This window comes from Bacillus sp. ISL-77, from assembly GCF_018613105.1.
Genome location: NZ_JAGGQY010000017.1, coordinates 1 through 57671 on the forward strand (window position 1 = coordinate 1; position 57671 = coordinate 57671).

Consider the following 57671-nt stretch of genomic DNA (forward strand, 5'->3'; position numbering starts at 1 on the left):
CACTTTTTGCAACTTATTCATCTCGCTTATTGAATTAAAGGGTGCTTTAGTTTAACAAAGAGTCGTAGCTGCGGCTCTTTTTCTTGTTCCACTAACGAAGCAGGTTACTTGAAGAAGGAATTTGAATAGGTGTGGTGAATCATCATAAGGAATGGAGAATAGAGGGGGGAACCGTTTGAAGAAAATAATTTTGGCTTTATTGTTGGGTTTATTACTAATCGGCTGCTCAAATACCAAACAAACAGTAAAAGAAACGAAAGAAGTGAAATGGGAAGAAAGTGCGACATTGGTTCAGGAAATAGAAACCAAACAAGGAACAAAAATAGAAAATGTCTTTCGTATCGGTGATAATGGGAAACTTGGCTTTGGAGAATATGGACCTTTTATTGCAGGTCAACCACAGAAATATATGTGGCACTTTTGGGGAGATAAAGAAACACTGACAAAGCCATTTAAGGTAATCGGAGTCAGTAAAGAAACGGGCAAAGAAATAACGGTATTTCAAGTACAAGGACAAAACCTAGCTCCTAATAATGGGGCAGACCATCACTTACCTTCATCAATGATGTTGCCGAGTGGAGGTTTATGGCGATTAGAAGCTTATTTTGGAGACAAATTGTTTGGAAATATAGTTGTAAATGTAAAAGAATAAGTAAAGAATCTTGTTCAACTAACGGGTAGCGTTAGCTCAAGAACGATTTTGCTGCTTCGGCAGCCTTTTTTCGTTGTTCCACTAACGGGGCAGGTTAGTTGAATAATAGGACGCATTTGAACTATATTATGACATAAAAAATCCCCTCAAGTTTTTCTTGAAAGGAATCACGTTTGTTTTGCGTTTTCAAGTTTTGATTTAATTTGGTTATTTTGAGATATTATGACACTGCTAAAAATTATTGTTGCTACAAAGCCTAAAAGTGAAAAAAAGACAAAAACAGCCAAATTGGTATTATCACGCATAACAGAACCTCCCTTTAGTAATAAGTATAGTTTGTATAAAAAAACCATTTATTATTCGTAATGCATACTTCGAATAAAATGTGCAATAGAACAAAAGGTGCTTGTTCAACTAACCGGTAGCTTTACTTGAATAGCGGTAATGCCTTTTTCTTCTTCAAGTAAAGGGGCAGTTTAGTGGAAGAATGATTTTTTTTAAAATTAAAATACCCGACCGATTGGGAAGGGCATTTAATTTATTTTTCTTTTGCAATTTCTGTTCTATTAGGTGCAAGTGGAGGTTGTTCTAACCATTTATTTTGCACCATAATATTAAACCACTTTTTAGTAAGCATAAGATTTTGTAGAATGGTGCTTTCGTAAGTAGATACAAGGTCTGTTCGCATTGCAGACGCTAAACCTACCCCGTGATACGCTTGTGCAGCTTGGAATAAGAAACCAGTATGATACAACATTAACTTATCGGAAAAAGGAGAGTCTGTTGAAATTGTAACTTCAGTCTCCCACGACTTAGGAACTGGTAATTATCCGTTTGCATAATTTTTGAAAAATCTTTTATTTGTTGATTAGCTATTTTTTCAGCATACTCGAAAAATTTTCTTACTACTTTTGTTTGTGTGACTTGACTAAATGCAATTGCAAGAGTTTTTGCCATAATACTTTTCTTTAGGTTGAAAGAAATACTTATGATTTCTGTCGCTGCTAACGTTCTACCCTTTCCGAAAAATCCATCTGTGAAATCTTGGCTGGAAACATATTCAGGGTTTTCAGCAGGATAAAATAAAGGGTCTCTCTGAAAACTTCCTTTTTCAAGCAATAAATCAATTGTTTGATGATACATCCTTTTCCCATCGTTATCGCACGAGTCGTAAAAAAACCTTAAGTCCTCTCTGACAGAAACAGCCAATGAAGTGGAGTGTCCTAGCAAACCGTGTAAAGTCATAATGTGTAAATAATTTAAGCAAAAAATATCAGTGAACAATCTCGGTTTACCTTTAAAAAGGTAGGATTCCGTAAATCCAATGGGAATAGGAAATTTCTCGTTCTCCAAAAAAGCAACCATTTGTTGCTTTTGCTTTTCGAAAGTCTTGATAGCATCCTTAAAAATTGCTTTTATTGACTCGTCCTCAATAATAGAAATCATATATCTATTTACAATATCAACAGCTGTTCCATTTACATACTCTCCCCACAAAGTTCCTATTTCGGAAGAAGTGAGTTTTAATTTATCCTTTTCCATTCTGTCACCTCTTGGATATTATTTACCAATTCACCAAGAGATATGAATTTCTGATTTATAAAAAGATGACCAGTTTTAAGATTAGATGTAAAGTTTAATTTAGAATAATTAGCCGATTTTTCACTTGCGATTTATCCAAGAATAATTTTACTTTACTTAAAATTAATTTAAAGATTGTGAAGAATTACACTTAAACTAACGGGTGCGTTAGTTTAAGTACAACTCAAAAAAGGGCTCATTACAGTCTTTTTCGCCTAACCACCCCTTAAATTGAATTAATTGTCCATCCCACACGTACGATTAGGCTATTTTAGACGAGAGTAAATATCACTTGGGGCTGAAATGACAGGATTGCAGTTTTAACATTGCGGAGACTTTACAACGATGAAACGAAGAAAGCGACCAATAAGGTCGCTTTTTAATTTATTACGATATTTTATCTTCTTTTAAACTCAATTCAGTGAAATGAACAAGTTTAACTTGACCATTTCGGGCCCCATCCTCTACTATTTCACAGTATCCAGAAGCATATTGATATAACATAATATAATCCTTACCTTCAAAAATAACTTGTATTTTTCCCACCACACTCACATCCTATGACCTTTTAACTATGTTAACCTTAAATGAAGTCTTTGTCTGTGGATAGTTTGCGACATTTTGAAACTTATCGGAATAGAGTAAAGCGACTCCGAGTAGGAGCCGCTCTTTATTAAATTTTATATATTATTAAAGCATTATAGTAGCCGGAATCTAACTCAGAATGAGAATTATATTTAATATCCAAAATTTCTGCCTCACTATTTTCTTCACACCAAGTGTTTATCATGAGGTCCAAGCTTCGAACACTTGCAATAAATTTAGACTCAAAGAAAACAGTCCTAATTTGTCCAGCTTTACCTAACATTCTTCATCCCCCTTTGTTATTATTTTAAATAATATTCATGTTGCACTTATTATTAGTACTACTTATTAACAATTAACTTTACACCTACCGATTGAATTTGTTGTGAATCTTGAATCTCCTGCTTCAATGATTCCGCATGGAATACCTTAAACCCATACTCACCGTCTATTGCATAACGCTGATCGGATAATATTAGAACGTGTGGGAACGGCTTTGACATAATCCAGTGTTGAATAGATCAACATACCGCCCCATTTTCTCCGCCATTTGTTTTTCGGAATAGACTGTTTTTTGCACCTCGATAAAAAATGGCGTATTGCGATACATAGCAAAGATGTCTGGCTCAGCGTTGCCTTTACTGCCGTATTTCGGCTCAACTAAAAACGTTTCCAGCCGTCCAAGCTTCCGCATTTCCTTATAGACGTTCAATATTGCTAGCCAGTGGCCAATTTTAGCGCTATTCTTTTTTATCTGCGTTTCCGCTCCGAAATAGACAAACGGTTGAAAATTACTTGACCGCTCAATTTGACCGTCGCGAAGTAGTCTAAGCAAGACGGAATTCGCAGCGGTTATCGGATTCTTTAAGCCTCCGAAATGTAATTCGGCAATAGAGTCTCGATCCATCACACGGAATTTATTTAAATTGCGAATAATCGCTTTGTCGCGCTAAGTCAACATCGAGAAACACATCCTTCTCGGTTAATTCACTTTCCATTTTTTGAGACGTCGCAACATTTGACTTCGCAACGCCATTCCTACCGCCAGTAGCTTACGTATTTCCCACGATATATGTATAATGAATAGCCGTTCAGTTTGCGGATAGCTGCGCAATATACTGCCGATCAGTCCGCTATTCGACACCCCCTCGGTTTCGGAAGCCGTCCGTCCGGCAGGCGCTTCGTGTTAGTGATATCGCGAATATGTAATCTTTTGTACTGCCGGATGCCCTTGCGATATGCCACCGTATCCCTACCGTATTACTTTACATTACCTGCCATATTGCGAGATGATTATTCTGATTGTAAGATATGGACATTTCGGACACTTTAAAATTAGGAGGTGCTACCATGTCTTCGTGGATATACTCTCATTTTATAAACACGTTTTGGTTTGTATTCATTTTGATCTCGATACCTGCGTTTTTTTAATTTATTTAGCTTACTCAAATAAAAAACAAAAAATGCAGGATAATGACGATAGTTAAAATCAATAGCACCTACCGTTATTATCTTCCACATTACGTCACTTTACGTTGTAAATCGGAATCATACCGTGTTCCTTCTATTATATATCCGAGTATTCCACTAGGTAATATCGGACTATTCTTCGACAACTACCCCCGCTAATTTATTTATAACTAGTCCGCGGTTGTCCATTACTTTTTAGGACAACCCTTCATAACATAAAGTAACCTCAACGAAAGTTAAGTAAGCATTTACAAGGCGTCTAAATGGCGCTTTTTTTTCAGCCTAATCTACGACAGTCACCCTGGTAACATTCTCGAATGCCATCCGCTCGAATTCGCCAGGCTTTACCTCAATGCGGAGCTGATGCGTAATCGGATCAGCGTGGTGTATGCGGCCATCCATCTCCGTAGTAAAGCCGTCATCCCACACGGAGAGCTTTACCGCTAGATTATATTCCATCGCGTAGGCAATCCGCTGGTCAAACTCCTCCGTATCGAATTCGCTGAGTAACGGCCGTGGCTGGCGCTCTTGATCCTTAAACATTTTGCGCTGCTCTTCGAAGACTTGCGGCATAAAGGACGCTGCATTCCATTTAATTAAACCGCGATCTTTTATCGTCATTACGGTCAACTCCTTCGTTCTTAGTACACACGAACAAATGTTCCATATGGAATAAAAATAAAAACGCCACCGCGAAGGTGACGCTTTACATATCCGTATATAACGGTATAATGATTTTTGCGAGTATTTATCGGAACGGCAACGAAAAATTTATCGGAACGGTGACGCTTAATTCACCGCAATCTCACCGTAAATTCAACGGGTAAAACTGCGTCATACCAACGATCAAGATGCCTTGTGTTCAAGCCTCAATTTATCCGCAACCATGGCAATAAATTCAGAATTGGTCGGTTTTGCCTTAGACATGCTGACTGTGTATCCAAATAGCGAGGAAATGGAATCAATGTTTCCACGACTCCAAGCCACTTCAATCGCATGACGGATTGCTCGTTCCACACGGCTTGCTGTTGTGTTATATTTTTTGGCGATATCTGGATACAACACTTTCGTAATTGACCCTAAAAGTTCGATATCGTTATATACCATTGAAATGGCCTCACGTAAGTACAGATATCCTTTAATATGTGCTGGGACACCTATTTCATGAATGATGCTTGTAATACTAGCATCCAAATTTTTAGGTTTTTGCTCAGTTTGAGAACGATAAGTTGTTGATGTTGATTTTCGTGTAAATGAATTGTTATTTCCGCTAACTTGTCGAATATGGCTTCCTAAATTCTCCATATCAAATGGTTTCAAAATAAAGTAGGAAGCACCAAGTTCAACTGCTTTTTTTGTCACATCTTCCTGACCAAAGGCAGTGAGCATAATGACATTGGGAAGGACTCCCTTTTTAAGATCACGGAGGCGCTCAAGTACAGCCAAACCATCAAGATGCGGCATAATAATATCCAAAACTAGAACGTCAGGATCGGTTGTCGATAACATTTCTAGACACTCTTGTCCATTATGAGCAATTCCTACAACTTCCATATCATCTTGGGACGAAATAAAGTCCTCTAATAATCCAACTAGCTCCCTATTGTCATCAACGACACAAACTTTAATTTTCTTCACTTCTAGTTCCTCCTCGGGTTTAAATCATAAGATCTATTTCATCTAACATTTCTAATCAGTTGTATTCTCCTAATTCTATTCTAAATTAGAAATTCGACAATGCAACAAAAATTCCTCTCATTTTTTTAATATTTCTTAAAATAGTGATAAAATCTTATCTTTTCTTTGTTTTTCTCACCTTTTCGACGTAAACTGCGTTATTTCTAAAATATGGATGTTTTTTGTCGAAAAATGTTTATGTAAAAAGCAAAATAGGGGGATTTTCCTATTTTGCTCCAATGTCCTAACTCGCTTTATTTTTTGGCAATTCATATATGTTAATTCCAGCTTCATTTAACATCCATTCAATGTGTACCCCATAACCTGAGGTTGGATCATTAACAAAAACATGTGTAACTGCTCCAATTAGTTTTCCATCTTGAATAATTGGGCTGCCGCTCATCCCTTGAACAATACCTCCTGTTTTTTTAAGGAGCTTAGGGTCGGTTACTTTTATTACCATGCCTTTGGTTGCTGGAAACTTTTGCGGGATTGTGCTGACAATTTCGATATCAAATTCTTCTACTTGGTCATCATTAACGACCGTTAATATCTTTGCAGGTCCTTCTTTTACTTGATGTGATAATGCGATAGGAAGTGGTTTATCCATAACACCATTTTTTAATTCTTTTACCATTTCACCAAAAATACCAAATGGGCTGTTCTTTTGGATATTACCAACGATTTCTCGGTCCGAAGAAAAGCGGGCAAGTTTTTCACCAGGGTCTCCGTTACTTCCTTTTTCAATAGAAGTTACGGTAGACCGGACAATTTGTCCATCTTCAACAACAATTGGCTGTTTTGTATCCATGTCTGATATTACATGCCCAAGGGCACCATATTTCTTAGATTGTGGATGAACAAAGGTCATTGTTCCAATTCCTGCAGCGGAATCTCTAATATATAAACCAAGCTTATAAATATTTTCCCCTTTGTCTTTTAATGGGGTTAATTGTGTAGTAAATTTTCCACTTTCCCGACTAATAACCAAATCGAGAGGTTTTCCTTCTTGTCCTGCGGTTTGTACAAATGGTGCTACATCTGACATTTTTTCAATTTTATTACCGTTAATTTCAGTAATGATATCCCCAATTTTTATACCAGCAATTTCACCTGGAGACTTTTTTCCAGAAATAGTATTGATTAAATGGTGGCCCACAACCAAAACGCCGACTGTGTTTAATTTTACGCCGATTGACTGCCCGCCTGGAATGACTCTAAAATCCTTTAAGACGCGTACGTCAACCTTTTTTATAGGAATCCCTGCAAACTCTAACAGCATTTCATTTTTTCCATTTTCAGTTGCCTTCATTGAAACCGTATGTTTTCCTTGATCAAGTGTAATATTCGAATTGTGAGAAACCAAAGCGGCTGATACCGGGGCAGCCTTTTGAAAATTATAGTCTTGTCCTTCAAAAACTGTAATTGTTTTAGGTATCGCAAGGTATTGCTGTATAGGCTGAAAAAAAATAAGGCTAATTAATGAAACAAGGAGAATTCCACCAATAATCTTTCTAATTATTTCTAACTTCAAATTCTTCACTCTCCTCGCTTCTTTTCATTACATTGAAATGGCTACATCTTTAATTTTGCCTCCTTGACAATCATTTATAACTTGGTTCTACATAAAAAAGCTACCCGAAATGGATAGCATTACAATTTTTATTAAAAATATAGAAATTTTAGCCTTTTTAAGGCAAATGTTTCAGTTTAGTGACTTGTCAAAGCACTACCACTTTTTTTGTTTTCTGCAGCTAAATATAATAATTCTTCTGCATGTTTTTTAGTGAGGTCAGTTATTTCTGTTCCAGATATCATCCGGCCAATTTCATTAATTTTTTCATTAATCTCTAACGGGGTCACAGAAGTTTTCGTTCTACCCCCTTTTATGATCTTTGAAATGAACAAGTGAGTATCAGCCATGGCTGCTACCTGAGGCAGATGCGAAATACACAAAACCTGTGATTCGGCAGCCACCTTATAGATTTTCTCCGCAATCGATTGGGCAACCCTGCCGCTCACACCAGTATCTACCTCATCGAAAATAATGGATGTTACCCCTTGATGCTTGGAAAAAATACTTTTTAATGCCAACATAATTCTTGATAATTCCCCTCCAGAAGCAACCTTTGATAAGGGCTTCAATGGTTCTCCAGGGTTAGTTGAGATAAAAAATTCTATATGATCCACACCGTTTTTTGTAAATTGAATGGTATTTGTTTCAAAACGAATTTCAAAAACAGTTTTCGCCATATACAATTCTTTTAATTCTTTATGTATTAACCTTGTCAGTTTATCAGCCCATTTAAGACGAATTTCAGTTAACTGCTTCGCTTCAAGGATTAAGTCTTTTTTTACAGAAGTTAATTCTTTTTCTAATTCGCTTATATGTGTTTCTTTATTTTGCAATGTTTCAATTTCTTCTTCAATATTTGCAGCATACTCTAATATTTCATGAATTGTTTTTCCGTATTTTCGTTTTAGCTGATTAATTTCATTCAACCGGTCTTCAATTTCATGTAACCGTTGCGGGTCGAACTCTAATATATCTAATTCATTTCTTAATGCACGCGCCGCATCTTCTAATTGGTAGTAGCTATTCGAGACAGATTCATAGATGTCTTTATACGCCGTATCAAGTGCCGCAGCGTCTTCTAGGTGCCCCATAACCATACTAATCCAATCCAGCCCTTTTTGTTCTCCCTGCAAGGCTGTATGGCTGGACTGGATGGCTCCAAATACTCTTTCGAAATTAGTTAGTTTTCTTTTTTCCTCAAAAAGATCTTCATCTTCATTGAGCTTTAAATTTGCCTTTTGAATTTCATCCAATTGAAACTGTATTAAATCTAGCCGATGGGCAGTTTGTTGATCATTTTCACTTAATGCTTTTAACTTTTGGAAGGTTTGCTCATAACGACGAAATACTTGCTGGTATTCACCTTGCGAAGGTACTATATCATCTGCTCCAAATTGATCTAGCAGTGTTAGGTGTCTTGAGTCATCCATTAACTCTTGATGCTCATGCTGACCATGGATATCAACGAGTGTTCCTCCGATTTCCCTGAGAATGGAGATTGTCACAAGCTTTCCATTCACACGGCAAACACTTTTACCGGTTTGGGCAATGTCTCGTCGTAAGATTACCGTTCCTTCGTCAATATCAATCCCGAATTCTAAAGCTTTAGCAATTACCGGATGTTTGTTATCATCAATCTGAAAAAGCCCTTCGATTTCCGCCTTTTCCTCTCCATGACGAACAAATTCTGCAGACCCTCTGCCACCAACTAATAAATGAATAGCATCAATGATGATTGATTTACCTGCACCCGTTTCACCCGTTAAAACCGTTAATCCCTTTGTAAAGGTTACAGATAAGGCTTCGATAATAGCGAAATTTTTAATGGATAATTCTGCTAACAAGGATCATTCCCCCAATTAAAGCATATCTAGGAACCGGTTTGTGATAACTTCAGTATCTTCCGGAGTTCGACAAATGATTAACATTGTGTCATCCCCACAGATGGTCCCTAATATTTCATCCCAATCGAGATTATCGATTAGTGCGCCAATTGCCATTGCATTACCTGGCAGGCACTTCATGACTAGCAAATGACCTGCCGCATCAATCCGTACAAACGCATCGATTAATGATCTTTTCAGCTTTTGTAATGGATTAAATCTTTGGTCAGCAGGTAAGCTGTACTTATATCGTCCATCGCTTAATGGAACCTTAACAAGATGTAATTCTTTAATATCCCTAGAAACGGTTGCTTGTGTTACATTATAGCCAGCACTTTTTAGTTCATCCACTAACTCGTCCTGTGTTTCGATATCATTAGTAGCAATGATTTCTCTTATTTTTATATGGCGTTGGCCTTTGTTCATTGTTTCACCCCATAATAGTTAAAACATCTAAGTAATATGTACTAACACGCTCTTATACACATGTTAGCCGATTTTTACAAGCTTGTACATTTTTTCTTGTGTAAAAGGGGGGAATTTTCATTCCATAAGAAGAAAAGGATAAGCATCAGCCTACCCTTCTGAATTTTGTTTTGTTTTAAATTCCACGTGTGATTCCTTTACAATTTCAATGGGGGTGACAAGTAATTGATTAACTCCAATTTCCCGTTCCCCTTCCCATTTTAGATGGAGCAGGTACTCAATGTTCCCATCCCCGCCAGTGATTGGTGAAAAGGATAAGTTTTTTATTGTGTATCCTTGCTGAAAGGCAAAATTAATGATTTTATCAATTACTTGTAAATGTACTTTTTCATCACGAACGATCCCCTTTTTACCAACCTGTTCACGTCCAGCCTCAAATTGCGGTTTTACTAGTGCTATGACGTCACTTCCAGGGACTAAGAGTGTTTTTAAGACAGGTAATATCAACGTTAAGGAGATAAACGATACATCGATTGTGGCGAAATTTGGCATCTCTCCAATTAAATCGGCAGGTGTTACATAGCGGAAATTTGTCCTCTCCATTACTACGACACGTTCATCCTGTCTAAGTTTCCAAGCAAGCTGATTATAGCCTACATCCAAAGCATAGGACATTTTTGCACCGTTCTGTAATGCACAATCGGTAAAGCCGCCAGTTGAAGATCCAATGTCGAGCAATACTTTGTTCGTAACACTCACATCAAATACCTTCAAAGCCTTTTCAAGCTTTAATCCACCACGGCTTACATACGGAAGGATCTTCCCTTTGATACTAAGTGGAATATCCGTTTTCACCTTTTCTCCTGGTTTATCCAACCGCTCTTCGTTTGAATAAACTAGCCCTGCCATAATCGTTCGTTTTGCCTTTTCTCTGGTTTCAATTAAACCTCTTTCTACAAGTAAAACGTCTAACCGTTCTTTATTTTTCATATTTTAAGCCCTTTGTTGTTTTTTTCTAGCTAGTATAGAAACCCGTTTGATTACCTCTTCCGTCGTTAAACCAATTTCTTTAAGAAGTGAGTCAACATCTCCATGTTCAATAAATTGGTCCGGGATTCCGATTCTGTCGATGTGCGCGTGATAAAATCCTTGGGTTTGTGCGTACTCCAGAACTGCACTCCCAAACCCCCCTTGTAAAACTGCTTCCTCAATGGTAAGAATCGGCATATTTTTCACAAGTAGATGAGTCAGCATTTTTCCATCCAAAGGCTTGATAAACCGGGCATTGACAACTTTGACGGAGATCCCCTTCTTTTCAAGCACCTCAGCTGCTTCTAAGGCCATTGGAATGGTGGTTCCAAAGGTTAGGATAGCCGCATCATCGCCCTCTTTTAGAACCTCCCACGTCCCAATTGGAATGGCTTGAAAATCCTTATCCAATGGGACACCAAGTCCATTCCCACGCGGGAATCTCATGGCAATAGGACCGTCATCATAATTCAGTGCGGTGTAAACCATATGCTGACCTTCATTTTCATCCTTTGGCATCATTAACACCATATTAGGGACATGCCTTAAAAAAGCAATATCAAAAACTCCTTGATGGGTTTCACCATCGGCACCCACCAATCCAGCACGGTCGATTCCCATAAAGACATTTAAGTTTTGTCGGCAAATATCATGAACCACCTGATCATAAGCCCGCTGTAAAAAGGTTGAGTAGATCGCCAGAAAAGGCTTCATATTTTGTGTAGCTAATCCCGCAGCGACTGTCGCTGCATGCTGCTCTGCAATCCCTACATCATACATTCGCTCAGGGAACTCACCTGCAAAGCCTTCGAGTTTAGAACCAACAGGCATAGCTGGTGTAATCGCAACAATCCTTTCATCCGTCCTGGCAAGCTTTCGAACCGTTTCACTGACAAGGCTGCTCCATGCAGGGGGCGGTGTTTTTACCGGCTTTACGAATGCACCTGTGTCCATTTTATATGGTCCAGTTCCATGCCATGTACCTGTTTTATCACTTTCTGCCGGCTGATAGCCTTTTCCCTTTTTAGTGATGACATGAAGAAGAATCGGACCTTCTGTCTTTTTAGCATAGCTGAAGTTCTCAAATAATGCTTCAAAATTATGACCATCAATTGGGCCGAGATAAGTAAATCCTAGTTCTTCAAAAAACATACCGGAAACAAATAAATATTTAAGGCTGTCTTTCACTCTTTCAGCGGTTGCAGCTAATTTCCCGCCCACTGCAGGTACTTTTTTCAACAGTACTTCAAGCTCATCTTTCACCCATTGATATTTTCCAGCCGTCCGCAATTGACCAAGAATATTATGAAGTGCACCAACATTAGGAGCGATTGACATTTCATTGTCATTTAAAATGACAATCATATCTTTTTTCTCATGACCAATATGATTTAAGGCTTCTAACGCCATTCCACCTGTTAAAGCCCCGTCGCCTATAACTGGAATAACAAATGATTTTTCCTTTTTTAAATCTCTAGCAATTGCCATTCCCATAGCAGCAGAAAGAGATGTAGAACTGTGACCTGTTTCCCAAACATCATGCTCGCTTTCAATCCGTTTAGGGAAGCCGCATAATCCTTTATATTGCCGTAATGTATCAAACTCACTTGCTCTGCCCGTTAAAATTTTATGAACATAAGATTGATGTCCCACATCCCAGATAATCTTATCTGTGGGACTGTTAAAACATTTATGTAAGGCTATGGTTAATTCGACTACACCTAAATTCGGTCCAATATGGCCTCCAGTTACAGACAGCTTTTCAATCAAAAATGTGCGAATTTCTTGACTTAAAGCCTCTAATTCGATATTCGACATGCCTTTTAAAAAGGCTGGGTCTTTTATTGATAACAGATCCATGTTTGGATCACTCACTTTCATACTTTTATGCATTCTTCTTTTTGTCATTGTGTTATATTACACATTTAAATAATTAAGTTTTGATTAAAAAATAGCCGCTAACACGAGAGTGATAACGGCATTGACAACGTTTTCTACAATGAAAACAATTATAACACACTTATTTCAATGCCTCAAATACCGTTTTCTAATGGTCTCTTGAAGCAACTAATTCCGTTATTTCCATCAGAAGGGTCGTATTCAAGCCTGTCATACCCAGATATTGCTTTGATAGATTTATTTGTTGATTCAAGGCTGCAATTGCCCCTTCTAACGATAACAACTGCGGATACGTACTTTTATGATTGGAGGTATCACTACCAACAGGTTTCCCAATCAATTGCTGATTGCCCACCAAATCAAGAATATCATCTTGGATTTGAAAAGCGAGTCCTAGATGATGGGCGAAGGAGGAAAGATTTTTTAATTGTTCCTGATTTGCACCCGCCATTATTGCTCCTGCCAGTACGCTAAATCCAAGCAGCTTACCCGTTTTATGGATGTGTATATACTCAAGTTCTTCGAGAGTTAAGGATTTCCCTTCTCCTTCCATATCTGCAACTTGACCACCAACCATTCCTTCCGTTCCAGATGCCTTTGCCAACTCAATCACTAATTTTAGTTTTGTATCTGCTGAAGCGAATTCAGTTGGAATATTCCCGATTACCTCAAAGCTATATGTTAATAAAGCATCTCCTGCTAAAATCGCAATAGCATCACCAAAAACTTTATGATTTGTGGGTTTTCCTCTTCTAAGGTCATCATTATCCATGCTTGGCAAATCGTCGTGGATTAGGGAATATGTATGAACCATCTCAATGGCCGAAGCAGCAAGAAGCCCATTTTTGGGGTCTACCCCAAATGCTTCTAGAGTAGCGAATAATAAAAGGGGGCGAATTCGTTTACCTCCTGCTTCAAGTGAATAGATCATTGATTCCTTAATAATAGGAGGGGCGTCAAGCTTATTAACCAGAGTCCGAAGCTCCGAATCAAGCTGAAGTTTATATTCTCGTGCAAATACATCTAGTAACCCGGTTCCCAAGTCTTATTCCTCCTCATCAATCGTAAAACTATCCGTCCTACCGTCCTCCGTAATAATTTGTGTTAATTGTTCTTCGACACTTTTTAATTTATCATGGCAAAGTTTGGACAGCTCCATACCTTCTTTATAGAAGATGATCGCTTCTTCTAACGGTACATCTCCTTCTTCAAGCTTATCCACAATTCGTTCCAATTTAGTCATTGCCTCTTCAAAGGAAATTTTCTTTTCATTCGTCACGTTTTTCGCTCTCCTTACTATTCTCAACTCTACAGAAAAGACTGCCATCCGTTAATTGAATCTGAACTCGCTCATTCATTTTAACTTGATTAATGCTTTTAATCAGTCTGTTTTCTTCTGAATAAGCTAAACTATATCCACGTTCCATGATTTTCAAGGGGCTCAACGCACCTAAGGTCGAAAGGATCCTTTCAAATTCTGTTTGCTTTTTTGAAAGTACTTGCTGCATGGCACGTTTCATCTCTTTATTGGTTAGGTCTAAACGTTTTTGTGCTTCTCGTAATGCCTCGCTTGGATGATTCCTCTGCAAGCGTTTATAAAGAATTTCGTGCTGCCCTTTTTTTATTAAGGACAACCTGGATGTCCCGCGGACCAGCATTTCCGTTAGTTTATCAACCTGCTCAAGCTTTTGTTCATATAATCGATGGGGATAGCGAAAGGCATAGGATTTCTGAACACGAGCTAATCGTTCTTTCTCAAACTGGAATTTTCCCTTCATCGTTCGAAGAAGGCGAGTTTGCCGCTGTAAAACCCTGTCCAATAACTCATCTATATGTGGGACAGCAAGTTCTGCAGCACCAGTCGGGGTTGGAGCGCGTAAATCCGCTACAAAATCAGCAATGGTAAAGTCGGTTTCATGTCCGACGGCTGATATAATCGGGATGTCTGAAGAAAATATCGCTCGGGCAACGAGTTCCTCATTAAAAGCCCATAATTCCTCTATTGATCCCCCGCCGCGTCCAACGATTAGCACATCAATTTCATTCATGCTATTTGCTTTAGCAATAGCCTTAGCAATAGAGGGAGCCGCTTGATCCCCCTGTACAAGGGCAGGAAAAACAAGAATATTAGCGATGGGATACCGTCTTTTAATTGTCGTAATAACATCCCTTATCGCCGCTCCAGTGGGTGAGGTAATCACCCCAACGGTTCTAGGATACAAAGGAATCGCCTTTTTATTTTCTATTGCAAATAATCCTTCTAATTCTAGTCTTTGTTTAAGCTGTTCATAGGCTAAAAACAATTCTCCGATACCATCTGGCCGCATTTCTTTTATATATATTTGATATTGACCACTTGGTTCATAAACGGAAATTTCGCCTCTGACAATTACTTTCATGCCATTTTCTGGTGTGAATTTCATTGTCCTTGACTGACTCGAAAACATAACCGCAAGAATGCGGGCTTTTTCATCCTTTAAGGTAAAATACATATGACCGCTCGAATGCTGTTTGAAATTTGAAATTTCACCTCTAACATGAACATCCCGTAAATGTGGATCCGCATCAAATTTTCTTTTTATGTATTTGGTTAAAGCATTCACAGATAAATATCTTTGTTCCTGCATAGGTAACTCCTTTTTATTCGACCAATAGTCAAATGAACACTCTTCGATTAGCGAAAAACTGTCCTTATCTTATATATATTTATAAAAGATAAGGACAATTTCCTACTTAATTGCGGTCTAGGCTTTCCGCAGCTGATTTTAAGGTATTATACATAAGCATGGTAATGGTCATCGGTCCTACTCCCTTTGGAACAGGCGTGATATATCCAGCTTTTTCGCTTACCTCAGCAAAAGCTACATCTCCGCAAAGCTTTCCGGCTTCATTACGGTTAATTCCAACATCAATGACGACAGCACCGTCTTTTACATGCTCGGCTGTAATAAAATTCGGAATTCCAACAGCAGCAATAAGGATATCCGCTTGGTTTGTATGGAACTTTAGGTCATTAGTTTTAGAATGACAATAGGTTACAGTTGCATGTTGATTTAAAAATAATTGACCAACCGGCTTTCCGACAATATTACTTCTCCCAACCACGACAACATGCTTCCCTGCTATTGAGATACCTGTTTCTTCAAGTAACACCATAATTCCGTACGGCGTACATGGTAAGAAGGCATTCTGCCCTGTCATCATCCTGCCGATATTAATCGGATGAAACCCATCGACATCCTTATTAGGGGAGATCGATTCAATTACTTTTTTTTCGTCAATGTGTTTGGGGATTGGCAGCTGCACCAAAATGCCATGAATATGATCATCCTGATTTAATTCTTCAATTTTTGAGAGTAATTCCTCTTCGGAAACTCCCTCTGGCATTTCAATTAAAACAGAGTTCATCCCAAGTTCTTGGCAGGCTTTTTCTTTATTTGTTACATATGTCCGAGAAGCATGGTTATTTCCGACAAGAATAACTGCTAATCCAGGAGTTACCCCAAGTTTTTTTATTCTGCTAACCTCTTCTGCGATTTCCATTCTTTTTTTTGCCGCAATTTCTTTTCCATCAATAATAGTAGCCGTCATTTTCTCTTCTCCTTTGTTTTAAGAGCATCCAATCAATTAATCGTTAAGAAGTTTTTGTTTCACCTTTGATAGAACACCATTAATAAACTTACTTGATTGGTCATCTCCGTATATTTTTGCTATTTCGATGGCTTCATCTAAAATAACATTTTCCGGAACTTCATTTCGGAAAAACCTCATTTCGTATGTAGCTATTCTTAATAAATTTCGATCGACCGTTGCCAATCGTTCTATGGACCATTTTTCAAGATTTTCACTGATTAAATTGTCAATTAAGGTTTTTTGTTCGACTACCCCTAGAACAAGTTTAGATAGGTACTCGTCACCCGCCTCTCCTTCCAATACATGCTCAATCGCTGCTGATGGCTCAGTGTTGCTTATATCGATTTGAAAAAGTGCCTGTAATGCCTTTTCCCTTGCTGTTCTTCTTTTCATTATACAATTAACTCCTTTAGAGATATTAATTAATTTTTGTCTATTTTTCATACATAAATAGTAAATAAGTATTCGAATAGGTTGCACATAAACGATAATAGCATAACTAAAAATGATTCGCACTCTAAGGTTGTTATTTTTCCAATATGTAAGCACTTTTATTTAGGACTTAATTGCAAATAAAGAAAAACCAAAGGAATTTTCTCCTTTGGTTTCCAAGTTTTAGATCTCTGTGTCAATGCTCTCTGGTTCATTCTTATGGTTTTCAAAGTGTATCCCAACCACATGAATATTTACTTCTTCAGCATCTAAGGCAGTCATATTCAACAATGCTTGACGAATATTATCCTGCACTTTTCCTGCAACGGAAGGAATGGATACTCCAAACTTCATCATACAATAGACATCTACTTTTATTCCTGACTCTGTTAATTCGACTTTTACGCCCTTACCATGGTTTTTCTTCCCTAAACGCTCAACCACACCTGTTGCAAAATTACCACGCATCGAGGCTACACCTTCCACCTCAGAAGCAGCAATGCCTGCAATAACCTCAATCACTTCAGGAGCAATTTCAATTTTCCCATGTCCGTTATTGCCTTGTTCCATTTCCAAGACACTAAACTCACTCATTAATAACACCTCCAGATATTAAATAGACTTCATCACATCATGCAATTCCAAGAATTTGGTATTAAATCCGCCTTCGACGAACTTTTCATGATCTAGCAGTTTTAAATGGAACGGAATCGTTGTATGGATACCTTCAACAACGAATTCACTCAATGCACGTTTCATTCTTGAAATGGCCTCTTCCCTGCTGTTCCCATATGCGATAACCTTCGCAATCATAGAATCGTAATAAGGCGGAATCGTATACCCTGGATAAGCTGCTGAATCAATACGTATGCCAAACCCGCCTGGTGGAAGGTACATGTTGATTTTCCCTGCAGATGGAAGAAAATTCTTTTCTGGGTTTTCGGCATTAATCCGACATTCGATTGCCCATCCTGTAAAAGTGACATCCTGTTGTTTTAACTTTAACTTTTCTCCAGAAGCCACTCGGATTTGTTCTTTAATTAAATCGATTCCAGTGACCATTTCTGTAACAGGATGCTCCACCTGAATTCTGGTGTTCATTTCCATAAAATAAAACTTTCGATTGCGGTAGTCATATATAAATTCTACCGTTCCCGCTCCTGAATAATCAACTGCTTTTGCAGCTTTTACGGCTGCATTACCCATTTCTTCTCGGATTTCCCCATCTAATGCTGGTGATGGTGATTCTTCAAGAAGCTTTTGCAACCTTCGCTGGATTGTGCAATCTCTTTCTCCTAAGTGAATTGTGTTACCAAAGGAGTCAGCAAGGACCTGAATTTCAACATGACGGAAATCCTCAATATATTTTTCAATGTAAACACCAGGATTTCCAAAGGCTGTCATGGCTTCCTGCTGTGTAATATTGATGCCTTTAATTAATTCCTGCTCGTTCTTGGCAACACGAATCCCTTTGCCACCTCCACCAGCTGTTGCTTTTATGATAACTGGGTATTGGATTTTTTTTACAAGTTCAAGTGCCTCATCGATATTATTTATAATCCCAGTTGAACCTGGGACAATTGGGACCCCGGCTTCACGCATAGTCTCCCTTGCGATATCCTTAGTACCCATTCTTGTAATGGCCTCTGGGCTTGGACCCACAAATGTTATATTGCATTCGCGGCAAAGCTCTGCGAAATCTGCGTTTTCGGCTAAAAAGCCATACCCTGGGTGAATGGCATCACAAGCTGTAAGCTTAGCCACACTAATTAGATTTGTTACATTTAAATAACTGTCTTTTGATGAAGTAGGGCCAATGCAATAGGCCTCATCTGCGAGCTGTACATGTAATGCTTCACGATCCGCTTCCGAGTAAACGGCAACAGATTCAATTCCCATTTCCCTGCACGCTCGAATAATTCTAACTGCAATTTCTCCTCTGTTTGCAATTAACAGTTTTTTAATCATCCTGTTATCGCTCCTTATTCAGGCTTTACTAAAAATAAAGGCTGTCCGTATTCTACTAATTGTCCATTTTTAGCAAGTATTTCAACAATTTCGCCGTTAATTTCAGCTTCAATTTCATTAAATAATTTCATAGCTTCCACAATACATACAATCGAATCTGTTGTTACATTAGAACCCAGTTTAACATATGCGTCAGTGTCTGGAGTTGGTGAAGCATAAAAAGTCCCTACCATTGGAGAAACAATTTTATGAAGATTGGATGTATCAGCTTGCTTTACAGTCTCCTCTTTTTGAACTTCCTGGTTTACTTCCTGAACAGGAACGGAAGGTGTTGCTGTAGATAAGACTGGTTGTGCTGGCGATATAAATTGAGTTTCTTGTGGAGCCGGACTTACTTGTGAAACATATGTAACTGCACCATTTTTTTTCATTTTAATTTTTGAACCTTCATTTTCATATACAAATTCATCAATACTTGATTGGTCCACTAATTTAATCAATTCGCGAATTTCTTGTACTTTTAACATTGAGTTACACCCCTCGTACTACAAAATTATGACTAACTACTATAACTATACGATAATACCTAGTGAAAGTTCAATGATGGAAATTATCTCCATTAAAATTTCCCTCTCACATACTTCCTCTCTTATCATAATATTTTTATTAACAAAAGGGAACTTTTACAGTTGGCTGTCATTCAACATATTATTTTAACCTATTTCATGGTATTAAAACAAAAAAGGAAAGTCGTTGACTTTCCTTCAGGCTGTCGAGAATCTTTCGACAGCCTCTTATTTTCTACAATAATTATAACAATTCACCGCGTTAATTCATTAACATATTATTAATATATAGGCTTTGCAACATGTCTGTTGATTTGCGCTCCAGGCACTTCGCTTTCCGCGGGCGTGCCGGGGAGCCTCCTCGGCGCTGAAGCGCCTGCGGGGTCTCCCCTGCCCCGTACTCCCGCAGGAGTCTGCGTGCCTTCCGCGCAAATCAATAGAGCTATAAAATCAATAATGCACTGCTCTTAACACAACCAAACAATAAAAATTAAGTGGTGAAATCTATGTTTAAACCAAGAGTATCTACCCAAAGTGAATATGAAATTGTTTCTATTGATGAATTGGTTCCTGACAATCACCTTCTTCGTTTAATCGATAAATATATTGATCTTTCATTCCTTCTTGAAAAGGTACGTCCTTATTATAGTGATGATAACGGACGCCCTTCCGATCCCACTATTCTCTTTAAAATGATGTTTATTGGATATATTTATGGCATCCGAACCGAGCGACAATTACAAAGAGAAATTGAAATGAATGTTGCCTACCGCTGGTTTTTAGGCCTGAAATTTAAGGATCCTGTTCCACACCACTCAACGATTAGTTGGAATCGCCAACATCGTTTTAAAGGTACCGATATCTTTCAGGAAATATTTGATGAGATTGTTCTCCAGGCAATGAATCACAAGATGGTAGGTGGTCGTGTCTTATTTTCGGATTCTACTCATTTAAAGGCTAACGCTAATAAACATAAATTCACAAAACAAGAAATTGAAGTATAGACTCGTGAATATTTTGATGAATTGAATAAAGCCGCAGAAGAGGACAGATTAGCTCACAGAAAAAAGCCGTTAAAGGAAAGGGAAGAAGTGAAGGAAACTAAAGAAATTCGGGTTAGTACCACTGATTCTGAATGTGGATTTATGTCTCGTGAAAACAAGCAGGAAATGTTTTGTTATCTCGATCACCGGACTACTGATATGAAATTTAACATTATTACCGATGTATATGTTACTCCTGGAAATGTTCATGATTCTGTTCCTTACCTAAGCCGGTTGGACTGTCAGGTCCAACGATTTGGATTTAAGGTAGAAGCTGTGGCACTTGATTCCGGTTATCTCACGAACCCGATTTGTAAGGGATTATCTGACCGAAATATCTTTGGAGTAATTGCCCATAGAAGATTTCATCCTACTACTGGTTTATTCCCAAAATGGAAATTTACATATGAAAAAGAACGAGATCTATACGTTTGTCCTAATAATCAAGAATTACCCTACGGTACAACAAACCGTGAGGGTTATAAAGGATATAAATCTGATTCGAAGAAATGTGAAAACTGCCCACTTCTTTCCCAATGTACACGCTCCAAAAATAAGGTAAAAGTAGTGACACGTCATGTTTGGGAAGAGCACAAGGAAAAGGTAAGGGAAAATCGCTTATCTAAATCTGGAAAAATGCTTTATAAATTTAGAAAGGAAAAAATTGAGCGAAGCTTCGCAGACACAAAAGAGCTGCACGGGCTTCTCTATTGCCGGTTACGGGGATTGAAGAAAGCAAGCGAACAGGCTCTCCTTACAGCAGCCTGCCAAAATATGAAAAAGATTGCAACACAATTAGCAAGGCTAGAAAAAGTGTGTTGCAATTCTTTAGGTTGATTACCTCCCTGTTGATTTCCGCGGAAGGCACGCAGACTCCTGCGGGAGTACGGGGCAGGGGAGACCCCGCAGGAGCATAGCGACGAGGAGGCTCCCCGGCACGCCCGCGGAAAGCGAAGTGCCTAGAGCGGAAATCAACAGGCCCATTAGCAGGTACAATGAATAATTAAATGCTGAGAATAAAAAATTGCCGAGAAAAATACCCTTTCTCGACAATCTGAAGGAAAGTCGTTGACTTTCCTTTTTTGTTACATTTATTTCGTTGGTTGGAATTCTACTGCCACATAATTGGTTTCTCCAATTTCTTTTTTCACCTGTAAGATGATTTTATTGGCCTCAGTTGCTGAAGGTTTCATCTTAGATTTAACTGTGACTCTTACTTTTTCACCATCAGCTCTTACTAATGCATCTTCATAGCCCATTGTTTTAATTAACGTTTCAAGAATTTCTTCTTTTTTGGCCGTTTGATTCAATTTGTCCATTTGATCTTTTACTTTACTTCGCTCAACCGCAGGAATATCTGTGGAGGCCAGCTCGGTCGTTAAATCCTCTCGCTGTTCGCTCCTTAGGTCATCGAGCTTCATACGTAATTCTTCAAACGCTTCATCACCCGCAACAGTTGATACAATTGTTTTATCATCCTTAGCTTCCGTCTTTGTTTTACCCTGATTTTGATCTTTCGCTTTTTGCGAAACAGCAGCTAGATCATTACTCTTCTGTTCCGGAGAGGTAATGTAATAAACAGATAATACAACTACTAAACTTAACATCGTTAATAACCAAACTGTTTGTTTTTTCAATAGCATAGGAAAACACCCCTTTTATTTTTTAGGCATGACAGCAACTCGGTGACTTGGTACATCTAAAGCGCGTGTAACTGCCTCTACAATCCACTTTTTCACTTGTATATTCTCTGCGCCTTTCGCAACCACTAAGACACCGCGAATTTCAGGTTTTTTCGTTTCTACTACAATCGGAACCTCTTTTTCACCCTCACGGATAATCACTAGTTGTTCATCAATTGAGGCTTCCTCAACTTTCCGTTCCCCACCTTCTCGATCTGTTTCTTCAGTCGTTTGTGATTTGGAAACCCTATTTTTTTCAAGCACTTTCTTATCAGTGGAATCAATATTGACAACAACTGTAACATTGTTAACCCCTAGCATTTCCTGAAGGGCTTTCTTAAGCTGATTTTCATATTTTTCTTCATATTTATCCAATGCCTTATTGCTTGAGCCCTTATTTAGACCAAATGCCGGTACATCTTCGGAATCTACTTTTTCACTCGTCGCAACAGGTGTATCAGCTGAGTTCGAATCTGTTTTAAATACAATATTGCCAACAAGCATAAAGGCTGCACCGATACATAGAACAACAAGCATATACTGGTATTTCCCTGGTTTCTTGTCAGATTTACCTTCTATTTTGAGCACCTTTTTAAGCCATGAAAATGGTCCTTGGTTGTTATTCATTTTGGTTATTAATCCCCCCTTCAATCGAAACTTCAACTGTTTTTTCGGTCACATTCCATTTTTGCGAAAGAAAAGCGGCAATTTTTTCAGCTTCTTCTGTTGAGCTTTTAGATGGAAGAGGTGTTTCTGTGTTAATTTCGACTTGTTTGATCGCTTCGACTGTCTTCACTTCATTTTCTGGTTGCTTCAGAAGAACCATAACCTTTTGGAGGTTGTCTGGGAATGCTTGGTCGCTTTCTTCATTTGTAGCAAGATCAATTTTTGCTATCTCCAATCCGTATTGTTCCATCAACTCCTCTTTCACGTCCTTTTTCAGTTGGACAGCCATTTCTTCTAAAATATATGCATGTTGTTGGGCTTGTATTTCTTTTTTCTTTAAATCTATTGAATTTTTCATATTTTTTTCTCCAGGAGCTTGATATGAAGGGATCGAACCCATTGCTGATTCAAAATCCTTGGAAATCAATTTAAAGATTGGGGTAAGAATAATGGCAATTAAAAGGAGTCCTGTAACCATTTTTGTGTACTTTTGCATACTTGAATTGGGGAGGAGCATATCAATTACCGTGGCTAACAAGATAAAGAGAATAATATTCGTTACCCACTCTATTAAAAATTCCATATGAATCCCCCCTATCTCATCATCATCGTCAGATTTCCTGCCGCAACTATAACTGTTATACATAAAAAGAACATCAGTGAAACGATTCCTAAAGCAGCAAAGACATAAATGACACTCTTACTAATAATATCCAAGCAGGTAATGATTGGCCCTCCGCCTAATGGCTGCAAGATAGCGGCAGCGAATTTATAGATAAAGGCAATCATTAAGATTTTAATGGCTGGGAAGGCTACAATGATAAGTAGGATACCAACACCAGCAATGCCTACTGTATTTTTTAATAGGACAGATGCACTAACCACCGTATCTGTAGCATCTGTAAACATCCGGCCGATTACAGGTATAAAGTTCCCCGTTACAAATTTCGCTGTCCTGATCGTAACACCATCTGTTACAGCTGCTGATGCTCCCTGTACTGAAATAACACCTAGAAACACAGTCAAGAAGATTCCCATTAACCCAATGCTCCAGTTTCTTAGCAGGGCAGCTAATTGTGACACTTTATACTGTTCTGACATCGTGCTTACAATACTCAACAAGGTGGCTAGAAACAGGAGAGGCAGGATAATATACTGCATGAATAAACCGCTTATATTCATTAAAAACAAGATCACCGGATGAAAGAAAGCTGCTGATATAAGACCGCCAGAGGCTGCAATTAATGCGAGTAACAGTGGAACAAGTGCTAGCACAAAGGAGATCATCGATCCGATTGCTTCATTTGTATAACTGATGGCGATATGGAAACTATTCAGGGCAATTATGACTAAGACCATATAAACGATTGAATATGCGACCTTGCTAATCGCGCTTTTCTCGAAGGCATTCTGCATCGATTGAAGGAACATACTAAAGATGGTTAGCATGATCAATGACCCCAGCAATTTTCCATTAGAAACAAACTCTTGAAAGGCAAACTTTACTATTCCCAACCCCCATTGTTTAAATGAGAATTTCTTCTCGCCGCTAACAAAGTCATACAAGCTTCCCTTCTGGCTTTCGGGAAGAAATCCCCCGTATTTATAGGTAATATCCTCCCAAAATTGTTTGAGTTCTGTAATATCAAGGGATTTAAGCTGGGCATCAACTAACTCCTGCGGAGAAAGAGGGTTTGGGTCTTTAGTCTCTTCGGCAGCTTGTACACCTGTAAAGGATAAAAAAAAGAATACAAGAACTATAATAGGAATAAACTGCAATCGCTGCTTCAATTCTATCTACACCTCTTTTTCAGGTTTGTCATCAACTAGGAATAAGTTTGATTATCGTTTCAATCAAAACAGTTAGAATTGGGATCGCCATAGCAAGGATAATAATTTTTCCAGCTAATTCAATTTTAGAAGAGAGTGCTCCCTGACCAGCATCCTTTGTAATCTGGGCGGCAAATTCAGCAATATAAGCAATTCCAATGATTTTTAAAATCGTTTCGATATAAACCATATTCACTTTTGCATTCACTGCCAGTTTCTCAAGCATATGAATGATTTCATAAATTTTATCCACCAAAAAAAGAAAAATAACACAACCTACAAAGACAACTAAGAGGAATGCAAAATTTGGCTTTTGTTCTTTCACAATTAAAGCTAGAAAGGTTGCTACAAGAGCTATGCCAACTATTTTTATGATTTCAATCTTAGGGCCCCCCCTTCTATTGATATAAAAATACAGATTTAATTTTTTGGAAGAGATCATCCACAATGGATGCTACCTGAAATAATATATAGATAAACCCAAACAACGTTACCCACTGTGCGTATTCTTTTTTCCCCACCTGGTCAAGAACGGTATGCAAAAAGGCAACAACTATTCCCACACCAGCAATTTTAAAAATAATATCCACTTCTAACCCCATTGCATTTCCCCCTAAAATAATAAAATAATCAGTAATAATCCTGATAAGAATCCGAGACTCTTGATCATTTTTTCGTATGTTGCTTGGGCTTGAATTGCATCCGCCTCTTCTCTTTCAAGATGTGTTAGTGTCAGCATGATATGTTTTTGCTGGGACATACGATCATGTCGACCCAGGGTTTCCCCAAATTGCTTCATAATTTCAAATTCTCCCTGCTTTAATGCTGTAGAATTCCATATTTCTCTTAAACTTGTTTCCCAAGCGTCTCTTACCGTTGTTTCGGTGTCTGTTAATTTCTTGGAAAAGGACTCAAAAAAGGTTGAAAGCGGCTTTGTAAGCTGTTCTGCTAACCTTCTGGCTGCTTCATGTAATGGCGTATGGCCGTACATTATTTCTGCTTCAAGTGATTGAAGTGCAGTCCTTAATGCCCTAAGCTGCCTTGGTCGTTCACTAAAACGTCTGGAAATCTCAAATCCGATCCATGTTGTTGCGACAATTATGAAAACAGCACCTATAAGCTTAATCATTTATGTCACTCTCACTTTTTGATTCATTTCTTTACCATTTCCATCTAAAATATGAGTAATAGTTCCCGGCCCTGATGCCCTGCTAAGGACAACAAAACGTTGAAAAATTTTTTGATCAAGAATCGTCCGTAAAGATGGTCTATTTCTAACTTCTTCAATGCTCGTCCCATGAGTGGTCATCATTAACTTTATTCCCGCATGAACAGCCTCTTGGATGGCTTCAGCATCTTCTTTCCGGCCTATTTCATCAACAACCAGAATATCTGGACTCATCGAGCGAATCATCATCATCATTCCTTCAGCTTTCGGACAGGCATCTAGCACATCCAAACGGTCACCAAAGGTCAATTGCGGTATCCCATTAACACACCCAGCAATTTCACTTCGTTCATCTACAATCCCTACCTTATTTGCCTGTATGCCCCTTGCTAAGTAACCTGAGGATGCAATTCTTGCAATATCACGCAGTAATGTTGTTTTTCCAGTTTGGGGCGGACCAATCACCATCGTATGCATCCAATTTCCCTGATAGATATATGGGATAATTGGTTCAGCTATCCCTACCTTTTCCCTAGCTATCCGAATATTAAAAGAGGAAATGTCCCTGATCGCCTTGACCTTTCCACCCTCGAGGATCACCTTACCAGCCAGCCCAATCCGATGTCCCCCGGAAACAGTTATAAATCCTTGCTTAAGTTCCTCTTCGAGGGTATAGATGGAGAAATGACTTATTTTATTCATTAGGTGAAACGCATCATCAGGCTGGACAATATACGGTAAAAACCTGGGTGCGCCTTTCATCGTCATTTCAATCGGTCGGTTAATTCGTATGCGGATTTCTTCCAGTTCTTCTTTTTGGTTAGGAGGGATTTTGCTGATTAGGTCGGCTATATTTTTTGGTAAAAAGTTTAGGATCGTTTCCACGTGTGCAACCTCCTCGTATTTGCCTTTCTCATTATTTAAAATGTATGCCTGCTTGGTCACATTATGACTTTCAAAACTGTCATTTCTTTTCTATTTTCTGAGATGAATGCTAGAACAAAAATAAGATAAGTAGAAAGGGATAAATTTTAATATCGGAACATTTTTGGAGGTCAGTCGTATTTTAAAGAAAGAATAAACATAAGGGGGAGAGGGAAGTGTATAATTACCATCCGTTAAATCGAAATGGATTACCTCCCAAGGACTATTTAATTAAAGTGTCTGGTGAAGGAGAAATGGCAATCCAACCTGACTCCGCTTCGGTAAACCTAGGAATTATAACGGAAAGCAAGCAAGTAATAACCGCCCAGCAGCAGAATTCTCTTGAAGTAACAAAGGTAATCGACTCTCTTATTTCACTGGGAATTACCCAAAATAATATACAAACCTTCGATTATCGAATTGATTCAGATTACGATTATGACCAAGGGAAACAAATATTTCGTGGTTATAAAATAACCCATATCCTGCAGGTAAAAATAGAGGACTTATCAATCGTTGGCAAGGTCGTGGATACCGCTGTTCAAAACGGTGTGAACTATGTTTCTAACGTCCAATTTACAGTGAAAGACAAAGAGTCTTTTTATAAACAGGTCTTAGTTATGGCAGTAAATAATGCAATTGAAAGGGCTAAAACCATTGCAGGGACCTTAAATGTATCGTTAATCCCCACACCGAGGTTAATTATCGAAGGAGGCAGAACGGTCCAGCCTGTTATTAACCAGCCTGGAGCTTTCGTGAAAGGAGCTGCCTCCACACAAATTGAACCAGGACAAATAACAGTCAAGGCTGATGTGATCGCAGAATTTCACTTTAAACCGTTTTAGAAAAAGGCTGTGTAAGGGACATTGTAGATTTTATAGCCTACGTTGATTGGAGCGGAAGGCGCGAAGACTCCTGCGGGAGGACGAGGCTCCCCGGACCGCTCGCGAAAAGCGAAGCGCCTGGAGCGGAAATCAACTTGGCTAGTTAACAAAGCCAAGAAAAAAAGATTGAACCTTATAATCAGGTTCAATCCTTTTTTGTGAGTTTATTTATCATATTTCTTCGCCCAATTATATAACTGCATTTCTGTAACTGGACCGTTAAAATGTTCTCTAATAATTCCTTGTTTATCAATCACAAAGGTTTCAGGCTGCCCTGTCACATTATACATTTTAGAAACCTTTGCATTATAATCAAATAAATAGTTCATTCCAGCTTTATTTTTCTCTGTTACTTTATTAATCTTATCCATTGTCTCGCCGCGATTAATCATAAGAAAATGATATTGATCACCATATTCTTTTTGGAAGGATTCTAGCTCTGGTAACTCCTCTTTACATGGAGCACACCAACTGGCAAAATAGTTCAGAATAACCACTTCCCCCTTAAAATCGGAGAGCTTGGTTGTACTTCCATCCAAATTTGGCAACGAAAAATTATATGCCTGATCACCAACATCTGTATGTTCACCTTTTGTAACTAAACTATAACCAAAGAAACCAAACATACCAACAATAAGAATCAATACGAGTAATTTGATGACCCGCTTGTTCATCGTATTTCCTCCTGACACCAGTAAGGTTCTATGCAAAAGGCCTGTTAATGCTTCACAGGCCTAATTATTACTACTAGTTATTTTTCTAGTTGTTTTAAGAATTCAATTTCCTTCTTAAGCTTTGAGTGTCTTTTACCGAGTATTAACATATATCCAAAAATAACAACCCATGCAACAGAATAGGCACCATACATAAATTCAAAACCCATGATAAATTCCTCCTATTTTTCCAATTCTTCTCTTAATTTTTCTTTATACCGCTCTACTTTAAGTTTCATATTTTCAAAAGAAACACCTTTATGAAGAAGGTATGAATATAGAATGGTAAATGCTGCAAGTGAAACAAACAACGCCACTAGCATAGAACTCTCAATACCTCCACCTTTTTGGGAAGGTCCCTCACCAAACACGATTGGGTGAAACTTTGTTTGCCACCAGCGAATCGCGAAAAATACGATTGGAACATCAGCAAACCCGATGATTCCAAATACAGCAGCAAGTCTGGCTTTTTTATCCCATACTCCATCCATTTGACGAATCATAATGTAGGCTATATAGATAAAGAAAAGAATTAACGTTGTAATTAACCGCGGCTCCCAAACCCACCAAGTATTCCATGATGATTTTGCCCAAATTGGACCAGTTGTTAAGACAATGATTGTAAAGACCACACCAATTTCTGCAGAAATATAAGCATAGGTGTCAAATATTCTTTTCCGCTTGACTAAGAATAAAATACTGAATACAAATGTCACAAAAAATGCCATGAACGCCAGCCATGCTGAGCTAACATGAAAATAAAAGATTTTTTGGGCTGCTCCCATTGTTACTTCTTCAGCAGAAAAGATAAAGATAAAATAAAGGGCGACAAACATGGAAATAACTGTAGAACCAAACAAAATCTTTGATAGATCTGGGCTCTTCTTAGCAGTTAATTGAGATCCAGTAAGTACCGCTTTCTCTCGTTCGAGATTCATACTCATCACTTAAACCTCCAGCACATAATCAATTAATAAGAAACAAACAACAAAGAAGATAACATCGTACGCAGTGACCAACTGAATCCAAGCGACTGCACTTGAAAATTTCTCCATATTCGTTAAGATGATTCGAGTGGCTTGAACAACACCGATTAGGATTGGCGTTGTAATTGGAAACAGCAATAGTGGAAGCAGCATCTCACTGCTTTTGGAATTGGCTGCCAATGCCGCCAAGAATGTTCCAATAGCGATAAATCCAAAACTGCCTAAGAATACAACTAAGATAAAATAAGGAATGCTCCCAAAAAATTTAAAATCAAATAACAAAAATAAAAACGGGATGGAAACCAGTTCTACGATCAGCATCATCGCAAAATTGGCTAAGAACTTTCCTAAATAAATGCTCGCTGCCTCCATTGGTGCAACCAATAATCCTTGCATCGTATCATTTCTCTGCTCGGATATAAATGATCTGTTAAGACCTAAAATTCCAGCAAAGACGATAATGACCCAAATGACTCCTGGTATAACTGCTTTTGTTGTATTATTGGCAGGGTCAAAGGCGAAGCTGAAAACAACAATCACCAGACCAGCGAAAATAATTTGGGTCACCATAATTTGTTTTGTTTTTAATTCGGAATATAAATCCTTTTTTGCTAGTAAGAGGGCGGTTCGAAAAAGGTTCATGATACTCCCTCCACTAATTGCTCATATTTTTCTGAAACAAAACCTAAGTTTTGATTTTCAATCCTAAAATCATCGACGATCTTGCCATTTTTCACAATGATAATTCTGTCACAGATTTCAGCTGCTTGTTTGAAATCATGTGTAACCATTAAAGTAGTCGTGCCTTTTGCTTTCATGGAAAGAATAACGTTATTAAGAATGGTAATCGCTCCTTGGTCTAATCCTGTGTGTGGTTCGTCCAAAAGGAGAATTTCCGGTTCATGAACAATCGCTCGTGCAATTGCAATCCGTTGAATCATTCCACGGGAGAAATTCTTTACCGGTTCATTTAAAAAGAATGACAATCCTACTTCTTTGACAAGCGCAATCGCTCGTTGTTCAACATTTTTAACACCATAGATATTCCCAAAGAACACAATATTTTCTAATGGAGTGTAATGGTCATAAAGCAAACTGGAATGGGGTAAATAACCCATTATTTTTTTTATTTCAATATGATTTTTTTTCAAATCCATATTATTAACCAATATAGACCCAGATGTAGGTTTTATTAAGGTTGCTAGTACTTTTAGAAGCGTACTTTTTCCGGCACCATTTGGTCCAAGGATGGCAACCGTTTCTCCTTTTTTGATTGAGAGGTCTACACCACGAAGGATGAGCTTATTATCCGCTTGCTTTGTTAGCTTTTTTATTTCTATCATTTGCAGTCTCTCCCATCCCAGCTACTACTCTACAAAATTACGTAAGTTTAATTTTACTTGGACAAGATGCTGTTTATAAGCTTCTAGCTTTGCATGATATTCATCCTCTGAAAGCTTTCCATCTCCGAAGGATTCTTCCAATTCAATGATCTTATCCATTATGGCTTTTTGCTTTGCCATTAAAAGTTTAAATGCCTTCTCTTCTTTATCTGCTCCAAGTCTTTCCTCTTCCAGCTTTGCTTTCCTTCTGAAATAGATATAATAGGAGATTCCCGCAATGACAATAGCTCCTATAATAATTAAAAAGACGTGTGGATCAAAGCGGTGTAGCGGGGACTGTGCCCATATTCTTAGATGACCTGGATTATGGAAAGCAGGCGCCGTGTGTGTAACCGAACTATTACTTTTATTAGTTGTTTCCGACTTTTTTGTCTCATTCGCTGCAGGCTGTACATCTGGCTTATAAACAAGTGTAAACGATTGGTTAGCTTTAATCCCTTCGATACTGTATCCAAAATAATTTTCGTCATCGAATTTGAAACTGCCTTGACTAGTTGCAACAGCCCCCTTAACTTCAATACTCCCTCTTCCTTCTGGAACGAGAATTTGCATCATTTGTACGTTGTAGTAAGCTTTTAAATTAATTTCTTTTCCCTTTGCAATCCGATAACTGTAAGGCAACACCATCGTTTGATTTCCTGGAATTGCCGTGGTTGTAATGAATCCTTTGTCAACCTCTTTAAAGGCAATTTTATTATCTAAAAAATTGAGATCATCTGCGCCTTCGGGAAGGGTTACATTTAAGACCGCTTCACTTTTACCGTCACCTTTATATTCTTCACCTGAGGTATTAGTATAATTAACCATATTCATCATATTCGTTGAGCCATCTTCTGCAGGGCTGACAACGATATAATGCATATCAATCGAAACCTTTGAATCAGAAGCTGCTAATCCATGAAATGGAATGAATAGCATCAGTCCGAGGAAGAAAACCGTGATTTTTTTGATCACTTTCCTTCCCCCTTTTTATTCTTATAAGTTTTCATTTGAGCTTCAATTTCTTTTTCAACTTCATCCATTAAATCTTTATCAATGTTTGTATCCATCAATTGTTCTTCTTCCTTCATAAGGCTGGCAACTTCTGTTTCGTATTGCTTCTTTAAAACTTTATAATCAGCGTGTGAGATTTTATCCATCTTGTACTCAAATTCTATTTCATTAAGTGTTGTTAATAGTGCTTCTTTCGAGGCGCCGATATCCTGACCCGTTGAACTAACATGTAAATAAGCATCCCACTTAAATAACGGTGATAATATTAGAAACAGACAGGCTAGCGCAAATATGGTGGTAAAAATCATCGAGATGACTGTGATATCTTGCATTTTGTTCACATCCTAAAGATACTTTTTGCGTTCTTCATCAATCATGGAAGATAGTATTTCTCCTTCTACTTCATCCTCGGTGTTCTGGTACTCAGCAACAGGTTCATCTGTGCCTTTTTTCTTAACCCATTTACGAATAACGAAATACAATGATATTCCCGCTGCGGCCAATACTACAAACGGTAGAACCCAAGCTGTTAAACTAAAACCGCTTTTTTCAGGTGAAGTCAATATTTCTTCACCATAGATATTGACATAATAGGCACGAATTTTATCCTTATCCCACCCCTTGTTCATCATGTCAACCAGGTCTGCTTTAAATTCTGTGGTAAGATTGCACGTATTCGGATCACATTCATAATGATCCTGGCCACAGCCACATGTGCAGGCGAATTGCTGAGCAACCGCTTTGAATTCAGCTGATTTATAGTCAATCTGTTTTGCTGCTTCAACGCGTAGGAATGATCCTTGAAAAATGAACGCTATTATGAGAAGGCCAATATAAATTTTGTTTTTCATATTAAGACACCTCTCTGCGTACTCCCATGTATCTCGGAGTGACATTCCCATATTTTTCGTTCCAAACGGCGAACAGGGCGCAAATAACAATCATGAATGAACCAATCCATAACCAGTTCATCATTGGATTAATCTTTACAACAAATGTAGCTTTTCCATCATCTTCCCATGCACTTAACACGATGTATAAGTCTTCCTTAAGCGAGGATATGATCGCCACTTCTGAAGAAGGCTGTTCCCAGTTACCGTAAAATACCTTTTCTGGCTGGTAAGTGCCTAGCTTTTTACCATTTCTAAAAACGGTTACATCGGCATAGACGATATCATTAATGCCTTCTTTCTTCTGATCAAGTCGGTCGTAGTTGATACGATAATCCTTTAATTCAATTGACTGCCCTAAATCGACTGTTTTCATTGTTTGTAAATCATAATTCTGTGAGCCAATAATCCCCATCGTGATGAAGGCAATACCAAGGTGAACGATGTATCCACCATACCTGCGGCGATTTCGAATCATCAAGCGGTACAGCGCCACTAGTGGTGTTTCTTTAGTCATTTTTCTTCTAGCTTTTACACCTCTATAAAACTCTAAGAAGTGGGTGATTAATAATAGAATGATTACTCCATAACCAATGACTGCCCATGCTTTTTGAATTCCTAACACTACCATCAAAATCATGCCAAGAACAGCGAGGATAGCTGGAATCATGAAGTTTTTCTTAAGATTTTTCACGGTAGATTTTTGCCAAGCAAGCATTGGACAAACTGCCATGACAAACATCATTGATAATAGAATTGGTGCTTCAACTTTATTAAAAAATGGTAGACCAACCGTTACTTTTGTACCACGTACTGCTTCCGATACTAATGGGAAAATCGTCCCCCAAAATACGGCAAAGGCTGCTCCGACAAGTAATAAATTATTTACTAAGAAGCTGCTCTCTTTAGAAACAAAGGAATTAAATTCCCCTTCACTGCGTTTCAGCAGGTTGTAACGGCTCATTAACACATATAGTGCTCCGATGACTGCCACACCCATGAAGATTAAGAAGTATAATCCCAGGTTTGAATTTGCAAAGGCATGGACGGATGTCAGTACGCCGCTTCGCACTAAGAATGTACCAAATAGGGTAAGTGCATAGGAGACAATGATTAAGCTGATATTCCAAATTTTTAACATGTTTTTCCGTTCTTGAATCATAACGGAATGTATGAAGGCAGTTGCTGTTAACCATGGCATAAAGGATGCATTTTCAACTGGATCCCATGCCCAGTAACCGCCCCAGCCAAGTTCAACATATGCCCATTGACCACCAAAGATATTTCCAAGACTTAAAAATAACCAGGCAATAATTGTCCAACGTCTAGTCATTTTAATCCAGAAATCATCGACATTTTTCAAAATCAATGCCGCCATCGCAAAAGCAAATGGAATGGCAAGGCCTACATAACCAAGGTAAAGTGTGACAGGATGAATGATCATTCCTGGATTTTGAAGCATTGGATTTAATCCTTTTCCTTCTATTGGAATCTCATTTAATAGAAGGAAAGGTTTTGCAACAAAACCTAAAATAAAAAAGAAGAAAACTGCATTTGCAAGTAAGATGGCCGATATGTATGGAATCATCGGGTTTCCTTTTAACTTCCGTGAGAAAGCAATCATACAAGTATAAAGAGTCAAGAAGAATGTCCACAATAACAACGAGCCTGCATTACCCGCCCATAGTGCGGTAAGTTTATAGATAATAGGTAGTTCACTGCTTGTGTAATCATGAACATATTCGTATTGAAATTGAGAGGTTGCTAATAGGTAGAACAATGAAAGCATTGCAAGTGATGAACATACTAATAATGCAATCAATCCACCTTTACCACTGTTAATAAACTTTTGATTTTTCGTGCTAATCCCCAACGTGATAATGAGGAGTGAATAAATTGCGATGGCTAAGCCTATATAAATCGTTGCGTTGGCAAATAAATACATTTCGTCACCTTCTTAAGTTAGCCTGTTATTTTTCATTCGGTGTTTTATTTAACTTATCTTTATGTGTCTCTGGATTATAATTTTTGATATCTTTTCCTTCATACTTAGAAGGACATCTAGTTTTAACTGTCTCTGCCACAAATGTATTCTTTTTGGTCGGAGCCCCTTGGAGAATAGTAATGACACCTTCTGCAAAGTTATCTGGTTTGGTACCATTATGAATAACATGCATAACATTTCCGTCGTTATCTTTAACATCAAACTTAAACTCAATTTTGTCTGGATTCCATTTAATTGAATCTTCAATAAGTAATCCTTCTACAGTTACAAAATCATCTTTATGTTGGTCTTGAGTAGCCAAGAGGTCTTTCATCGTTAACTCAACACCACTTGAACCAGGAGTTGCTGCCATCAGAAGGAATACAATAGCTCCTGCAATAATAAACCCACCAAGCATGATAATCGTATTTTTTTTCATTCTTCTCACCTCATTAGATTAATTTTTTCATTTCTTCTTCGTACATTTCTTGGTCTATCTTTCCAGTTAAAAGTTTTTTGCGCAGTTCCTTCTTTTCTTCAGAATTCGCTGTTTTGTTGTCTTTTTTAACCGTTGGAAAAGGCTTCTTCGGTTGTTTTTTATTTTGACTGGCTACCTTAGATGCTGTTTGTTTATTTCCTTTTAAGCCAATGAAAACAAAGAGTCCGGCAATGATGATTGCAATACCGATGATCGATGCACCACCTAGCCCGATAAATGGACGTTTTGATGAATTAGTGGTTCCCCCGTTTTTAACAACTTGGTCTGTTGCAGTTACACCACTATGGTTTTCATCATTTGGTGGCTGCTTTTTATTAATCGCCTCCATTGTTGATTCAGTACCATCTTTCTTATATGAGAAAGAGTATTTCAAGCCAGCATCTGCCTTTACATTTTTGTATTGGTAGTAATAGAGCTCTTCTCCATATTCATTTTTCGAATTATTTGCTGCTTTTGGCTCAATTTTTATTTCCTTTGCATCCATTGGAGCATAAAAGATAACATCTAACAGCTCGATATCAGCTTTATTTTTAAGTTCATATGTAAAGCTCTTGTTGTCCTTCACGTCAATTGACTTTGTATAGTACTCAATGACAAATTCGTAGGTTTCGTTATTCTTAATTGCTTTAGCTGGTTTCCAAGTAATGATCCCATTTTCTTTATCAACATCATAGGGACGCTGTACTTCAGGCTTATTTTTTTCTGGGAATTCTGCTACCAAGAAGGCTTCAAAGCCTATTTCCATTGCTGGAACGGGAATCTCAATCTTCCCATCGTAATCTTGACCACTTTTATTGGTAATTGTTCCGTACTGTCCCACTAGTAAAGATGGAATATCTCGCGACCAACCTTCGGGATAATCAAACTCTGGCATTACCTGAATCTGCATTTCCTTAAAAGGAAATTTTTCTGCCTGAAAGGCTGTTTCAGCACTAGCCTTCGGGATGATGAAATTCGTTAAAAATGATACGATTACGAATAATGCCAACAACTTATTTTTAAGCATCTTAATCCTCCTTGACTTAAAAAACTTATCAATAGAAAGTACTATTTTTCACTATAGTCCTCTTTGAAATAAATATAATCTTTATCAATCCTTATTTGTTGATTCACTCTTGAACATTTTGTTAAAGGATAAAAATCGTTGCGGTTTCGACAAAAAACCACCACAAAATGTTCACAAATTAAAAATGGGCAAAAAAAAACCTGTATCCTCTTGTAATGGATTCAGGTCTTTTATGCTGTATTCAGTTTATTTTTTCTCCAAAGATCGGATATAAGTAACAATATCGGTAATATCTTTTTTCTTGAGCTGGCGTGCGCCTTCAAGCCCCTTTAATGAAGGGCCCATTCTAGTTTCTTCACGACCGTAGGCTGCATTAATCCATATTTGCTAATCAGTTGTATATTTCAGGTATTGTGGATTAGAGAGAGCGGTTCCCATTTTATCCTTACCTGTCCCTGCTTCACCATGACAATTGAGACAATACAAATTATATTGTGCTTTTCCATTTTCAGGATTACCTGAAATCGTTTTTGGCACATCAAACTCGATTTCTTCTGTCTGCCAGTCTCTTATATAAGCAACAAGATTTTTTAAATCCTTATCTGACATTCGAGGACCGTAAGCAGGCATGACTGTGCCTTCTCTTCCATATTTCACATAATTAGACAGATCTTTATCGGATACGGAGCTTAAAAAATTCTGGCTATTTAAAGCCGTCCCCGTTTTTGGGCCTTCCCCTTTTCCTGTTTCGCCGTGACAAAATATACAATTTTTGTTATATATCTTTTCACCTGCAGCAATTGCTTCTGATTTCTTGCTATCAAAAATATGGCTATTACTTAAACAGACAATAATTCCAATAATAATCAAAATGTAAAATCCGATTAGTATTTTCTTCATGGGTTACCCCTTAATTAGGTTCAGGTGTTGGGGTTGGCTCCCCAATATCTTTATATTTTTCTGTGATTAATTGATATATTTTATTCGTATTTTTTCCACTAAGATGCATTTCAACCGCATCTCGAGCAATATCAATACAGGTGTCGCAAGATATTCCGTGAGAATCCCATTCTGTTACTGCATTGTCTTCACCAACTTGTTTGACAAAGCAATCTAGATTGCTCTTATGTCCTTCGACAACACATCCACAATAGCAAGGAACAGATGCTACGACTTCAGGATAAGTTGCAGCCATAACATAAGTTTCATTAATTTTTTCAGATGTATTCAGAACAAAATCAGGTAATGGCGAATGTTTTTTATCAAGTTTCCAACTTTGATCATTAAGTTTAGAACTGCAGCCAGCGGCTACAATTGCAAACAAAATCCCAAGGAACAAGAGAGATGTAAATCGTTTCATGATCTGTTGCACCCCTTCCCTATTATTTTTTGTACTACTTCAGTTTAGCAAAAAGAAATTAGCCAATTAGTAACTAATTCTTACTATTTAGTGAAGTTTTTACGGATGTTAAAGTAAAGTCGTAATAAAAGCAAAGACCACTGAAAAATCTTAAATAGACTTCCAGTGGTTCAAATTACATATTACTCATATCATGTCCTGAATGGCCACCTGTTCCTAGTGCAGGATCAATCATTCCAAAAATCATGGCAATGTGTGCAACCACTAGAAAAATACTAACAAAGATCGCATGAATTTTCAGCTTTTCTTCTTCTGTTTTATTTCTATAAATAAGACCTAAATCAAGTAGGGCCATGCCAAGAAATGGGATAATTCCAAGTAAATAGAATGTAACGGCTACAACATCAATCCAGCCTTTCCACTCCCCGTTTACCGTTAGTGGGATATAAGCAGTTTTCATTAAATAAATGAATATGCCAGTAAAATAAAAGCCTGCAAATATGCCGGTTACTTTATTCAATTTTTTTAATGCACTATCTAATTTCCTTGTAAATAATATGGCAATTTCCGAAATTGCAAGGATTTCAGCACAAATTACTGGAACCGCCATAAAAATTAATAAATTCCAAGGCTGATTGTCTGCTAGTAAACCCATATAATGTGTCATATTCATGTTTATCTTCTCCTTTATTTTTTCTACACACCTACTATATTGAAAAAGTGTGCAGAAACTTAGGAGAAACTATGGAGAAATTGTTAAAAAAAAGCCTTAATCCGACAATTTTCGGACTAAGGCTTTGAACTGATTATGCACGTGACACGTATGATCCATCAGTCGTATTGATAATTAACTTATCCCCTTGATTGATGAAGAAAGGAACCTGAACAGAAAGACCTGTTTCAAGGGTAGCTGACTTGGTACCACCAGAAGACGTATCCCCCTTAATACCCGGTTCTGTTTCAGCAACCTCTAAAATTACATTGTTTGGTAATTCTACTCCAAGAGTTTCATAATTAAACATCATAATTTGTACTTCCATATTTTCTTTCAAAAACTTTAATTCATACTCAATGCTTGAAGCAGGAAGTTCTACCTGCTCGTAAGATTCCATATCCATAAATACATGATTATCACCGCTTGCATAAAGATATTGCATTTTACGGTTATCGATTTGAGCTTTCTCTACTTTCTCACCTGCACGGAATGTTTTTTCTTGAATAGCTCCATTACGAAGGTTACGAAGCTTGGAACGAACAAAGGCTGCTCCTTTACCTGGCTTTACGTGTTGGAAGTCAAGGACACGCCATAGGCCGCCATCCACTTCAATTGTTAATCCTGTTTTAAAATCATTTACAGATATCATATTAAGATCCTCCTAAAAAATCATTACAGTATAATTAGTTCTTTTGTAGAATGTGTGAGTGCTTCGTTATGGTCCTTTGTAATCAATGTATCATCTTCAATCCGAACGCCGCCAAGACCTGGGATATAGATACCCGGCTCACATGTTACTACCATTCCAGGTTCTAATATTACCTCAGACTTCATCGATAGACCAGGGCCTTCATGTATCTCAAGTCCGATACCGTGCCCGGTTGAATGACCAAAGTATTCACCATAACCTTTTTCTGTTATGTAGTCTCGTGTTATTGCATCTGCTTGCTTCCCTGTCAAACCTGGTTTGATTCCAGCCATTCCAAGTAATTGGGCTTCAAGTACAACTTCATAAATTTCTTTAAGCTTCGCGTCTGGCTCTCCAATCGCAATTGTCCGCGTAATATCAGAAACATATCCATTGTAGTAACAGCCGTAGTCCATTGTTACAATGTCCCCTGCTTCAATGACCTTATCGCTAGCAACACCATGTGGAAGTGCTGAGCGATGACCAGAAGCAACGATTGTATCAAATGAAGAGGATGTGGCACCAGCTCTCCTCATAAAGAACTCTAACTCATTAGATACTTCTAATTCAGTTTTTCCTGGACCAATGAAGTCTAAAATATGTTTAAATGCAGCATCAGCAATATCAGCTGCTACCTTTAATATCTTAATCTCTGCATCAGTCTTTATCAAGCGTAACTTTTCGATTACACCAGAAAACGGAACAAGTTCAGCGTCAACTTCTTTATCATATAATTTAAAGGAGGAGTAGCTTAGAAAATCCTCTTCAAATCCCAGCTTTTGAATTCCAAGGTTCTTCACTTGTTGTGCAACTTCTTCAGGAATCGTTCCGGTTATTTTTATAATCTCGAAACCTTGGCATTGTTTAGTCGCTTGTTCAATATAGCGGAAATCCGTAAGAAACAAAGTTTTTTCCACACTAATTAAAACTACACCGGCAGAGCCAGTAAAGTTTGAAATATAGCGACGATTATATGGGCTAGTGATCAAAATTCCATCAATTCCAAGTGTTGAAAAATTAGATCTTAGTTTTTCTATTTTTCCCATTGCTCTCCACTCTCCTTTTCAAATCCATATGAGGACAAAAATATTTTATCACAACCTACTTCATCCGACTAATCGTAACTTAGGAGGACTCCTCTTTCACTTGCTCGTTATTATTTTGATACTCATAATTTATGGAATATCCAATAAAGATTCCATATACGATATAAATACAAATGGATGTAATGATCGTATCTCTTTTTAGATCAAAAAATGGTTTAATACCTGGAAATAGTGGATTTAGAATAAAGAACACCACCAAAAACAATACAATTCCATAGCCAAGCCCAAACCAAAACCCTGTAAATTTCCTCAGCACTGCATAGTAAATAAATGCTGCTACCACGGAACATATTCCAATTAAAATAATGGAAATGACGGTCCCCAGCCATTCGTATTTCCAATGCCCTAGTGCCCATGGCTCTAGAATGACATTGGGACGAATTTCTGTAAAACTTAAGTAGGACGCTATGCAGCCAATCAATCCCCAAAACAGACCTCCAAATAAACCCGTCCAAAATACCATTACCGAAAAGGACATGGGCTTAGGATAATTTCCTAGTTTCTTCTCAATCGCCATTGTAACAACCTCCGTTTACTTTCTGTTTATTCGGGAAGTGCCCTTTTTGCTGTTATATATACTTGATATGCTGTCCTATAATTGGGACAACAAAAGGCCATAATAAATTCCATTTCTTATTATGTCCTTTGGTATTCAATCCCTTACATATAAAAAAACTTTTTAATTGGAAATATTATGTCATTCCTAGAGGTTTTTTTGTTTTTCTAGTAGAATAGAATTAAGTACATACAGATTTTATCTTTCAGCTGTTGTGCAACTATAGATTAGGTTGGTGTAAAGTATATGTCCAATTCTCAAAAACCCGTTTATGGCGGCCAAGCGGTTGTCGAAGGTGTTATGTTTGGCGGAAAACATCATTATGTTACCGCGGTACGCAGGAAGGATCAATCTGTTGAATATTTTCATTTGCCTCGTAAAGCAAATCCTTATTTTACAATCCTAAAGAAAATCCCATTTCTGCGAGGGATTATCGCAATTATTGAGTCGAGTGCAAATGGATCGAAACATTTAAACTTCTCGACGGAAAGATTTGATGTGGATCCAAAGGAAGATGAAATCATAAAAGAAAAAGAAGTCTCTAAATTGACCATGTACCTTGGTGTTGCTGCAATTGGTGTTATTTCATTTTTATTTGGTAAATTTGCTTTTACGCTGATCCCTGTGTTCCTTGCAGTTTTGACAAAACCAATTTTTCCATCGCATTTTGCTCAAGTGTTAGTGGAAGGTTTTTTTAAACTAATTTTATTAATTTCCTATATTTATTTTGTTTCACTTACTCCATTGATAAAAAGGGTGTTTCAATATCATGGCGCCGAACATAAAGTAATAAATACCTTTGAAGCTGGGGTTGAGTTAACCGTTGAAAATGTGCAGGCTCATTCCCGTCTGCATTACCGCTGTGGCAGTAGTTTCATCCTATTTACAGTCTTTGTTGGTGTTTTTGTCTATATGCTGGTACCTTCAACTCCGCTTTGGTTACGGGTGGTCGACCGGCTCCTCTTAATTCCTGTGGTTTTGGGTATTGCTTTTGAAATCCTTCAATTAACTAATAAACTTAGAGATATTCCAGTTTTAAAGTATCTAGGTTTTCCTGGTCTTTGGCTGCAACTAATAACAACGAAGGAACCACAAAATGATCAAGTCGAAGTGGCAATACTTTCTTTTAACGAATTATTAAGAAGAGAAAAGGAATCTGAGTACTCGGTTAAAAGCGAAGAAATTGTCTAAATTCTTGTTTTATCGTGTTTAAAAGAATAAAAAAATGCTTAAGATGCTCTTAGGGAGGTGGCTTTCTTGAAAAATCGGACATTTGTTAATGTTGTTGTTGGGGGACTTATCATTCTTGCTTTACTTGGCCTTGTTGGTTCATTTACAGCTAATCCGGCCGGTTTCATTCAGAGAATAGCTGTCATCGCATTGATTGTTCTAGCCGTTTATTTCCTAGTACGGAAGTTTTCCAAATCAAACCCTCAGAAAAAAGAGCAGCGTGCATTTCTTAAAGCCGCCAAAAAATCAAAAAAACGATTACAGCAAAAGGGTGGAGACTCAACTGTAAAAACCTCCTCTCTTGGGACGCTAGCATCATTAAAGAAGAGCAACCAGACAAAAAAGAAATCTCCTGCTCACTTAACTGTTATCGACGGCAAAAAGGGTAAAAAGAAAAATCGAGCGTCTCTATAGGCGCTCGATTTTCTTTTTACCCTAGTCTAATCCCTATTAATATCCCCATGTCTTCAAAAATTGTTTTGCTCTCTCTTTTCCTAGATCGAACAACTCATGTTTCTTTTCCTCTGTTAAATGAAATTCTGTTGATAACACACCCTCGGTCGGTATAAAGATAATGTTCTTTACATGTTTTTTAGAAATGTACCTAGAATCGTGTGCATCCTTCATCGTCTCAAATAGGGCTCCAAATAGTTGAATCGCATTTTTTATTTTATGTTTTTCAGTTTCATATTCACTTGGTCTTAATTTAATACCGAGGACAGGTCTTACCTTTTGTGCATTTTCCTTATCAAAAAGCCACATAGGAAAATTGCTTAGGACCCCGCCATCAACTAAAATGTTCATTCCATCCATTGTACGCATTTTAACAGGTTCAAAGAAATATGGGATACTGCAGCTGATTCTAATCGCTTTTGCGATTGGAAATGAACCAGGTGAAATGCCGTATCTTTGTAAGTCATCAGGTAAAACAATCATTTGCCCATTTGATAGGTCTGATGCAATTACTCGAAGTGCCTTCGGGGGCAAATCAGCGAATGTTCTTAACCCTTTGGCTTCAAGTTTCTTACAAATCCATTTTTCAAGTTCATTGCCTTTATAAAGTCCTAGCTTCCAATAGACAAACAGCCATTTTGCAAAAGGGAAAGGGATAATTGATTTGCGGGCATCCATTATTTTTGAGAGATCCAACTCGTCGACCAATTGGAAGATTTCTTTACTTGTGTAGCCAGCGGCAATTAATGCTGCAACAATCGATCCTGCACTCGTTCCCGCCACTCTGACAAATCGTAAACCTTTACTTTCTATTTCTTCGCAGGCTCCAATAAGTGCAAACCCTTTTATTCCTCCTCCAGAAAAAACGCCGTCTATATACATGGCAGCCACTCCCAAAGATGTACTCGTTTTTACATCTTTAAGCGGTTATTTTAATAAATAGTACAAAGGACAAGTAGAAAATTTATTATATATAAAAAAGAACATCGTCATTAAACGATGTTCTTGGTCAATAACTATATTGAAAACGCTTAACTTTTCATTAAAATCGCTTTGCTCCAATGTATCTTGGTTTCCAGTAACTGTTGCTTGTATATGTGATTGAAACTCCTTTTGAAGATGAAGCCTGAATCATTTTGCCGCTACCAATATAAATTGCAACGTGGCTCGGTCTGCTAGCCTTATTCGGTGCAAAGAACATTAAGTCTCCTGCTTTTAAAGCGCTAACACGATATCCTTGTTTGTAATACATATCAGCAGCCGTCCGTGGCAATACTTTTCCAGCTTTACCGTAAGAATACTTAACCAAACCAGAGCAGTCGAAACCATTAGGTGTTAATCCACCCCATCTATATGGAACACCAAGATTTGCTTTTGCTACTGAGATTGCTTTTGTATGGTAATAGGCCGCTTCCGCTTTATCACCCATAGTGGTAAACAATGAACTTAGAATAATTGTCATAGCCATGGTTGCAATGATTTTTTTCAACATATTGTTTAATCCCCCTGTGTGCTTCGTTACTCATAATATACAAAAAAAGAGTAACATGGACGTAACAGGTAGATTACAGTTATATTACAAGTTTCGACTTCGTTCTACTTCAATTAGCAAAATATGCTGCATATGATGCAGTATAGTGTAACTTTCAGGGACGGATATTGACCTTGATAAACAAAAAAAGGGGGATTTTCTCCCCCTCTAAAAAATACGTATTATAAACCACATTTTAATTGAGCGCCGCAGTTTGCACAGGTATTGCAGCCACCCATTTCTTTTACTTTTCCAGTCCGGCAGACTGGGCAAGTGTTACCTACTTCAGAGCCGATCGTTACACTTGTTGAGCGGAGTTCACTGATTGTATCAACAAGGACAACATGCTGCTTCGGTTTTTCATTAAAAATTGATAATTGTTCATTGGTGTTTTCTTCAGCTTTTAGTGTTAGTACCTGAGAATCGCGTGAACCATCAACATAAACAGTTCCACCTTTTGCCCCGCCGCGGTACAAACGCTGATAAACTTTTTCGACCTGCTCTACACTATAACCTTTTGGTGCGTTGACAGTTTTACTGATAGAACTATCTATCCAGCGCTGGATGACACATTGAACATCCGCATGGGCTTCAGTTGAAAGCTCCATCGATGTAACAAACCAGTGAGGAAGATTGTTTTCATCTGCTTCTGGGTGCTGGTCCAAGTATTCTTTCACAATATCCGCTTTAACTTCGATAAATTTACCGAGGCGTCCACTACGGAAATAAGAGAATGAGAAATAAGGCTCAAGTCCGGTGGAAACTCCAACCATGGTCCCTGTGGATCCAGTTGGTGCCACAGTTAGTAAATGGGAATTTCTAATTCCGTTTTCTAAAATAGATTGGCGGATATCATCGGGCATTTTTTTCATAAACCCTGTATTTATGAAGGCCTGTCTTAATCGATTGGTTTCTGATGTTGTTTCACCAGTTAAGAATGGGAAACTTCCCTTCTCTTTTGCCAATTCAATTGATGTTCTGTATGCAGTAGTTGCAATTATTTCAAATACTTGATCAACGAGTTCGTTTCCTTCTGGTGATCCATACTTCGTTTCACAATAAATCAGCATGTCATGCAAGCCCATGACTCCAAGCCCCACACGTCTTTCACCAAGAGCCTGTTTTTTATTTTCTTCAAGGAAATACGGGGTTGCGTTGATGACATTATCCTGCATCCGTACGCCCACAGCTACTGTTTTCTTAAGCTTTTCAAAATCAACAGTTTTTGTGTCCTTATCAGCCATCTCAGCGAGATTGACAGCTGCAAGATTACAGACGGAAAATGGTGCGAGAGGCTGCTCTCCACATGGATTTGTTGCAACGACTTGTTGTCCATATGCTTTTGCATTAGTCATGTCGTTTGCGTTATCGATAAAAAATATTCCCGGTTCAGCTGAGTAGGTCGCGCAAATATTGATTAGGTTCCAAAGTTCTTTTGCTTTGAACTTTTTGTATACTCGTACTTTATGCCCTTGTTTTTCCCACTCGCGAACGTCACCAACTTTATGCCATTCTTGGTTGTAAATACCCATTTCCTCTTGATCATATTGTTCAACATACGGGAAGCGGAGTTCATAGTCACTATCGGTTTCTACAGCATCCATAAATTCCTTTGTTAAACAGACAGAGATGTTCGCACCTGTAAGGAATTCTGAATTGTGGACAGTGTAATTACCGCCAGTTAATAATTTCTCTTCTGCATCTGCGATAATGTTTTCATCAAATCCACCAAACCCAGGAATGTTTTTATAATTTACAATTCCTTGGTACATTGCAGTTTCCCTTAAAGTTAGAGGGGTGAACTTTAGCTTGTCTTTAGCAAGTTTTTTAATCGTTTCATCATTTGTATTTTCAATCAAGAATCGTAGAATTCTAGGATTTTGCATCTTAGAAATAATAAATTCAATAATGTCTGGATGCCAATCGGCCAACATGATCATCTGAGCTCCGCGTCTTGATCCGCCTTGCTCAACCAAATGAGTCAATTTCGCAATATCATCCAACCATGAAACCGATCCAGATGATTTACCATTGACGCCTCTAGCTAGTGTATTTCTCGGTCTCAGCGTCGAGCCATTTGTTCCAACACCGCCGCCACGGCTCATAATCTCCATTACTTGCTTACGATGATCAGAGATACCTTCACGAGAGTCAGGAACAAACGGCATTACATAGCAATTAAAGTATGTTACATCAGTATCTGCCCCAGCTCCGTAAAGAACACGACCTGCTGGAATGAAGTTCATGTTAACAAGCTCTTGATAAAACCTCTCAGTCCATTCTCTTCGCTTCTCTTCCGTCTTTTCTACAGAAGCAAGACCAGTAGCATTACGCTTCGCAATTTGCTCATAGAAGAGCTCCAAAGGCTTCTCAATTACATCTAAGGATCTGACTATCACACCCGTACTAGCTTCTTCAGGATCATCGAGTACTCCCCTGAATTCCTCTTCGACTAAAACTTTCGCTTTTTTCTTTTCCCAGTCTATTTCCATAATGTAACCAAGACCACGAGCTGGAAATTTCGGATCTTCTTTAATAGTTAAAACAACAAAGTCGCCGTTTGTAAGAGTAATTTTTGCATTATCTTTAAAGGTATAGCGGTCCAACATGACCAAACGAGAAACACCCTTGTGAGTTATTTTCATATCTGGGGTAACTGGATGCACCTGGGGGAATAATTGAATATCCTCATTCAACCTTTCAAAATCAATATTCATTGTTTGTCTAAAAACTACAGACATTAGAACAACTCCTTCTTAAATAAAAATGCACCTATTGTGCTAAATCTAGCAGGTTTACGCTATATCTAGTTGGTTTGTATTTTTAGGTTATCATAGCCCACCTGAATAAATCAACTAAATATCAATATATAGTACCGAAAATATTTTCGACACCACTATATATTGTATGTCAAGCAAACTATAATTATTTTGTCAAACTCAAAAAATAATAGATTTAAAAGTAATCAATAGCTTTTAATAGATTTTCGTCAGAAAACAGGAAAATTCAACAAATTTCGCAGGTTGCTTCTTTACATTAATCGTCAAGGCAACAAAAAAAGACGGCGAATTCGCCGCTTCAAATTATCTTTTAAAATTCCATTCATCACTTTCATAGCGATCTTTTGCAATCTTTTCAACATAAGCTAGTTCTTCCTCAGTTAATTGATAAGTTTCAAGCTCAATATTTAGACCCTCAGCAAAGCCTTTATAAAAAGCTTCCTTTGCTTCCTCAAGTGAAATTCTTCTTGGACTAATGTTGTTGATCGCAACCGCTTTATCCTTAAATGCTTTTCTCATTCGTTCCTTAACTCTCTCACTTGGATATTTAAATAAACTAAATAGCTTATCTTCATCTAAATCTAACAGAATGGAGCCGTGCTGTAGAATTACTCCCTTTTGTCTCGTTTGTGCACTTCCGGCAACCTTCCTGCCTTCCACCACAAGCTCATACCAGCTTGGAGCATCAAAGCATACAGCAGAGCGAGGGTTTTTCAAAGCATCCCGTTCTTCTGCTGTTTTTGGGACAGCAAAATATGCCTCAAGTCCTAAATGGTGAAAACCTTTTAAAATTCCTTCAGATATTACACGGTATGCCTCTGTAACAGAATTAGGCATTTCTGGATGTTCCTCAGAAACGATGACACTATAGGTAAGTTCATGCTCGTGCAGAACTCCACGTCCTCCTGTAGGTCTTCTTACGAAACCTAATTGGTGTGCCTTAACTGCTTCCATATCAATTTCTTTCTCTACTTTTTGAAAATATCCTACTGATAGCGTTGCCGGATCCCAGCCATAGAAACGAATCACTGGAGGAAATTTCCCTTCACTATGCCAATCGAGTAACGCTTCATCTAAAGCCATATTAAAAGATGGTGAACTATTTCCAGTATCAATAAAACGCCAAACTTCTTTTTTCATTCTAAAACCTCATTTTTTTATAATTATCTCGTGCTTAAGTCTACCAAAATCTGATATAGATTCAAAATAAGATGTTTCTGCTATAATTATTTAGGTAATATCAAAAGATTTTTTTGCATTCATCTTTATCTTTATCGAATTGACTTATATAATAAATACTAGTGCAGGAAAGCTTGAAAGGAGCAAAAAGAAATTGAGTTCACTTTATCCATTATTAATCATTATTGTAGCAGTTATCATTTATTCCGTTTTTACATTTTTCTATCAGAAAAGAATTGTTAAAACGGTAACAGAAGAAGAGTTCCGTGCGGGGTACAGAAAGGCACAACTAATAGATGTTCGTGAATCAAATGAATTCGAAGGCGGCCATATTTTAGGAGCACGTAATATCCCAATGTCGCAAATGAAAATGCGTATGAAAGAAATTCGTTCTGATATGCCAGTATATTTGTATTGCCAAAGTGGAATGCGCAGTGCACGTGCAGCCCAATTCTTACACCGAAAAGGCTATCGAGACCTTACTCAGCTACAAGGCGGGTTCAAAAAATGGTCAGGTAAAGTAAAAACTAAGAAATAAGAAATCATTTAAGGTTCCGGATTCGGAGCCTTTTTTAATTTCAAAAACTGCTACACAAGATAAAAGGTCAGATTATTTTTCGAATCTGACCTTTCATTTTATTAAGCTTCTTGGTATTTCAAAACTGGTTTACGGGCTGCTTTTGTTTCGTCCATCCGGCCGACCACTGTTGTATGTGGTGCTTCTTGAACGATTTCTGGATTTTCTTCCGCTTCTTTAGCGATTTGGATCATAATATCGATGAACGAATCCAGTGTCTCTTTTGATTCGGTCTCAGTCGGTTCAATCATAATACACTCTTCCACATTTAATGGGAAGTAAATGGTTGGTGGGTGGTAGCCAAAATCAAGCAGACGTTTCGCAATATCCAATGTACGAACGCCTAGTTTTTTCTGACGTCTTCCACTGAGTACAAATTCATGCTTGCAATGTCTATCAAATGGTAGATCATAATATTCAGCAAGCCTTCTCATCATGTAGTTCGCATTTAATACAGCGTACTCTGTTACCGCTTTTAAGCCATCTGGTCCCATTGAGCGAATGTATGTGTAAGCACGAACATTGATCCCGAAGTTTCCGTAATATGGCTTCACACGGCCAATTGATTGCGGGCGGTCATAATCAAGGACATATTCTTCGCCTTGCTTTGTGATAATCGGCTTCGGTAAGAACGGGATAAGGTCTGCCTTCACCCCGACAGGACCGGAACCAGGACCACCGCCTCCATGTGGGCCAGTGAATGTTTTATGAAGATTTAAGTGAACAACATCAAATCCCATATCCCCAGGTCTTGCTTTTGAAAGAACGGCGTTTAGGTTTGCTCCATCATAATAAAGCTTACCACCTGCTTCATGGACAATTTCAGCCAATTCAAGAATGTTTTCTTCAAATAGTCCAAGCGTATTCGGGTTGGTTAACATTAATGCAGCAGTATCTTCCCCAACAACCCTTCTTAAATCTTCAAGGTCGACAAGACCATGTTCATTTGATTTAACGGTAATTGTTTCTAGACCAGCAATCGTAGCAGAAGCTGGGTTCGTACCATGAGCAGAATCAGGGACGATTACTTTTGTACGGTTCATATCACCGTTAGCCTCATGATAAGCACGGATCATCATTAAACCTGTCCATTCCCCATGAGCCCCTGCGGCAGGTTGCAAGGTCACTTCGTCCATACCTGTTATTTCGATTAAATGCTCCTGCAAATCGTATAAAAGTTCAAGAGCACCTTGAACAGAGCTTTCATCTTGCAGCGGATGTACATGTGCAAATCCGTTAAAACGCGCTACATTTTCGTTGATTTTCGGATTATATTTCATCGTACACGAGCCTAGTGGATAGAATCCTGAATCGACGCCATGATTTCTCCTCGAGAGGGCAGTGTAGTGGCGCATAATATCAAGCTCCGAAACTTCAGGAAGTTCAGGCTCTTCTGTACGAAGGTAACCATCAGGAAGGAGACCACTGAGATCTAGTTCCGGTACATCCATTTCCGGCAGGCTGTAGCCGATGCGGCCTGGTGTGCTAAGTTCAAAAATGAGTGCCTGGTCTTGATTATGCATGGAAATCCCCCAATTCTTTCACTAGAGTATCAATTTCTTCCTTCGATCTTTGTTCTGTTACAGCAATCAGCATATGGTTAGCCAGTTCTGAATAATCACGACCTAAATCATAGCCCCCGATTATTCCTTTTTGTAAAAGGTTTTGGTTGATTTCTTTTACAGGCTTAGTTAATTTCACAACGAATTCATTGAAGGAATGGCCATCATAAACAACTTCAAAGCCAGCTTCCTTGAAAGCATTTTTCGCATAATGAGCTTTTTGCAAGTTGGCCGCAGCCATTTCCCTGACACCCTTTTTACCAAGTGCGGTCATCGCTACAGATGCAGCGAGGGCATTTAATGCCTGATTGGAGCAAATATTTGATGTCGCTTTATCACGTCGGATATGCTGTTCACGTGCTTGCAGTGTTAAGACAAAACCACGGCGCCCTTGGTCATCCGTTGTCTGTCCAACAAGACGGCCTGGAACTTTCCGCATTAACTTAGTAGTGACAGCAAAATATCCGCAGTGCGGTCCGCCAAAGGCAGTTGGGATCCCAAACGGCTGCGCATCACCAATAACGATGTCAGCACCAAATTTACCTGGAGGTGTTAATACCCCAAGGGAAAGTGGGTTACTTGAAACAACAAACATGGACTTATTTGCATGAATGATTTCCTCAAGCTCTTTTAACGGCTCGACTCGCCCAAAGAAGTTTGGATATTGGACGATAACGGCTGCAACATCTTCATTAACTAGTCCCTTTAATGCGTCTAGATCTGTTACACCATCTTTGACTGGTACTTCAATCACATTGAGGTACTGACCCTTTGCATAAGTTTTAAGAACATCACGTGATTCTGGATGTACAGCACTGGATACAACTATTGTTTTTCGTTTGGTATGGCCTGCACTAAGCATCGCTGCTTCAGCAAGTGCAGTTCCGCCATCATACATCGATGAGTTGGCAACATCCATTCCAGTTAACTCACAAATCATTGTTTGGAATTCAAAGATAGCTTGAAGTTCACCTTGTGAAATTTCTGGTTGATAAGGTGTATAAGCTGTATAAAATTCTGATCTAGAAATAACATGGTCGACAATTACAGGCATGTAATGGTCATAAACACCTGCACCTATAAAAGATACGTTTCTTTTCAGGTCAGCGTTCCGACTTGCCATCTTAAAAAGCTCTTTCATTAAGGCTGTTTCAGACTTTGCCGCTTTTATATTGTACTCACCCTTAAATCTTACTTTCTCAGGGATATCGCTAAACAGTTCATCAATAGAGGAAACACCAATTGCCTCAAGCATAGTCTTCTTATCTTGTTCAGTCATAGGTAAATAGCGATGTTTCATAAACCTAACTCCCTTCTGTTATTTCTTTTCTTTTTTATAAAAAGGTGTTGGAACTACAGTAGCTTTTAAACGTTTGCCGCGAATTTCAACTTCAACTTCGGATTCAAGACCCGCAAATTCTGCATTGATTAGGGCAAGACCAATATTCCTCTTTAACGTGGGTGATTGCGTTCCAGTTGTAACCTCACCAATTAACTGATCATCTTTATAAACAGGGTAGCCATGACGTGGAATCCCACGATCAATCATTTCGATTCCAACCAATTTTCTTGTTAAACCCTTTTCTTTTTGTTGGATTAACGCTTGTTTCCCGATAAAGTCATCTTCTTTGTTTAATTTCACAGCGAAGCCAATTCCAGCTTCAAGTGGTGAAATTTCTGGAGATAGTTCTTGACCATAAAGCGCTAAAACTGCTTCAAAGCGAAGTGTGTCGCGTGACCCTAATCCACATGGGATTACTCCATCTTCTTTACCTGCAGTTAAAATTTCTCTCCAAAGGTCCACAACATCTTCTGCATCGCAATACACTTCAAAGCCATCTTCACCAGTATAACCAGTTCTTGATACCAGTGCCTTTTTCCCATTTAGGATTACATCTTGTTGGAATTTGAAAAAGCCAATTTGGCTTAAATCATTATCTCCCGCAAGCTTTTGCAATACTTTTTCCGCAAGTGGTCCCTGGATAGCCAGCTGTGCTGTTTTTTCCGATAAGTTTTCTAAAGAGACATCACCAGTTAAATGGTCTTCAAGCCATTTGTAATCTTTTTCAATATTTGATGCGTTTACTACTAAAAGGTAATGATTGTCTTCAATTTTATATACAAGCAGGTCATCAACTGTACCGCCATTTTCATAACACATGGCGGTGTACTGGGCACCTCCATTTTTTACTTTTGAAATGTCATTAGTCAGCATTTTTTGTAAAAATGCTAAGCTATTAGTGCCTTTTACTTCTACTTCACCCATATGGGAAACATCAAATAATCCTGCACAAGAGCGAACAGCTTCATGCTCTTCTTTAATGCTAGAGAATTGGACCGGCAGTGCCCAACCACCAAAATCAATAGTTTTTCCACCCCATTCTTTATACACATCAAAAAGTGGAGTTCGTTTTAAATCAGACATTCTTAATCCCCCTTCAATCTTTGGCACAAATTATTCCTTGGAAAATTTAAAAAAGGACAGAAACCTCCTATGAAACGTAAGAAGGTCTCTGTCCTTGCACCTGAAAGTTTACCTAGAAAGGCTTTCCCCTTTGGTGGCTGCTTAAAGCTAGCAGCGCTCTCCAGAGCTGCGTCCTACAAGAGTTCTTTTGCCTGAGAGATTCACATTTCTGCTTGCTCCTTCGGCGCTACATAAGTAGTCTCTCCCCTTATAATCATTCGCATTATAATATTATCCAAATTGGTCATACTAATTATACTTATAAAATAAATTACTTTATTAAAATATTTAAAACATTCAAAGCTATTATCATCCTAACATTAAAATAATACATTGAGCAATAACTTTATTAGAAAAGAATAAAGCTGGAAATTGAACAAAAAGGAGCTGGAACCATGTCGATCGAAATTGAATTTGATTCCTCCTGGAAGGATGATTTTTTACATAGAATTGAAAACGATGGTCCATGGGGGAATTGGGAACTTTTTAAACTAGCAATTGGAGTTGAAAAACATCTCGTCATTCCAGATTTCAAGGGTTTATTGGCACCAAGCCATTTACCCAATCTAACCCCACTTCCTCACCAGCTTGAAACAGCAAAACAAGTAATTGAAAACATGAATGGGAAAGCCATCCTTGCCGATGAAGTAGGACTCGGAAAAACGATTGAGGCCGGGCTTATTCTAAAAGAATATATGATTCGCGGATTGGTGAAAAAGGTATTAATTCTTGTCCCTGCATCGTTAGTTACTCAATGGTCGATGGAGTTGAATAGCAAATTTTTCATTCCAGCCATTTCACAAAGAAAAAGTTATGTATGGGAACAATGTGATGTCGTCGTGTCGTCGATTGATACGGCCAAACGGAATCCACACCGAGACATCATTTTCAAGCAGGACTATGACCTAATTATCATTGATGAAGCCCATAAACTTAAAAATAACAAAACAAAAAACTACGAATTTGTCCAAAATCTGAAAAAGAAATTTTGTTTACTATTGACGGCAACACCCATTCAGAACCGTATCGAGGAAATTTTTAATCTGGTTTCATTATTAAAACCAGGACATTTAGGCAGCGAAACGACATTCTTTGAAAAATACAAACGAGATGCACGTTCATTAAATGATGATGAGCATTTAAAAGAATTAGTAAACAAGGTTATGATTCGGAACCGGCGGGCAGATACAGGCATTGAGTGGACGAAAAGGCATGTGGAAACCATTCCGATTGAATGCACTCAAGAGGAGAAAGATCTTTATGAGTCAATTACTGAATTAAAAAATGAGGGGAATTGGGCACAGGCAAGTTCATTCTCCGTAATGACATTACAGCGTGAGGCATGCAGCAGTAGAGAAGCAGTTTTTTATACATTAAAAAACATGCTGCAAAAAAAGGAAAATCCAACCCCAGCTTTCGAAGAACAAATTCAGTATTTAATAACAAAAGTCGAAGCTGTCCAGAAGAATTCAAAAGCGGAAAAAGCATTAGAATTAATTCAAAAAGTAAATGATAAAGTGATTATTTTTACAGAATACCGTGCAACACAAATGTACCTCCAATGGTATTTAAAACAGCATGGAATTTCATCTGTCCCTTTTCGGGGCGGCTTTAAGCGTGGAAAAAAGGACTGGATGAGAGAATTATTCCAAAAGCACGCTCAAGTCCTTATTGCAACTGAAGCAGGCGGTGAAGGTATTAACCTTCAATTTTGTAATCATATAATTAACTTTGATTTGCCATGGAATCCAATGAGGCTCGAACAACGAATTGGTCGTATCCATCGTCTGGGCCAGGAAAAGGATGTCATGATTTATAATTTTGCGATAAAAAATACTGTCGAAGAACATATTTTGAAGCTTCTTTATGAGAAAATACATTTATTTGAAAAAGTAATTGGTGAACTTGACGATATATTAACAAAGTTGGAATTTGGCAATATAGAAGACCATTTAATCGATATTTTTGGACAATCCTCATCCGAAGGCGAAATGCGAATTAAAATGGAAAATTTATCATCAATGATTGAATTTGCTCAGGACATGAAGAAGGGAGATTCACATGCAGCAGCAGGAAATTCATAACTTTTTATTGAACTATTTTCAGGCTAATGACTGTGCAATTGTGGCGAATAGCCCAGGCTATTTGACTGTTCAATTAACAGTTGAACTTGATAAGGAATTAATGAATCGGCCTTTTTACTGGCACTATTTAGAAAAAACGGGCGGAATTCCAAACCCGATGAAGTTAACATTTATTACGAACCAAGATGCCGCTCCTGAAAATATAAAGGGGGAAATCATTCATTTTGGTTCACCTCGGCTTCATCAAATTTTTACTTCGGCGAAAAATTTAGCCAGCTATATCCGACTTTATGAAAATCATCGGAATCAAAACAAGCAAACTCCTTTACTACCATGGCTTTGTATGAATGTTAAGATCTCCTATCAATGTGACCGTAAGCGGGATATTTTCAAATCAATCGGCTTACAACTCATTAACGGAAAAATGGTTGAAGATTTCCATGACAGACTGCTTGAAATACCGTTAACACCAAAAATACCTGATTACTCCTTTACTTTGTCACCTTTAGTGAAACCTCAAAGCGGGATGATGAGAGTTGAAACCTATCTTACATCCATAATTGAGAAGGATGACCACTCTTGGGCAATAGATGCTCGAGAACGTTGGGATAAAGATTTACGCCTCTTGAATCATTTTTACGAAGATGTTGAAGATGAAAATGAAAACTTTGAAACCGAAAAAATGGCTCTACAGGAACAGTACGAACCAAAAATCTCCATATCCTTCATCAATGGCGGCCTCTTTTATCTAACTGAAAAAGCAATATAAGGGACAGGGTGTCAGGCACCATGTGAAATTTTCACATGGTGCCTGACACCCTTAAAAATATTTTTGAAAATAAAGAAGGATAAGGAGGAACCTTGTCGAATATTATCCAAAGAAAAATGAAAAGGCGGTGGTACTTATTGTTAGCGAGATAGAAATTTTAGCAAATCGAATCATTACAGATGCTGCACGAAACCAGGCAACAGATATTCACATTATCCCAAGGAAGAGGGACACACTCGTCCAAATCCGACTAACCAACAAGTTAATTCCTCGATTATCCCTTCCAAAAGACGAATGCGACAGATTAATCTCACATTTTAAATTCACAGCCAATATGGATATCGGAGAAAGAAGACGACCACAAAGTGGATCCATTTTTTGTGAAGTTGACGGAAATTTAATGGGGCTCAGGCTTTCCACACTCCCTTCTAATAACAGAGAGAGCCTTGTCATCCGGCTATTACCACAGCAAGAACAAATTCCTTTTCACCAACTTTCACTCTTCCCAGCAATGACCCGAAAACTACTTGCCCTTCTCAAACACGCTCATGGATTAATAATTTTTACCGGGCCGACGGGCAGCGGAAAAACGACTACTCTCTATTCCCTTTTAAATGAAACCGCCCACTTATTTCATCGTAATGTCATTACACTCGAAGATCCCATTGAAAAAAACTATGACTCAGTCCTGCAGATCCAAGTCAATGAAAAAGCAGGCGTCACCTATGCAGCCGGATTAAAGGCAATTCTTCGACATGATCCTGACATTATCATGGTCGGTGAAATTAGAGATGCTGAGACGGCAAAGATTGCGGTAAGGGCTGCATTAACAGGCCATCTAGTGCTTTCCACGATGCATACCCGTGATGCGAAGGGAGCGGTTTATCGCCTGCGTGAGTTTGGAGTGAATTGGTTAGAGGTCGAGCAGACACTTATTGCCATAACTGCCCAAAGGTTGGTTGAACTTACCTGCCCTTTTTGCGAAGGAGAATGTTCACCTATTTGTTATTCCTATGGCAGATGGAAACGCGCCAGTGTATTTGAACTTTTATCCGGACGAAATTTACACGCAGTAATGAAAGCTGCTCAAGGAGAAAAAATAGAAATTCGTTACCGAATGATAAAAGATGTAATTAATAAGGGCATTGCCCTTGGATATATTCAAGAATCTGAATATGAACGATTGGTATATGACGATGAAACGGTCTAAATGGTCAGTGAATGAACAAGCAAATTTCCTGAGAAGAACTGCTGAACTATTGGCAAGGGGGTATCCAATTGCTCTAGCAATTGAATCCATAGCATTACAATTACCGTCAAAACGAAAGGAGGATTTAAATGGTTGTTTAGAAGAGTTGAAAAAGGGTTTACCGTTTCATGATGCATTAAATAATCTTGGTTTCAACAAAGACTTAGTCGGTTATGTCTATTTTGCGGAGCAACATGGCAGCTTTGCTGATGCTCTGTTAGAAGGAAGTGATCTTGCCCTATTAAAAGATAAAGACGTACACAAGTTGATCAAGTTGCTTCAGTATCCAATGGTGCTTTTAGTTATTACAGGTTTTCTATTTATTTTTATAGAAAATACATTGCTGCCAAGGTTCACCACCCTTTTTTCATCACTTGGTCTGGAAGCAAATTTTTTCACAAATGTCATTTATGCTTTTGATCAATACTTCCCAACTGTTATCGGTACCCTGCTTCTGATCCTAATTATGGGAGCCGCTTATTATCTTCTCTTTTTTAGAAAACTCTCCGTCCTAAAACAAAGGTCACAACTTGTTCGAATACCTTTTGTTGGCAGGATCCTCAAATTGCTGTTTACCCACTACTTTTCCATTCAACTTAGCTTTCTCTTATCCGGTGGATTATCAGTTTCCGAATCCTTACAACTATTTGAACAGAATCTCAGGCATCCTTTTTACAGTCACTTAGCTAAAACGATTAAAACTAAGCTAATTACCGGAGAAAAGTTGGAGACAATTTTAGCGTCTCTGTCGTTTTTCGAAAAAGAATTTCCGATGATTGTAAAACACGGCCAAGAAAATGGAAAATTGGAGCAGGAGTTATTATTTTTCAGTAAGCATTGTGTCACTAACATGGAGGAAATGATAGAAAAACGGTTAACAACCATCCAGCCAATTCTTTACATTTTTATTGGATTCATGGTGGTTTCGATGTATTTAGCGATTCTGTTACCCATGTTTCATCTACTGGACGGCATTTAAAAAAATGGAGGTTAATAAAAATGATGAAAAATGAAAAAGGCTTTACTTTAATTGAAATGATGATCGTCATGCTCGTAATTTCGGTCTTGTTAATTATCACAATTCCAAACGTTGCCAAACATAATTCTAACATCAACAATAAAGGCTGTGATGCCTATGTTAAAATGGTCCAGGCACAAGTTCAGGCTTATGAAATGGATAAGAATAAAGTACCAACTATCGCGGAACTAAAAGCAGAAGGATATATTAAGGGGGACGCTAAAGGTTGTCCAAACGGAAAGACAGTTGAAATAGACTCTGAAGGTACTGTAACAGCTGTTGCATCAGTAACCACTCCATAA

The 57671-nt window shown here is 38.1% G+C and carries 62 protein-coding genes, 2 pseudogenes and 2 riboswitches (1 of these 66 running past the window's edge); of the genes and pseudogenes, 12 read left to right on the top strand and 52 right to left on the bottom strand.

Annotated features, from left to right (window positions below; all coding sequences use genetic code 11):
- The first annotated feature begins 175 nt into the window (after nucleotides 1-175).
- Nucleotides 176-652 (top strand): DUF4871 domain-containing protein, encoded by a 477-nt coding sequence (locus J7E77_RS06025; RefSeq protein ID WP_251028003.1) that lies wholly within the window; start codon nucleotides 176-178, stop codon nucleotides 650-652.
- 167 nt (nucleotides 653-819) lie between these two features.
- Here the strand turns inward: J7E77_RS06025 and J7E77_RS06030 are convergent, their stop codons facing one another.
- The 20 genes and pseudogenes from J7E77_RS06030 to accB all read right to left on the bottom strand — a co-directional run bounded on the left by J7E77_RS06030 (nucleotide 820) and on the right by accB (nucleotide 19338).
- Nucleotides 820-957: a hypothetical protein gene (locus J7E77_RS06030; RefSeq protein WP_186328945.1), complete on the bottom strand. Its 138-nt coding sequence runs from the start codon at nucleotides 955-957 to the stop codon at nucleotides 820-822.
- A 233-nt stretch (nucleotides 958-1190) separates the two neighbouring features.
- A pseudogene (locus J7E77_RS06035) lies at nucleotides 1191-2194 on the bottom strand (DUF3231 family protein).
- Nucleotides 2195-2620: 426 nt separating this feature from the next.
- Nucleotides 2621-2779 carry a hypothetical protein gene (locus J7E77_RS06040; protein WP_214713102.1) on the bottom strand — a complete coding sequence of 53 codons (159 nt, stop codon included), beginning with the start codon at nucleotides 2777-2779 and terminating at the stop codon, nucleotides 2621-2623.
- A 127-nt stretch (nucleotides 2780-2906) separates the two neighbouring features.
- Nucleotides 2907-3101 (bottom strand): hypothetical protein, encoded by a 195-nt coding sequence (locus J7E77_RS06045; RefSeq protein ID WP_214713103.1) that lies wholly within the window; start codon nucleotides 3099-3101, stop codon nucleotides 2907-2909.
- Between the two features lie 192 nt (nucleotides 3102-3293).
- Complete coding sequence (locus J7E77_RS06050) at nucleotides 3294-3725, bottom strand: hypothetical protein (protein WP_251027026.1); 432 nt, start codon at nucleotides 3723-3725, stop codon at nucleotides 3294-3296.
- 845 nt (nucleotides 3726-4570) lie between these two features.
- Entirely contained in the window at nucleotides 4571-4909 is a 339-nt protein-coding gene (locus tag J7E77_RS06055) for a YolD-like family protein (protein WP_214713104.1), read from the bottom strand.
- A 225-nt stretch (nucleotides 4910-5134) separates the two neighbouring features.
- Nucleotides 5135-5926 (bottom strand): sporulation transcription factor Spo0A, encoded by a 792-nt coding sequence (gene spo0A, locus J7E77_RS06060; RefSeq protein ID WP_214713105.1) that lies wholly within the window; start codon nucleotides 5924-5926, stop codon nucleotides 5135-5137.
- Nucleotides 5927-6209: 283 nt separating this feature from the next.
- Complete coding sequence (gene spoIVB / locus J7E77_RS06065) at nucleotides 6210-7499, bottom strand: SpoIVB peptidase (RefSeq protein ID WP_214713106.1); 1290 nt, start codon at nucleotides 7497-7499, stop codon at nucleotides 6210-6212.
- Nucleotides 7500-7675: 176 nt separating this feature from the next.
- The gene (gene recN / locus J7E77_RS06070; RefSeq protein ID WP_214713107.1) at nucleotides 7676-9385 is read right to left on the bottom strand and encodes a DNA repair protein RecN; all 1710 of its coding nucleotides are present in this window, start codon (nucleotides 9383-9385) and stop codon (nucleotides 7676-7678) included.
- Between the two features lie 15 nt (nucleotides 9386-9400).
- Nucleotides 9401-9850, bottom strand: a complete 450-nt coding sequence (gene ahrC / locus J7E77_RS06075) for a transcriptional regulator AhrC/ArgR (protein WP_088088912.1) — start codon at nucleotides 9848-9850, stop codon at nucleotides 9401-9403.
- Nucleotides 9851-10000: 150 nt separating this feature from the next.
- Complete coding sequence (locus J7E77_RS06080) at nucleotides 10001-10840, bottom strand: TlyA family RNA methyltransferase (protein WP_214713108.1); 840 nt, start codon at nucleotides 10838-10840, stop codon at nucleotides 10001-10003.
- A 3-nt stretch (nucleotides 10841-10843) separates the two neighbouring features.
- Nucleotides 10844-12739: a 1-deoxy-D-xylulose-5-phosphate synthase gene (gene dxs / locus J7E77_RS06085; RefSeq protein WP_214713150.1), complete on the bottom strand. Its 1896-nt coding sequence runs from the start codon at nucleotides 12737-12739 to the stop codon at nucleotides 10844-10846.
- Nucleotides 12740-12926: 187 nt separating this feature from the next.
- Nucleotides 12927-13820 (bottom strand): polyprenyl synthetase family protein, encoded by an 894-nt coding sequence (locus tag J7E77_RS06090; protein WP_214713109.1) that lies wholly within the window; start codon nucleotides 13818-13820, stop codon nucleotides 12927-12929.
- 3 nt (nucleotides 13821-13823) lie between these two features.
- On the bottom strand, nucleotides 13824-14057 hold the full coding sequence (locus J7E77_RS06095; RefSeq protein WP_308160434.1) for an exodeoxyribonuclease VII small subunit: 234 nt from the start codon (nucleotides 14055-14057) through the stop codon (nucleotides 13824-13826).
- Nucleotides 14047-15405, bottom strand: coding sequence for an exodeoxyribonuclease VII large subunit (gene xseA, locus J7E77_RS06100; protein WP_214713111.1), 1359 nt, complete (start codon nucleotides 15403-15405; stop codon nucleotides 14047-14049). The genes J7E77_RS06095 and xseA overlap by 11 nt, the downstream gene beginning before the upstream one ends.
- Nucleotides 15406-15511: 106 nt before the next feature.
- The gene (gene folD / locus J7E77_RS06105; protein WP_214713112.1) at nucleotides 15512-16369 is read right to left on the bottom strand and encodes a bifunctional methylenetetrahydrofolate dehydrogenase/methenyltetrahydrofolate cyclohydrolase FolD; all 858 of its coding nucleotides are present in this window, start codon (nucleotides 16367-16369) and stop codon (nucleotides 15512-15514) included.
- A 36-nt stretch (nucleotides 16370-16405) separates the two neighbouring features.
- Nucleotides 16406-16804 carry a transcription antitermination factor NusB gene (gene nusB, locus J7E77_RS06110; protein ID WP_214713113.1) on the bottom strand — a complete coding sequence of 133 codons (399 nt, stop codon included), beginning with the start codon at nucleotides 16802-16804 and terminating at the stop codon, nucleotides 16406-16408.
- 222 nt (nucleotides 16805-17026) lie between these two features.
- Nucleotides 17027-17437 (bottom strand): Asp23/Gls24 family envelope stress response protein, encoded by a 411-nt coding sequence (locus J7E77_RS06115; RefSeq protein ID WP_214713114.1) that lies wholly within the window; start codon nucleotides 17435-17437, stop codon nucleotides 17027-17029.
- An 18-nt stretch (nucleotides 17438-17455) separates the two neighbouring features.
- Nucleotides 17456-18811, bottom strand: a complete 1356-nt coding sequence (accC, locus tag J7E77_RS06120; protein ID WP_214713115.1) for an acetyl-CoA carboxylase biotin carboxylase subunit — start codon at nucleotides 18809-18811, stop codon at nucleotides 17456-17458.
- Between the two features lie 14 nt (nucleotides 18812-18825).
- Nucleotides 18826-19338, bottom strand: a complete 513-nt coding sequence (accB, locus tag J7E77_RS06125; protein ID WP_214713116.1) for an acetyl-CoA carboxylase biotin carboxyl carrier protein — start codon at nucleotides 19336-19338, stop codon at nucleotides 18826-18828.
- Nucleotides 19339-19883: 545 nt separating this feature from the next.
- Here accB and J7E77_RS06130 point away from each other — a divergent pair.
- A pseudogene (locus J7E77_RS06130) lies at nucleotides 19884-21257 on the top strand (IS1182 family transposase).
- Between the two features lie 254 nt (nucleotides 21258-21511).
- Here the strand turns inward: J7E77_RS06130 and J7E77_RS06135 are convergent.
- From J7E77_RS06135 to spoIIIAA, 8 genes are read right to left on the bottom strand one after another with little or no spacing between them, the layout of a single operon-like run.
- Nucleotides 21512-22063, bottom strand: coding sequence for a SpoIIIAH-like family protein (locus J7E77_RS06135; protein ID WP_214713117.1), 552 nt, complete (start codon nucleotides 22061-22063; stop codon nucleotides 21512-21514).
- A 15-nt stretch (nucleotides 22064-22078) separates the two neighbouring features.
- Entirely contained in the window at nucleotides 22079-22729 is a 651-nt protein-coding gene (gene spoIIIAG / locus J7E77_RS06140; RefSeq protein WP_214713118.1) for a stage III sporulation protein AG, read from the bottom strand.
- On the bottom strand, nucleotides 22722-23351 hold the full coding sequence (gene spoIIIAF / locus J7E77_RS06145) for a stage III sporulation protein AF (RefSeq protein ID WP_214713119.1): 630 nt from the start codon (nucleotides 23349-23351) through the stop codon (nucleotides 22722-22724). Before spoIIIAF ends, spoIIIAG begins: the two co-directional genes overlap by 8 nt.
- A gap of 11 nt (nucleotides 23352-23362) precedes the next feature.
- Nucleotides 23363-24559 carry a stage III sporulation protein AE gene (gene spoIIIAE / locus J7E77_RS06150; RefSeq protein WP_214713120.1) on the bottom strand — a complete coding sequence of 399 codons (1197 nt, stop codon included), beginning with the start codon at nucleotides 24557-24559 and terminating at the stop codon, nucleotides 23363-23365.
- Between the two features lie 31 nt (nucleotides 24560-24590).
- Nucleotides 24591-25040 (bottom strand): stage III sporulation protein AD, encoded by a 450-nt coding sequence (gene spoIIIAD, locus J7E77_RS06155; protein ID WP_214713121.1) that lies wholly within the window; start codon nucleotides 25038-25040, stop codon nucleotides 24591-24593.
- Nucleotides 24997-25200, bottom strand: a complete 204-nt coding sequence (spoIIIAC, locus tag J7E77_RS06160; RefSeq protein WP_066060661.1) for a stage III sporulation protein AC — start codon at nucleotides 25198-25200, stop codon at nucleotides 24997-24999. Before spoIIIAC ends, spoIIIAD begins: the two co-directional genes overlap by 44 nt.
- A gap of 11 nt (nucleotides 25201-25211) precedes the next feature.
- Nucleotides 25212-25727 (bottom strand): stage III sporulation protein SpoIIIAB, encoded by a 516-nt coding sequence (gene spoIIIAB, locus J7E77_RS06165; RefSeq protein ID WP_214713122.1) that lies wholly within the window; start codon nucleotides 25725-25727, stop codon nucleotides 25212-25214.
- Nucleotides 25728-26651 (bottom strand): stage III sporulation protein AA, encoded by a 924-nt coding sequence (spoIIIAA, locus tag J7E77_RS06170; protein ID WP_088088929.1) that lies wholly within the window; start codon nucleotides 26649-26651, stop codon nucleotides 25728-25730.
- Between the two features lie 215 nt (nucleotides 26652-26866).
- On the opposite strand from spoIIIAA, the gene J7E77_RS06175 reads away from it, so the two are divergent.
- Nucleotides 26867-27535: an SIMPL domain-containing protein gene (locus tag J7E77_RS06175; protein WP_214713123.1), complete on the top strand. Its 669-nt coding sequence runs from the start codon at nucleotides 26867-26869 to the stop codon at nucleotides 27533-27535.
- 203 nt (nucleotides 27536-27738) lie between these two features.
- Here the strand turns inward: J7E77_RS06175 and J7E77_RS06180 are convergent, their stop codons facing one another.
- The 17 genes from J7E77_RS06180 to J7E77_RS06260 form a co-directional block, all read right to left on the bottom strand.
- On the bottom strand, nucleotides 27739-28248 hold the full coding sequence (locus tag J7E77_RS06180) for a TlpA family protein disulfide reductase (protein WP_214713124.1): 510 nt from the start codon (nucleotides 28246-28248) through the stop codon (nucleotides 27739-27741).
- Between the two features lie 77 nt (nucleotides 28249-28325).
- A complete protein-coding gene (locus tag J7E77_RS06185; RefSeq protein ID WP_168245039.1) occupies nucleotides 28326-28457 on the bottom strand; it encodes a CcmD family protein in 132 nt (43 codons plus the stop codon).
- Nucleotides 28458-28469: 12 nt separating this feature from the next.
- Nucleotides 28470-29231 (bottom strand): cytochrome c biogenesis protein, encoded by a 762-nt coding sequence (locus J7E77_RS06190; protein WP_214713125.1) that lies wholly within the window; start codon nucleotides 29229-29231, stop codon nucleotides 28470-28472.
- 3 nt (nucleotides 29232-29234) lie between these two features.
- A complete protein-coding gene (locus J7E77_RS06195; RefSeq protein WP_168245041.1) occupies nucleotides 29235-29915 on the bottom strand; it encodes a heme exporter protein CcmB in 681 nt (226 codons plus the stop codon).
- A complete protein-coding gene (locus J7E77_RS06200; RefSeq protein WP_214713126.1) occupies nucleotides 29912-30616 on the bottom strand; it encodes an ABC transporter ATP-binding protein in 705 nt (234 codons plus the stop codon). Before J7E77_RS06200 ends, J7E77_RS06195 begins: the two co-directional genes overlap by 4 nt.
- 24 nt (nucleotides 30617-30640) lie before the next feature.
- A complete protein-coding gene (locus tag J7E77_RS06205) occupies nucleotides 30641-31630 on the bottom strand; it encodes a hypothetical protein (protein WP_214713127.1) in 990 nt (329 codons plus the stop codon).
- Nucleotides 31627-32001, bottom strand: a complete 375-nt coding sequence (locus J7E77_RS06210; protein WP_214713128.1) for a hypothetical protein — start codon at nucleotides 31999-32001, stop codon at nucleotides 31627-31629. The genes J7E77_RS06205 and J7E77_RS06210 overlap by 4 nt, the downstream gene beginning before the upstream one ends.
- 12 nt (nucleotides 32002-32013) lie before the next feature.
- Nucleotides 32014-32520: a cytochrome c-type biogenesis protein CcmH gene (locus tag J7E77_RS06215; RefSeq protein ID WP_214713129.1), complete on the bottom strand. Its 507-nt coding sequence runs from the start codon at nucleotides 32518-32520 to the stop codon at nucleotides 32014-32016.
- A gap of 1 nt (nucleotide 32521) precedes the next feature.
- On the bottom strand, nucleotides 32522-34504 hold the full coding sequence (locus J7E77_RS06220; RefSeq protein WP_214713130.1) for a heme lyase CcmF/NrfE family subunit: 1983 nt from the start codon (nucleotides 34502-34504) through the stop codon (nucleotides 32522-32524).
- A 25-nt stretch (nucleotides 34505-34529) separates the two neighbouring features.
- The gene (locus J7E77_RS06225) at nucleotides 34530-34982 is read right to left on the bottom strand and encodes a cytochrome c maturation protein CcmE (protein ID WP_214713131.1); all 453 of its coding nucleotides are present in this window, start codon (nucleotides 34980-34982) and stop codon (nucleotides 34530-34532) included.
- Between the two features lie 13 nt (nucleotides 34983-34995).
- On the bottom strand, nucleotides 34996-36048 hold the full coding sequence (locus J7E77_RS06230) for a hypothetical protein (RefSeq protein WP_214713132.1): 1053 nt from the start codon (nucleotides 36046-36048) through the stop codon (nucleotides 34996-34998).
- Nucleotides 36049-36435: 387 nt separating this feature from the next.
- The gene (locus J7E77_RS06235) at nucleotides 36436-36948 is read right to left on the bottom strand and encodes a c-type cytochrome (protein ID WP_251027025.1); all 513 of its coding nucleotides are present in this window, start codon (nucleotides 36946-36948) and stop codon (nucleotides 36436-36438) included.
- Between the two features lie 10 nt (nucleotides 36949-36958).
- On the bottom strand, nucleotides 36959-37408 hold the full coding sequence (locus J7E77_RS06240) for a PCYCGC motif-containing (lipo)protein (RefSeq protein WP_214713133.1): 450 nt from the start codon (nucleotides 37406-37408) through the stop codon (nucleotides 36959-36961).
- Between the two features lie 175 nt (nucleotides 37409-37583).
- On the bottom strand, nucleotides 37584-38081 hold the full coding sequence (locus tag J7E77_RS06245) for a DUF6803 family protein (RefSeq protein ID WP_214713134.1): 498 nt from the start codon (nucleotides 38079-38081) through the stop codon (nucleotides 37584-37586).
- Between the two features lie 133 nt (nucleotides 38082-38214).
- On the bottom strand, nucleotides 38215-38772 hold the full coding sequence (efp, locus tag J7E77_RS06250) for an elongation factor P (protein ID WP_088088945.1): 558 nt from the start codon (nucleotides 38770-38772) through the stop codon (nucleotides 38215-38217).
- Nucleotides 38773-38795: 23 nt separating this feature from the next.
- Nucleotides 38796-39857 carry a M24 family metallopeptidase gene (locus J7E77_RS06255; protein ID WP_214713135.1) on the bottom strand — a complete coding sequence of 354 codons (1062 nt, stop codon included), beginning with the start codon at nucleotides 39855-39857 and terminating at the stop codon, nucleotides 38796-38798.
- Between the two features lie 79 nt (nucleotides 39858-39936).
- Nucleotides 39937-40434 (bottom strand): YqhR family membrane protein, encoded by a 498-nt coding sequence (locus tag J7E77_RS06260; RefSeq protein WP_214713136.1) that lies wholly within the window; start codon nucleotides 40432-40434, stop codon nucleotides 39937-39939.
- Nucleotides 40435-40719: 285 nt separating this feature from the next.
- Here J7E77_RS06260 and J7E77_RS06265 point away from each other — a divergent pair, with 285 nt between their 5' ends.
- Together J7E77_RS06265 and J7E77_RS06270 are read left to right on the top strand one after the other, a co-directional pair.
- Nucleotides 40720-41664: a DUF1385 domain-containing protein gene (locus J7E77_RS06265; protein ID WP_214713137.1), complete on the top strand. Its 945-nt coding sequence runs from the start codon at nucleotides 40720-40722 to the stop codon at nucleotides 41662-41664.
- 57 nt (nucleotides 41665-41721) lie between these two features.
- The gene (locus J7E77_RS06270) at nucleotides 41722-42117 is read left to right on the top strand and encodes an SA1362 family protein (protein WP_308160437.1); all 396 of its coding nucleotides are present in this window, start codon (nucleotides 41722-41724) and stop codon (nucleotides 42115-42117) included.
- Between the two features lie 36 nt (nucleotides 42118-42153).
- Here the strand turns inward: J7E77_RS06270 and J7E77_RS06275 are convergent, their stop codons facing one another.
- From J7E77_RS06275 to J7E77_RS06290, 4 genes are all read right to left on the bottom strand, one after another.
- Nucleotides 42154-43038, bottom strand: coding sequence for a patatin-like phospholipase family protein (locus J7E77_RS06275; RefSeq protein WP_214713139.1), 885 nt, complete (start codon nucleotides 43036-43038; stop codon nucleotides 42154-42156).
- 160 nt (nucleotides 43039-43198) lie between these two features.
- Nucleotides 43199-43648 carry a C40 family peptidase gene (locus tag J7E77_RS06280; RefSeq protein WP_251027024.1) on the bottom strand — a complete coding sequence of 150 codons (450 nt, stop codon included), beginning with the start codon at nucleotides 43646-43648 and terminating at the stop codon, nucleotides 43199-43201.
- 221 nt (nucleotides 43649-43869) lie between these two features.
- Complete coding sequence (locus J7E77_RS06285; RefSeq protein ID WP_214713140.1) at nucleotides 43870-46428, bottom strand: vitamin B12-dependent ribonucleotide reductase; 2559 nt, start codon at nucleotides 46426-46428, stop codon at nucleotides 43870-43872.
- Between the two features lie 342 nt (nucleotides 46429-46770).
- Nucleotides 46771-47607, bottom strand: a complete 837-nt coding sequence (locus J7E77_RS06290) for a lipoate--protein ligase family protein (RefSeq protein WP_214713141.1) — start codon at nucleotides 47605-47607, stop codon at nucleotides 46771-46773.
- A 193-nt stretch (nucleotides 47608-47800) separates the two neighbouring features.
- On the opposite strand from J7E77_RS06290, the gene J7E77_RS06295 reads away from it, so the two are divergent.
- Entirely contained in the window at nucleotides 47801-48184 is a 384-nt protein-coding gene (locus tag J7E77_RS06295; RefSeq protein WP_168245059.1) for a rhodanese-like domain-containing protein, read from the top strand.
- Between the two features lie 101 nt (nucleotides 48185-48285).
- On the opposite strand, the gene gcvPB is transcribed toward J7E77_RS06295, so the two are convergent.
- From gcvPB to gcvT, 3 genes are read right to left on the bottom strand one after another with little or no spacing between them, the layout of a single operon-like run.
- Nucleotides 48286-49746 (bottom strand): aminomethyl-transferring glycine dehydrogenase subunit GcvPB, encoded by a 1461-nt coding sequence (gene gcvPB, locus J7E77_RS06300; RefSeq protein ID WP_214713142.1) that lies wholly within the window; start codon nucleotides 49744-49746, stop codon nucleotides 48286-48288.
- A complete protein-coding gene (gene gcvPA / locus J7E77_RS06305; protein WP_214713143.1) occupies nucleotides 49739-51085 on the bottom strand; it encodes an aminomethyl-transferring glycine dehydrogenase subunit GcvPA in 1347 nt (448 codons plus the stop codon). The genes gcvPB and gcvPA overlap by 8 nt, the downstream gene beginning before the upstream one ends.
- 18 nt (nucleotides 51086-51103) lie before the next feature.
- The gene (gene gcvT, locus J7E77_RS06310) at nucleotides 51104-52210 is read right to left on the bottom strand and encodes a glycine cleavage system aminomethyltransferase GcvT (RefSeq protein ID WP_214713144.1); all 1107 of its coding nucleotides are present in this window, start codon (nucleotides 52208-52210) and stop codon (nucleotides 51104-51106) included.
- A gap of 86 nt (nucleotides 52211-52296) precedes the next feature.
- A riboswitch (glycine riboswitch) is annotated at nucleotides 52297-52376 on the bottom strand.
- 3 nt (nucleotides 52377-52379) lie between these two features.
- Nucleotides 52380-52467: riboswitch (glycine riboswitch) on the bottom strand.
- Nucleotides 52468-52644: 177 nt separating this feature from the next.
- Between gcvT and J7E77_RS06315 the strand changes: the two genes are divergently transcribed.
- Nucleotides 52645-54333: a DEAD/DEAH box helicase gene (locus J7E77_RS06315; RefSeq protein ID WP_214713145.1), complete on the top strand. Its 1689-nt coding sequence runs from the start codon at nucleotides 52645-52647 to the stop codon at nucleotides 54331-54333.
- The gene (locus J7E77_RS06320) at nucleotides 54311-55102 is read left to right on the top strand and encodes a YqhG family protein (RefSeq protein WP_214713146.1); all 792 of its coding nucleotides are present in this window, start codon (nucleotides 54311-54313) and stop codon (nucleotides 55100-55102) included. The genes J7E77_RS06315 and J7E77_RS06320 overlap by 23 nt, the downstream gene beginning before the upstream one ends.
- A gap of 127 nt (nucleotides 55103-55229) precedes the next feature.
- Entirely contained in the window at nucleotides 55230-56312 is a 1083-nt protein-coding gene (gene comGA, locus J7E77_RS06325; protein WP_088088960.1) for a competence type IV pilus ATPase ComGA, read from the top strand.
- Nucleotides 56278-57330 carry a competence type IV pilus assembly protein ComGB gene (gene comGB, locus J7E77_RS06330; RefSeq protein WP_251028004.1) on the top strand — a complete coding sequence of 351 codons (1053 nt, stop codon included), beginning with the start codon at nucleotides 56278-56280 and terminating at the stop codon, nucleotides 57328-57330. Before comGA ends, comGB begins: the two co-directional genes overlap by 35 nt.
- A 20-nt stretch (nucleotides 57331-57350) precedes the next feature.
- Nucleotides 57351-57671, top strand: coding sequence for a competence type IV pilus major pilin ComGC (gene comGC / locus J7E77_RS06335; RefSeq protein ID WP_282599550.1), 321 nt, complete (start codon nucleotides 57351-57353; stop codon nucleotides 57669-57671).
- Nucleotide 57671: a 1-nt sliver of a competence type IV pilus minor pilin ComGD gene (gene comGD / locus J7E77_RS06340; RefSeq protein WP_214713147.1), read on the top strand. It continues 440 nt past the right edge of the window; just 1 of its 441 coding nucleotides falls inside the window; its start codon straddles the right edge of the window (only 1 of its three bases is visible, at nucleotide 57671); its stop codon lies off the right edge, out of view. Before comGC ends, comGD begins: the two co-directional genes overlap by 1 nt.

Excerpts from the sequence above, each read along its gene's own strand:
- J7E77_RS06030 (WP_186328945.1), bottom strand. The coding sequence starts at position 957 with ATGCGTGATAATACCAATTTGGCTGTTTTTGTCTTTTTTTCACTTTTA.
- J7E77_RS06045 (WP_214713103.1), bottom strand. The coding sequence starts at position 3,101 with ATGTTAGGTAAAGCTGGACAAATTAGGACTGTTTTCTTTGAGTCTAAA.
- J7E77_RS06050 (WP_251027026.1), bottom strand. The coding sequence starts at position 3,725 with ATGGATCGAGACTCTATTGCCGAATTACATTTCGGAGGCTTAAAGAAT.
- J7E77_RS06055 (WP_214713104.1), bottom strand. The coding sequence starts at position 4,909 with ATGACGATAAAAGATCGCGGTTTAATTAAATGGAATGCAGCGTCCTTT.
- ahrC (WP_088088912.1), bottom strand. The coding sequence starts at position 9,850 with ATGAACAAAGGCCAACGCCATATAAAAATAAGAGAAATCATTGCTACT.
- J7E77_RS06080 (WP_214713108.1), bottom strand. The coding sequence starts at position 10,840 with ATGAAAAATAAAGAACGGTTAGACGTTTTACTTGTAGAAAGAGGTTTA.
- dxs (WP_214713150.1), bottom strand. The coding sequence starts at position 12,739 with ATGGATCTGTTATCAATAAAAGACCCAGCCTTTTTAAAAGGCATGTCG.
- xseA (WP_214713111.1), bottom strand. The coding sequence starts at position 15,405 with ATGCAGGAACAAAGATATTTATCTGTGAATGCTTTAACCAAATACATA.
- folD (WP_214713112.1), bottom strand. The coding sequence starts at position 16,369 with ATGACGGCTACTATTATTGATGGAAAAGAAATTGCGGCAAAAAAAAGA.
- nusB (WP_214713113.1), bottom strand. The coding sequence starts at position 16,804 with ATGAAAAGAAGAACAGCAAGGGAAAAGGCATTACAGGCACTTTTTCAA.
- J7E77_RS06115 (WP_214713114.1), bottom strand. The coding sequence starts at position 17,437 with ATGAGTGAGTTTAGTGTCTTGGAAATGGAACAAGGCAATAACGGACAT.
- accC (WP_214713115.1), bottom strand. The coding sequence starts at position 18,811 with ATGATTAAAAAACTGTTAATTGCAAACAGAGGAGAAATTGCAGTTAGA.
- accB (WP_214713116.1), bottom strand. The coding sequence starts at position 19,338 with ATGTTAAAAGTACAAGAAATTCGCGAATTGATTAAATTAGTGGACCAA.
- J7E77_RS06135 (WP_214713117.1), bottom strand. The coding sequence starts at position 22,063 with ATGCTATTGAAAAAACAAACAGTTTGGTTATTAACGATGTTAAGTTTA.
- spoIIIAG (WP_214713118.1), bottom strand. The coding sequence starts at position 22,729 with ATGAATAACAACCAAGGACCATTTTCATGGCTTAAAAAGGTGCTCAAA.
- spoIIIAF (WP_214713119.1), bottom strand. The coding sequence starts at position 23,351 with ATGGAATTTTTAATAGAGTGGGTAACGAATATTATTCTCTTTATCTTG.
- spoIIIAD (WP_214713121.1), bottom strand. The coding sequence starts at position 25,040 with ATGATCTCTTCCAAAAAATTAAATCTGTATTTTTATATCAATAGAAGG.
- spoIIIAC (WP_066060661.1), bottom strand. The coding sequence starts at position 25,200 with ATGGGGTTAGAAGTGGATATTATTTTTAAAATTGCTGGTGTGGGAATA.
- spoIIIAB (WP_214713122.1), bottom strand. The coding sequence starts at position 25,727 with ATGATTAAGCTTATAGGTGCTGTTTTCATAATTGTCGCAACAACATGG.
- J7E77_RS06180 (WP_214713124.1), bottom strand. The coding sequence starts at position 28,248 with ATGAACAAGCGGGTCATCAAATTACTCGTATTGATTCTTATTGTTGGT.
- J7E77_RS06185 (WP_168245039.1), bottom strand. The coding sequence starts at position 28,457 with ATGGGTTTTGAATTTATGTATGGTGCCTATTCTGTTGCATGGGTTGTT.
- J7E77_RS06190 (WP_214713125.1), bottom strand. The coding sequence starts at position 29,231 with ATGAGTATGAATCTCGAACGAGAGAAAGCGGTACTTACTGGATCTCAA.
- J7E77_RS06195 (WP_168245041.1), bottom strand. The coding sequence starts at position 29,915 with ATGAACCTTTTTCGAACCGCCCTCTTACTAGCAAAAAAGGATTTATAT.
- J7E77_RS06200 (WP_214713126.1), bottom strand. The coding sequence starts at position 30,616 with ATGATAGAAATAAAAAAGCTAACAAAGCAAGCGGATAATAAGCTCATC.
- J7E77_RS06210 (WP_214713128.1), bottom strand. The coding sequence starts at position 32,001 with ATGCAAGATATCACAGTCATCTCGATGATTTTTACCACCATATTTGCG.
- J7E77_RS06215 (WP_214713129.1), bottom strand. The coding sequence starts at position 32,520 with ATGAAAAACAAAATTTATATTGGCCTTCTCATAATAGCGTTCATTTTT.
- J7E77_RS06220 (WP_214713130.1), bottom strand. The coding sequence starts at position 34,504 with ATGTATTTATTTGCCAACGCAACGATTTATATAGGCTTAGCCATCGCA.
- J7E77_RS06225 (WP_214713131.1), bottom strand. The coding sequence starts at position 34,982 with ATGAAAAAAAATACGATTATCATGCTTGGTGGGTTTATTATTGCAGGA.
- J7E77_RS06230 (WP_214713132.1), bottom strand. The coding sequence starts at position 36,048 with ATGCTTAAAAATAAGTTGTTGGCATTATTCGTAATCGTATCATTTTTA.
- J7E77_RS06235 (WP_251027025.1), bottom strand. The coding sequence starts at position 36,948 with ATGAAGAAAATACTAATCGGATTTTACATTTTGATTATTATTGGAATT.
- J7E77_RS06240 (WP_214713133.1), bottom strand. The coding sequence starts at position 37,408 with ATGAAACGATTTACATCTCTCTTGTTCCTTGGGATTTTGTTTGCAATT.
- J7E77_RS06245 (WP_214713134.1), bottom strand. The coding sequence starts at position 38,081 with ATGAATATGACACATTATATGGGTTTACTAGCAGACAATCAGCCTTGG.
- efp (WP_088088945.1), bottom strand. The coding sequence starts at position 38,772 with ATGATATCTGTAAATGATTTTAAAACAGGATTAACAATTGAAGTGGAT.
- J7E77_RS06255 (WP_214713135.1), bottom strand. The coding sequence starts at position 39,857 with ATGGGAAAAATAGAAAAACTAAGATCTAATTTTTCAACACTTGGAATT.
- J7E77_RS06260 (WP_214713136.1), bottom strand. The coding sequence starts at position 40,434 with ATGGCGATTGAGAAGAAACTAGGAAATTATCCTAAGCCCATGTCCTTT.
- J7E77_RS06265 (WP_214713137.1), top strand. The coding sequence starts at position 40,720 with ATGTCCAATTCTCAAAAACCCGTTTATGGCGGCCAAGCGGTTGTCGAA.
- J7E77_RS06275 (WP_214713139.1), bottom strand. The coding sequence starts at position 43,038 with ATGTATATAGACGGCGTTTTTTCTGGAGGAGGAATAAAAGGGTTTGCA.
- J7E77_RS06280 (WP_251027024.1), bottom strand. The coding sequence starts at position 43,648 with ATGTTGAAAAAAATCATTGCAACCATGGCTATGACAATTATTCTAAGT.
- J7E77_RS06285 (WP_214713140.1), bottom strand. The coding sequence starts at position 46,428 with ATGTCTGTAGTTTTTAGACAAACAATGAATATTGATTTTGAAAGGTTG.
- J7E77_RS06290 (WP_214713141.1), bottom strand. The coding sequence starts at position 47,607 with ATGAAAAAAGAAGTTTGGCGTTTTATTGATACTGGAAATAGTTCACCA.
- gcvPB (WP_214713142.1), bottom strand. The coding sequence starts at position 49,746 with ATGCATAATCAAGACCAGGCACTCATTTTTGAACTTAGCACACCAGGC.
- gcvPA (WP_214713143.1), bottom strand. The coding sequence starts at position 51,085 with ATGAAACATCGCTATTTACCTATGACTGAACAAGATAAGAAGACTATG.
- gcvT (WP_214713144.1), bottom strand. The coding sequence starts at position 52,210 with ATGTCTGATTTAAAACGAACTCCACTTTTTGATGTGTATAAAGAATGG.
- J7E77_RS06315 (WP_214713145.1), top strand. The coding sequence starts at position 52,645 with ATGTCGATCGAAATTGAATTTGATTCCTCCTGGAAGGATGATTTTTTA.
- J7E77_RS06320 (WP_214713146.1), top strand. The coding sequence starts at position 54,311 with ATGCAGCAGCAGGAAATTCATAACTTTTTATTGAACTATTTTCAGGCT.
- comGB (WP_251028004.1), top strand. The coding sequence starts at position 56,278 with ATGAACGATTGGTATATGACGATGAAACGGTCTAAATGGTCAGTGAAT.
- comGC (WP_282599550.1), top strand. The coding sequence starts at position 57,351 with ATGATGAAAAATGAAAAAGGCTTTACTTTAATTGAAATGATGATCGTC.